The sequence below is a fragment of the Streptococcus oralis genome (genome assembly GCF_019929345.1).
GTDB lineage: Bacteria > Bacillota > Bacilli > Lactobacillales > Streptococcaceae > Streptococcus.
This window is the reverse complement of the sequence record NZ_JAHZPJ010000003.1, coordinates 1-57,671: the sequence shown is the minus strand read 5'-3', so window position 1 is coordinate 57,671 and position 57,671 is coordinate 1. Positions and strand designations below refer to the sequence as shown.

The 57,671-nt window shown below is 42.0% G+C and carries 54 protein-coding genes, 1 tRNA gene, 2 pseudogenes and 1 riboswitch (1 of these 58 running past the window's edge); of the genes and pseudogenes, 8 read left to right on the top strand and 49 right to left on the bottom strand.

Annotation, left to right across the window (positions count from 1 at the left end):
• The 8 genes from K1I97_RS03460 to K1I97_RS03425 all read right to left on the bottom strand — a co-directional run.
• On the bottom strand, positions 1-974 hold the 5' portion of the coding sequence (locus tag K1I97_RS03460) for an ABC transporter permease (protein WP_223331282.1). The gene continues 226 nt to the left of window position 1, outside the view; only the first 974 of its 1,200 coding nucleotides appear in the window; its start codon is at positions 972-974; the stop codon falls past the left edge of the window.
• A complete protein-coding gene (locus K1I97_RS03455; RefSeq protein ID WP_223331281.1) occupies positions 971-1,864 on the bottom strand; it encodes an ABC transporter ATP-binding protein in 894 nt (297 codons plus the stop codon). The genes K1I97_RS03460 and K1I97_RS03455 overlap by 4 nt, the downstream gene beginning before the upstream one ends.
• A 250-nt stretch (positions 1,865-2,114) precedes the next feature.
• On the bottom strand, positions 2,115-4,520 hold the full coding sequence (gene pheT / locus K1I97_RS03450) for a phenylalanine--tRNA ligase subunit beta (protein ID WP_223331280.1): 2,406 nt from the start codon (positions 4,518-4,520) through the stop codon (positions 2,115-2,117).
• A gap of 231 nt (positions 4,521-4,751) precedes the next feature.
• Positions 4,752-5,432 carry a hypothetical protein gene (locus K1I97_RS03445; protein ID WP_223331279.1) on the bottom strand — a complete coding sequence of 227 codons (681 nt, stop codon included), beginning with the start codon at positions 5,430-5,432 and terminating at the stop codon, positions 4,752-4,754.
• Positions 5,433-5,454: 22 nt separating this feature from the next.
• Entirely contained in the window at positions 5,455-6,501 is a 1,047-nt protein-coding gene (gene pheS, locus K1I97_RS03440) for a phenylalanine--tRNA ligase subunit alpha (protein WP_223331278.1), read from the bottom strand.
• Between the two features lie 272 nt (positions 6,502-6,773).
• Positions 6,774-7,424, bottom strand: a complete 651-nt coding sequence (locus K1I97_RS03435) for a phosphatase PAP2 family protein (protein WP_223331277.1) — start codon at positions 7,422-7,424, stop codon at positions 6,774-6,776.
• Positions 7,414-7,977 (bottom strand): ECF transporter S component, encoded by a 564-nt coding sequence (locus K1I97_RS03430; protein WP_223331276.1) that lies wholly within the window; start codon positions 7,975-7,977, stop codon positions 7,414-7,416. The genes K1I97_RS03435 and K1I97_RS03430 overlap by 11 nt, the downstream gene beginning before the upstream one ends.
• 153 nt (positions 7,978-8,130) lie before the next feature.
• A riboswitch (FMN riboswitch) is annotated at positions 8,131-8,349 on the bottom strand.
• Between the two features lie 40 nt (positions 8,350-8,389).
• Positions 8,390-8,893, bottom strand: coding sequence for a tRNA (cytidine(34)-2'-O)-methyltransferase (locus K1I97_RS03425; protein ID WP_223331275.1), 504 nt, complete (start codon positions 8,891-8,893; stop codon positions 8,390-8,392).
• A gap of 402 nt (positions 8,894-9,295) precedes the next feature.
• Between K1I97_RS03425 and trkA the strand changes: the two genes are divergently transcribed.
• Positions 9,296-10,645: a Trk system potassium transporter TrkA gene (trkA, locus tag K1I97_RS03420; protein WP_129326398.1), complete on the top strand. Its 1,350-nt coding sequence runs from the start codon at positions 9,296-9,298 to the stop codon at positions 10,643-10,645.
• 3 nt (positions 10,646-10,648) lie between these two features.
• Positions 10,649-12,088 carry a TrkH family potassium uptake protein gene (locus tag K1I97_RS03415; RefSeq protein ID WP_223331274.1) on the top strand — a complete coding sequence of 480 codons (1,440 nt, stop codon included), beginning with the start codon at positions 10,649-10,651 and terminating at the stop codon, positions 12,086-12,088.
• A gap of 88 nt (positions 12,089-12,176) precedes the next feature.
• Here the strand turns inward: K1I97_RS03415 and K1I97_RS03410 are convergent, their stop codons facing one another.
• From K1I97_RS03410 to K1I97_RS03390, 5 genes are all read right to left on the bottom strand, one after another.
• Positions 12,177-13,106, bottom strand: coding sequence for an ATP-binding cassette domain-containing protein (locus tag K1I97_RS03410; RefSeq protein WP_084971095.1), 930 nt, complete (start codon positions 13,104-13,106; stop codon positions 12,177-12,179).
• 10 nt (positions 13,107-13,116) lie between these two features.
• Positions 13,117-14,184: an ABC transporter ATP-binding protein gene (locus tag K1I97_RS03405; RefSeq protein WP_223331273.1), complete on the bottom strand. Its 1,068-nt coding sequence runs from the start codon at positions 14,182-14,184 to the stop codon at positions 13,117-13,119.
• A gap of 8 nt (positions 14,185-14,192) precedes the next feature.
• Complete coding sequence (gene oppC, locus K1I97_RS03400; RefSeq protein ID WP_223331272.1) at positions 14,193-15,119, bottom strand: oligopeptide ABC transporter permease OppC; 927 nt, start codon at positions 15,117-15,119, stop codon at positions 14,193-14,195.
• Positions 15,119-16,615: an ABC transporter permease gene (locus tag K1I97_RS03395; protein WP_223331271.1), complete on the bottom strand. Its 1,497-nt coding sequence runs from the start codon at positions 16,613-16,615 to the stop codon at positions 15,119-15,121. Before K1I97_RS03395 ends, oppC begins: the two co-directional genes overlap by 1 nt.
• A gap of 66 nt (positions 16,616-16,681) precedes the next feature.
• Positions 16,682-18,661, bottom strand: a complete 1,980-nt coding sequence (locus K1I97_RS03390) for a peptide ABC transporter substrate-binding protein (protein WP_223331270.1) — start codon at positions 18,659-18,661, stop codon at positions 16,682-16,684.
• Positions 18,662-18,958: 297 nt separating this feature from the next.
• Here K1I97_RS03390 and K1I97_RS03385 point away from each other — a divergent pair.
• A tRNA-Cys gene (locus K1I97_RS03385) sits at positions 18,959-19,029 on the top strand.
• Between the two features lie 132 nt (positions 19,030-19,161).
• On the opposite strand, the gene K1I97_RS03380 is transcribed toward K1I97_RS03385, so the two are convergent.
• The 11 genes from K1I97_RS03380 to K1I97_RS03330 form a co-directional block, all read right to left on the bottom strand.
• Positions 19,162-20,493, bottom strand: coding sequence for a hemolysin family protein (locus K1I97_RS03380; protein WP_223331269.1), 1,332 nt, complete (start codon positions 20,491-20,493; stop codon positions 19,162-19,164).
• Between the two features lie 139 nt (positions 20,494-20,632).
• Positions 20,633-21,457 (bottom strand): DNA/RNA non-specific endonuclease, encoded by an 825-nt coding sequence (locus tag K1I97_RS03375; protein ID WP_223331268.1) that lies wholly within the window; start codon positions 21,455-21,457, stop codon positions 20,633-20,635.
• Positions 21,458-21,497: 40 nt separating this feature from the next.
• Entirely contained in the window at positions 21,498-21,704 is a 207-nt protein-coding gene (locus K1I97_RS03370) for a DNA-directed RNA polymerase subunit beta (RefSeq protein WP_000828204.1), read from the bottom strand.
• Positions 21,691-22,974, bottom strand: coding sequence for a UDP-N-acetylglucosamine 1-carboxyvinyltransferase (gene murA, locus K1I97_RS03365; RefSeq protein WP_223331267.1), 1,284 nt, complete (start codon positions 22,972-22,974; stop codon positions 21,691-21,693). Before murA ends, K1I97_RS03370 begins: the two co-directional genes overlap by 14 nt.
• Positions 22,975-22,997: 23 nt before the next feature.
• Positions 22,998-23,228: a DUF1146 family protein gene (locus K1I97_RS03360; RefSeq protein ID WP_002892633.1), complete on the bottom strand. Its 231-nt coding sequence runs from the start codon at positions 23,226-23,228 to the stop codon at positions 22,998-23,000.
• A 55-nt stretch (positions 23,229-23,283) separates the two neighbouring features.
• A complete protein-coding gene (locus K1I97_RS03355; protein WP_223331266.1) occupies positions 23,284-24,321 on the bottom strand; it encodes a SepM family pheromone-processing serine protease in 1,038 nt (345 codons plus the stop codon).
• Positions 24,305-24,793 (bottom strand): pantetheine-phosphate adenylyltransferase, encoded by a 489-nt coding sequence (gene coaD / locus K1I97_RS03350; RefSeq protein WP_001280711.1) that lies wholly within the window; start codon positions 24,791-24,793, stop codon positions 24,305-24,307. Before coaD ends, K1I97_RS03355 begins: the two co-directional genes overlap by 17 nt.
• Positions 24,783-25,322 (bottom strand): 16S rRNA (guanine(966)-N(2))-methyltransferase RsmD, encoded by a 540-nt coding sequence (gene rsmD, locus K1I97_RS03345; protein WP_223331265.1) that lies wholly within the window; start codon positions 25,320-25,322, stop codon positions 24,783-24,785. Before rsmD ends, coaD begins: the two co-directional genes overlap by 11 nt.
• 64 nt (positions 25,323-25,386) lie before the next feature.
• On the bottom strand, positions 25,387-26,379 hold the full coding sequence (asnA, locus tag K1I97_RS03340; RefSeq protein ID WP_223331264.1) for an aspartate--ammonia ligase: 993 nt from the start codon (positions 26,377-26,379) through the stop codon (positions 25,387-25,389).
• 109 nt (positions 26,380-26,488) lie between these two features.
• The gene (locus tag K1I97_RS03335; RefSeq protein ID WP_223331263.1) at positions 26,489-27,172 is read right to left on the bottom strand and encodes a Bax inhibitor-1/YccA family protein; all 684 of its coding nucleotides are present in this window, start codon (positions 27,170-27,172) and stop codon (positions 26,489-26,491) included.
• A 55-nt stretch (positions 27,173-27,227) separates the two neighbouring features.
• Positions 27,228-27,968, bottom strand: coding sequence for a TrmH family RNA methyltransferase (locus tag K1I97_RS03330; RefSeq protein WP_223331262.1), 741 nt, complete (start codon positions 27,966-27,968; stop codon positions 27,228-27,230).
• A 33-nt stretch (positions 27,969-28,001) separates the two neighbouring features.
• On the opposite strand from K1I97_RS03330, the gene K1I97_RS03325 reads away from it, so the two are divergent.
• Positions 28,002-28,280 (top strand): acylphosphatase, encoded by a 279-nt coding sequence (locus tag K1I97_RS03325; RefSeq protein WP_001174620.1) that lies wholly within the window; start codon positions 28,002-28,004, stop codon positions 28,278-28,280.
• A gap of 77 nt (positions 28,281-28,357) precedes the next feature.
• Positions 28,358-29,278, top strand: coding sequence for a membrane protein insertase YidC (gene yidC, locus K1I97_RS03320; protein ID WP_223331377.1), 921 nt, complete (start codon positions 28,358-28,360; stop codon positions 29,276-29,278).
• Positions 29,279-29,353: 75 nt separating this feature from the next.
• Here the strand turns inward: yidC and pflA are convergent, their stop codons facing one another.
• From pflA to K1I97_RS03245, 15 genes are all read right to left on the bottom strand, one after another.
• A complete protein-coding gene (gene pflA, locus K1I97_RS03315; RefSeq protein WP_173259033.1) occupies positions 29,354-30,148 on the bottom strand; it encodes a pyruvate formate-lyase-activating protein in 795 nt (264 codons plus the stop codon).
• A gap of 120 nt (positions 30,149-30,268) precedes the next feature.
• Positions 30,269-31,525, bottom strand: coding sequence for a diaminopimelate decarboxylase (locus K1I97_RS03310; RefSeq protein WP_223331261.1), 1,257 nt, complete (start codon positions 31,523-31,525; stop codon positions 30,269-30,271).
• 66 nt (positions 31,526-31,591) lie between these two features.
• On the bottom strand, positions 31,592-32,419 hold the full coding sequence (purR, locus tag K1I97_RS03305) for a pur operon repressor (RefSeq protein ID WP_002874197.1): 828 nt from the start codon (positions 32,417-32,419) through the stop codon (positions 31,592-31,594).
• 104 nt (positions 32,420-32,523) lie between these two features.
• Positions 32,524-33,465, bottom strand: coding sequence for a 3'-5' exoribonuclease YhaM family protein (locus K1I97_RS03300; RefSeq protein WP_223331260.1), 942 nt, complete (start codon positions 33,463-33,465; stop codon positions 32,524-32,526).
• Positions 33,455-34,711, bottom strand: coding sequence for a DNA recombination protein RmuC (rmuC, locus tag K1I97_RS03295; RefSeq protein WP_223331259.1), 1,257 nt, complete (start codon positions 34,709-34,711; stop codon positions 33,455-33,457). Before rmuC ends, K1I97_RS03300 begins: the two co-directional genes overlap by 11 nt.
• A gap of 1 nt (position 34,712) precedes the next feature.
• Positions 34,713-35,375 (bottom strand): thiamine diphosphokinase, encoded by a 663-nt coding sequence (locus tag K1I97_RS03290; protein ID WP_223331258.1) that lies wholly within the window; start codon positions 35,373-35,375, stop codon positions 34,713-34,715.
• Positions 35,338-35,994 (bottom strand): ribulose-phosphate 3-epimerase, encoded by a 657-nt coding sequence (gene rpe / locus K1I97_RS03285; RefSeq protein ID WP_223331257.1) that lies wholly within the window; start codon positions 35,992-35,994, stop codon positions 35,338-35,340. The genes K1I97_RS03290 and rpe overlap by 38 nt, the downstream gene beginning before the upstream one ends.
• A gap of 10 nt (positions 35,995-36,004) precedes the next feature.
• Positions 36,005-36,883, bottom strand: coding sequence for a ribosome small subunit-dependent GTPase A (gene rsgA, locus K1I97_RS03280; protein WP_223331256.1), 879 nt, complete (start codon positions 36,881-36,883; stop codon positions 36,005-36,007).
• A 1-nt stretch (position 36,884) separates the two neighbouring features.
• Positions 36,885-37,757, bottom strand: a complete 873-nt coding sequence (gene rsmA, locus K1I97_RS03275; RefSeq protein ID WP_223331255.1) for a 16S rRNA (adenine(1518)-N(6)/adenine(1519)-N(6))-dimethyltransferase RsmA — start codon at positions 37,755-37,757, stop codon at positions 36,885-36,887.
• 12 nt (positions 37,758-37,769) lie between these two features.
• Positions 37,770-38,552, bottom strand: coding sequence for a dimethyladenosine transferase (locus tag K1I97_RS03270; protein ID WP_223331254.1), 783 nt, complete (start codon positions 38,550-38,552; stop codon positions 37,770-37,772).
• 157 nt (positions 38,553-38,709) lie between these two features.
• The gene (locus K1I97_RS03265; RefSeq protein ID WP_223331253.1) at positions 38,710-39,006 is read right to left on the bottom strand and encodes a hypothetical protein; all 297 of its coding nucleotides are present in this window, start codon (positions 39,004-39,006) and stop codon (positions 38,710-38,712) included.
• Between the two features lie 7 nt (positions 39,007-39,013).
• The gene (locus K1I97_RS03260) at positions 39,014-40,405 is read right to left on the bottom strand and encodes an SseB family protein (RefSeq protein ID WP_223331252.1); all 1,392 of its coding nucleotides are present in this window, start codon (positions 40,403-40,405) and stop codon (positions 39,014-39,016) included.
• 234 nt (positions 40,406-40,639) lie between these two features.
• Positions 40,640-41,494, bottom strand: a complete 855-nt coding sequence (locus K1I97_RS03255) for an SDR family NAD(P)-dependent oxidoreductase (RefSeq protein ID WP_223331251.1) — start codon at positions 41,492-41,494, stop codon at positions 40,640-40,642.
• Positions 41,495-41,505: 11 nt separating this feature from the next.
• Positions 41,506-42,069 carry a ribonuclease M5 gene (gene rnmV / locus K1I97_RS03250; protein WP_223331250.1) on the bottom strand — a complete coding sequence of 188 codons (564 nt, stop codon included), beginning with the start codon at positions 42,067-42,069 and terminating at the stop codon, positions 41,506-41,508.
• Complete coding sequence (locus K1I97_RS03245; protein ID WP_223331249.1) at positions 42,069-42,842, bottom strand: TatD family hydrolase; 774 nt, start codon at positions 42,840-42,842, stop codon at positions 42,069-42,071. The genes rnmV and K1I97_RS03245 overlap by 1 nt, the downstream gene beginning before the upstream one ends.
• Positions 42,843-42,994: 152 nt before the next feature.
• Here K1I97_RS03245 and K1I97_RS03240 point away from each other — a divergent pair, with 152 nt between their 5' ends.
• Positions 42,995-44,839 (top strand): APC family permease, encoded by a 1,845-nt coding sequence (locus K1I97_RS03240; RefSeq protein WP_223331248.1) that lies wholly within the window; start codon positions 42,995-42,997, stop codon positions 44,837-44,839.
• Positions 44,840-44,981: 142 nt separating this feature from the next.
• Here the strand turns inward: K1I97_RS03240 and tnpA are convergent.
• The 6 genes and pseudogenes from tnpA to K1I97_RS03210 all read right to left on the bottom strand — a co-directional run bounded on the left by tnpA (position 44,982) and on the right by K1I97_RS03210 (position 51,843).
• Positions 44,982-45,476, bottom strand: a pseudogene (gene tnpA / locus K1I97_RS03235) (IS200/IS605 family transposase).
• A 196-nt stretch (positions 45,477-45,672) separates the two neighbouring features.
• Positions 45,673-46,875 carry a LysM peptidoglycan-binding domain-containing protein gene (locus K1I97_RS03230; protein WP_223331247.1) on the bottom strand — a complete coding sequence of 401 codons (1,203 nt, stop codon included), beginning with the start codon at positions 46,873-46,875 and terminating at the stop codon, positions 45,673-45,675.
• Positions 46,876-47,037: 162 nt separating this feature from the next.
• Positions 47,038-47,661, bottom strand: coding sequence for an HAD family hydrolase (locus tag K1I97_RS03225; RefSeq protein WP_223331246.1), 624 nt, complete (start codon positions 47,659-47,661; stop codon positions 47,038-47,040).
• 3 nt (positions 47,662-47,664) lie between these two features.
• A complete protein-coding gene (locus K1I97_RS03220) occupies positions 47,665-48,945 on the bottom strand; it encodes an MATE family efflux transporter (protein WP_223331245.1) in 1,281 nt (426 codons plus the stop codon).
• Positions 48,946-49,005: 60 nt separating this feature from the next.
• A complete protein-coding gene (gene thrC / locus K1I97_RS03215) occupies positions 49,006-50,490 on the bottom strand; it encodes a threonine synthase (RefSeq protein WP_223331244.1) in 1,485 nt (494 codons plus the stop codon).
• A gap of 75 nt (positions 50,491-50,565) precedes the next feature.
• Positions 50,566-51,843, bottom strand: a complete 1,278-nt coding sequence (locus K1I97_RS03210) for a gamma-glutamylcysteine synthetase (protein ID WP_223331243.1) — start codon at positions 51,841-51,843, stop codon at positions 50,566-50,568.
• Positions 51,844-52,030: 187 nt separating this feature from the next.
• Between K1I97_RS03210 and K1I97_RS03205 the strand changes: the two are divergent.
• Positions 52,031-52,868 (top strand): annotated as a pseudogene (locus K1I97_RS03205) (ISL3 family transposase); the annotation flags it as partial.
• A gap of 42 nt (positions 52,869-52,910) precedes the next feature.
• Here K1I97_RS03205 and K1I97_RS03200 read toward each other — a convergent pair.
• The 4 genes from K1I97_RS03200 to K1I97_RS03185 form a co-directional block, all read right to left on the bottom strand.
• Complete coding sequence (locus K1I97_RS03200) at positions 52,911-54,872, bottom strand: peptide ABC transporter substrate-binding protein (protein WP_223331242.1); 1,962 nt, start codon at positions 54,870-54,872, stop codon at positions 52,911-52,913.
• 143 nt (positions 54,873-55,015) lie between these two features.
• Positions 55,016-55,150, bottom strand: coding sequence for a 50S ribosomal protein L34 (gene rpmH / locus K1I97_RS03195; RefSeq protein WP_000831905.1), 135 nt, complete (start codon positions 55,148-55,150; stop codon positions 55,016-55,018).
• A gap of 145 nt (positions 55,151-55,295) precedes the next feature.
• Positions 55,296-56,510 carry a pyridoxal phosphate-dependent aminotransferase gene (locus K1I97_RS03190; RefSeq protein WP_223331241.1) on the bottom strand — a complete coding sequence of 405 codons (1,215 nt, stop codon included), beginning with the start codon at positions 56,508-56,510 and terminating at the stop codon, positions 55,296-55,298.
• A gap of 143 nt (positions 56,511-56,653) precedes the next feature.
• Positions 56,654-56,953: a hypothetical protein gene (locus K1I97_RS03185; RefSeq protein ID WP_223331240.1), complete on the bottom strand. Its 300-nt coding sequence runs from the start codon at positions 56,951-56,953 to the stop codon at positions 56,654-56,656.
• Between the two features lie 167 nt (positions 56,954-57,120).
• Between K1I97_RS03185 and K1I97_RS03180 the strand changes: the two genes are divergently transcribed.
• Positions 57,121-57,573: a universal stress protein gene (locus K1I97_RS03180; protein ID WP_223331239.1), complete on the top strand. Its 453-nt coding sequence runs from the start codon at positions 57,121-57,123 to the stop codon at positions 57,571-57,573.
• The last annotated feature ends 98 nt before the right edge of the window (positions 57,574-57,671 follow it).

The following is a 57,671-nucleotide window of genomic DNA, read 5'->3' as shown; positions in this document are numbered from 1 at the left end:
ACTAAATTGTCACCAGCAGCACCTAGAGAAGTCACACCGACAAATCCGGCTATAATCAAGAACATCAATGGCGACAAGGCCTTTCCCGAATCCTCAGGGCGAGAAACCATGGAGCCTAGGAAGGCTGCCAAAACAACGTACATAAAGAGACTAACCAAGACAAACAATAAGGTATTGAGCGAGAAGGCCTCTCCCAAGTGGTTTAAAATACCAGATTGTGCCAAGATAGGGATATCTTTAAAGAGCAGAATGGCAGCAAGTCCACCCACGACGTAAATCCCAATATGGGTCAAAATCACAAGAAGCAGAGCCAGCATACGAGCGTAGAAATAATGACTAGCTCTGATACTAGAAAAGACCACTTCCATGATTTTGGTTCCTTTCTCGCTGGCTACTTCCTGAGCAGTGACGCTAGCATAAGTAATCAAAATCATATAAAGGAAGAAACCGAGCCCTGCGGCCGCAATGGTTTGAACAATTTTTTTATTTTCCTTGGATTCATCAATCTTCTCAGTAAAGTCAACGGTTTGACTCAGGCGTTTTTCCTGTTCTTGAGACAAATTGGCTGCCGAGCGATTGAATTGGTATTGAAGTTCATTGAGTTTATTGGTTACTGCTAGCTTGATACCTGTTTCAAGCGAAGTTTCACCATGGTAAACAGCTTTGAGGACACTGTCCTCTTGATCAATAGTTAGATAACCCTTGATTTTTTCATCCTTGATGGCGGCTTGGGCACTGGCTTCATCCTGATAGTCAAAGTTAATCCCATTGGTACCCTTGAGTCCCTCAGCTACAGATGGTACGGTTGTTACTACAGCTACCTTGCTATTTTTAGCCATAGAAGATCCTTGAAGATAGCTAATACCTCCAGTTAGAGCGATAAAAAAGAATGGTGAAATGACCATAAAGAAGAAACTCCAGGACTTGACATGTCGCAGATAAGTTTCTTTAATAACTACCCACATATTTCTCATACTTCCACCCCTGATTCTAGTTTAAAGATTTCATCGATTGTTGGAGCTTGTTGGTCAAAGGTCGCGATGTATTGACCTTGAGTGAGGATTGGGAAGAGTTCCCTTCCAGCGTTCTCATCATCTAGGATCAATTTCCAACTACCTTGCTTGGTCAAGCTCACCTGTTTGACATGAGGAAGACTTTCCAGTTCTTCCTTACTTCGTTCACTTGAGACAAAGAGACGTGTTTTACCGTATTGATTGCGAACTTCTTGGACCGGTCCATGCAAGACTACACGCCCATCTCGAATCATGAGAATATCATCGCAAAGCTCCTCAACATTGGTCATGACATGGTCTGAAAAGATAATGGTCGCACCACGCTCCTTTTCTTTTAAGATGACCTGCTTGAGCAACTCAGTATTGACTGGATCCAGACCACTAAAGGGCTCATCCAGGATAATCAAGTCTGGTTCATGGATTAGGGTGATAATCAACTGGATTTTCTGCTGATTCCCTTTTGAGAGGCTCTTGATTTTGTCGGTCAATTTCCCCTTCACTTCCAGTTTTTCCATCCATTGAGGGAGTTTTTCTTTGACCTCCTTAGCATCCATGCCCTTTAGAGTAGCCAAGTAACGAACTTGCTCAAGAACTGTCAACTTGGGCATAAGACTGCGTTCCTCAGGCAGATAACCAATTCGAGCATAGGTTTCCTGGCGAATCTCCTGTCCATCCAGACTGATCTCTCCTTGATAGTCTAAAAATTTCAAAATACTGTGGAAAATCGTTGTTTTCCCAGAACCATTTTTCCCGACCAGCCCCAGAATCCGTCCTGGACTTGCCTGAAAATCTACACCAAACAAGACTTGCTTGGAACCGAAACTTTTCTCTAGATTTCTTACTTCTAGCATCTTCCACCTCCGAAATATGTTGCACTTATTATACTCCTTTTTGATAGCCTTTACAAGGATTTATGTACATTTTTATCTTGTTCATCCTTCCTTAAAAACTAAACTCTCTAAGATTTTTGAGTACCCAAGTGATAGATCAATTATAACCCAATAAAGTATAGCTGAGGGCTTTTACTCCCCAATTGTTCATTTTTGATCCTGAACTGTCTTCTTGAAACTAAAAATCCACCCCAAAGGATGGATTGATGAGTTAACGCACTTCTGCATGGACTTTTTCTTCGAGAAAAGCTTGGATTTTTTCCATATAGCGTGCGACTTCTTCGTCTGTCAAGCTCTCTTCTGGATTTTGGAAGGTTAGGCTATAAGCCATTGACTTCATGCCAAGTCCCAATTTTTCACCTGAGAAGACGTCAAAGAGTTTGATGTCTGTCAATCGTTTCACACCTGCAGCTTGGATTGCGTCTACAACTTCTTGATGGCTAGTTTCTGCTTTGAGAAGAAGGGCAATATCACGGCTGACTGCTGGGAATTTCGTGATTTCCACGAATGGAGCCGCTGGTTGTAGAGCAGCTTCGATGGCTGAAAGGTTGAGCTCCGCTACATAGGTCTCTGGGATATCGTAGGCCTTGGCAGTGACTGGATGTACTTGTCCAAGAAAACCAAGAACTTGGTCACCGAGTGAAATCACAGCTGTACGTCCTGGGTGAAGGCTAGCAATTTCAGATGTTGCTGTATAGGTCACTTCTAATCCCAAGCGAGCAAAGAGCGCTTCAAGGATTCCCTTAGCATAGAAGAAATCAACTGGAACCGCTGCTGTTTGGAAGTCTTTTTCTGCAACCAAACCTGTCAAAGCAAAGGCAAAGCTATTGATCTCATCTGGAAGGTCTTCTTTTGGATTTCCTGTTTGTTCAAATACTTTTCCAATCTCGTAAAGTGCCAAGTTTTTGTTCTTACGAGCCACATTGTAGGCAACCGTATCAAGGATACCTGAGATCATATTTTGGCGAAGGACTGAACGGTCCACAGTCATTGGCCACATGAGTTCTGTCAGCTTACTTGGTTGAGCTGTGAACTCAACTGCTTTCTCAGGCGTTGTCAGAGCGTAGGTGATGATTTCTGTCAAACCTGCTCCTTCAGCGATAGTACGAACTTGACGGCGCAATTTTTGTGTCGCAGTCAATTCCCCTGCTGTACCGTCATCTTTTGGAAGACTAGTTGGCAAGCGGTCATAACCATAGATACGAGCTATTTCTTCAAAGAGGTCTGCTTCGATGGTGATATCCCAACGACGACGCGGTACGCTGACTGTAAAGCTTTCTGCATTTCCAGAAAGGCCAAATCCAAGACGACGGAAGACATCTTCCACATCCGCATATGAAAGCTCAGTTCCGAGGACTCGGTTGACGTTAGCAAGAGTTGAAGAAACTTCCACATCAGAAGTATCAAGTTCACCAGCTGAAACGATGCCCTTACGCACCGTCGCACCGGCAAGTTCGGCAATCATACTAGCTGCCGCATCAAGAGCTTCGTTAACAGTTGCCACATTAATTCCTTTTTCAAAGCGAGAAGACGATTCAGAACGAAGGTTGAGGCGACCACTGGTCTTACGGATAGATTTGCCATTGAAAACAGCTGCTTCAAGGACAACACGACTAGATTTTTCAGAGATTTCTGTTGCTTGACCACCCATGACACCTGCAAGGGCTACTGGTTTGTCAGCAACAGTAATCACGAGGTCATTTGTTTCCAAATCACGCTCTTCCCCGTCCAAGGTCACCAATTTTTCACCAGCACGCGCTTCACGCACACGGATGTCAGTCCCTTCAAAGGTATCCAAGTCAAAGGCATGCATAGGTTGACCAAAGTAAAGCAAGATATAGTTGGTTACGTCCACTACGTTGTTGATTGGACGGATACCTTCGTTCATGAGGAGGTTTTGCAACCATTGTGGACTTGGTGCGATAGTCACATTATCCAAGATACGAGCTGCATAGTAAGGAGCCTTGTCTGTCTCAATGTTGACAGTAAGAGCATCTGCCGCAGCTTCATTTGTTTCAGTTAGAGTAAATTCTTTAAAGCTGATCGCCTTGTCATAGATGGCTGCCACTTCATGGGCCACCCCACGCATAGAAAGGGCGTCCGCACGGTTTGGAGTGATGGAAAGTTCGATGATTTCATCATCCAAGTCCAGATATGAGAAGACTTCCTCACCTAGAACAGCATCTTCTGGCAAGATTTGGATACCATCTGCAAATTCTTTTGGTACAACGGAGTCAGAAATACCCAACTCACCCAGTGAACAAATCATTCCAAGTGACTCAAGACCGCGGATTTTCCCTTTTTTGATCTTGTAGTTGTCAGCAATACGAGCACCTGGAAGTGCCACCATGACCTTGATACCCGCACGCACATTTGGAGCGCCACAGACAATTTGACGGGCTTCTTCTTCGCCAATGTTAACCTGACAAACATGGAGATGAGTTTCTGGCACATCTTCGCAAGACAAGACCTCACCGACGACAATTTTTGAGAGACCGGCAGCAGGTGATTCGACACCTTCTACCTCGATCCCTGTGGTTGACATTTTTTCAGCCAACTCTTGTGATGGCACATCAATGTCCACCAACTCTTTTAACCATTTATAACTAACTAACATATGTAAGATACCAAGGGCTATGCTGAAATCTAGATGACTTTCCTAGATTTCTTTTGGCCCTCGTTTAGATCCTTTCATTTTGTGTTTTCCAGCCCGAGGCTGTCTTAGGAAGAGCTCTTATCTCTTACCATCTCTATAGAATAAAAGTTTTTAGCCACAACTCTGTGAACAAACTCTTTCTATAAAGTTACATTTAAATAGTAAAACTTAACTTCCCAATTAAGAACTATTTCATTCAACCTTCATAGAATGCTTAACTATTTTTTCACAACCACCTTGAATTAATTTTTTTAAATTTTGATAACCAGGATGATAAACAGCATAAAAACTAAGTTCAATATTTAAATCTGAGTTTTCTGAAATTTCTTCTATTAATTCTTCTATAAAAAAAATAAAATCTTTACGCTTACTCTTCGACAAAGCACCACAAACATATATATTTAACTTTTCTTCTTTTGAATCCTGGGACAATATTTCTAATTGTTCGATTAATTCTTTATACGATTGTTTTCTGTAGTCCTTTTTATTATCATCCTTTACTGCCGAAATTAAATTATCCATTACAGATTCGACAACATCAGAAAATAGATCAGTTACATATGATCCGTATAGATTCCTCCAAAATGTACTTGTTTTCATAGTTAAGAATCTTAAATGACGATCATTAATATTTGAATGATGAAATGAAGAAAAATTACTATCAGGGGATTGTTCTCTTTTAGCAGAGGGGTTTACCATAAGTATTATATTAGAAGGATTTATGTAGTCTTTTTGATGATTTTCAATAGCTTCTTCATAGGATATATTTTCAGATGTTGCTTTATCATTATTTTTAGATTCTTTATAAATCGCAAATGAAGATATATCACCAAACTTCTCTAAAAGTTTGTTATAGTTTTGTTCCGAAATCATAAAATATCCTCGCGTTTCAATCTTATTTAAACTGTTCTGAGAAGCGGACATCCCCTTGGTAGAAGCCACGGATATCGTTGATTCCGTAACGGAGCATAGCTACACGCTCTTGACCAAGACCAAAGGCAAATCCAGAGTAAACAGTCGCATCAATTCCACTCATTTCAAGGACACGTGGGTGAACCATACCGGCCCCCATAATCTCAATCCAACCTGTTTTCTTACATACGTTACAGCCATCTCCACCACACTTAAAGCAGGAAACATCCACTTCAACAGATGGCTCTGTGAATGGGAAATAAGATGGACGCAGACGGATCTGACGCTCTTCCCCAAACATTTTTTGCACAATCAACTGAAGCGTTCCTTGAAGGTCTGCCATAGAAATGTTCTTCCCAACAACCAAGCCTTCGATTTGATGGAATTGGTGACTGTGGGTCGCATCATCCGTATCACGACGGAATACACGTCCTGGTGAGATCATTTTCAAAGGACCTTTTGAAAAATCATGGGCATCCATAGCACGCGCCTGAACTGGAGACGTATGAGTACGGAGCAAGATTTCTTCTGTGATATAGAAAGTGTCCTGCATATCGCGAGCTGGATGATCTTTAGGAAGGTTCATACGCTCAAAGTTATAGTAATCTTTCTCAACTTCAAAACCATCCACGACTTGGTACCCCATACCGATAAAGATATCTTCGATTTCCTCACTGGTTTGTGTGAGGATATGACGGTAACCAGTCGCAACTGGACGACCTGGAAGGGTCACATCGAGGCTCTCACTTGCTAGTTGAGCTGCAACTTTCTTTTCTTCCAAGAGTTTAGCTGTTTCTTCAAAAGCAGCTGTCAAGACATCACGAGCTTCATTGACGTGTTTCCCGATGATTGGGCGCATCTCGGCAGAGACATCTTTCATCCCTTTAAGGATTTCAGTAAGCGACCCTTTTTTACCAAGGACAGAGACACGCAAGTCTTGCATCTCTTTTTCATTTTCAGCAGAAATCTGCTTCAAGCTAGCCAGCGTTTCTTCGCGAAGCGCTTTTAATTGTTCTTCAATAGTTGACATAATTCCTCCATCAGTCGCTCGTAGATAAAAAGAAAACCACATGCCAAAAACTCCACTCGGAGCGTTGACACGCGGTACCATCCGTTTTCATCTGACAAGTCAGACCTTCATTTCTAAATCCATACGCAAGTGAATTCACCCAGCTTTCATATAGAGAGCTTGCAGTCACGGCTCTCCTCCCTGATATACTTCCCTTGAGTTACTAGTCTTGCGGATTTCTATTCAATTACTACATAGTTTATCAGATTTTTACCATTCTTGCAAGACCTATCTCACTTCTGCTTGCCTTTAAATCGCCATTGGAAGCGGAGCTTATCATAGAAGGGAAACTCGATAAACAGGACTCCCAAGCCCACACAGAGACTGGCAAGGACGTCTGATGGGTAGTGAACTCCCAAATAGACCCTTGATACCAATACACTGACTAGGTAAAGACCAAGGACGATTTGCACGATTTTTCTCCAGACTGGATCTTTAATCCGTTGACTGAGAATGACAATCAAAGTGCCTACCATCAAAGTTACAGCCAGAGAATGGCCACTTGGGAAGGAAAATCCCTTCTCCTCGACTAGGTGTAAGATAGCTGGTCGTGGGCGCTGGTAGATATTTTTAAAGGTCACGATTAAAAGACCTGCCAAGGCCAGATTCCCCAGCATGAAGAAGCTTTCTATCTTCCACTGCTTTCGATAAAAGACAAAGGCTGTAATTATAACCCAGGTGATAATTACCGGGATATCAATCAAATGCGTAAGCGCACGGAACAAAACTGTCAAATAATCTGGTAAGTCTCCGCGAATGGCAGTCTGAATCGGTTGATCAAAACCGACCAGTGTCTCAGGATAGAACTTAACCATATAGCCAAGAAGGACGAAAAGTAAAAGGGCAAAAGAGCCCTTCATTAAAAATGTTTGTTTATCTCTCATAATGTTTTAAGGTTGGTTTCAAGAGGACGTATAACAACCAGAATGAAATGGCAAAGATTACACCTTCAATCAGGTTAAAAGGCAATACCATGGTCATGAGGTAGTTGGAAAGTCCCATAATTTTTCCAATATCAAAGTTGGCAAACTTCGCGTACAAAGGAACAGCATAGACATAGTTGAGAACCAACATAGCAGCAGTCAATCCAATAGTTCCCGCTAGAGATGCTAGAAGGAAACGAAGGGTTGTCCGTTCCTTTTTCCAAATCAAACCAAAGGCGATAACAAAAACTCCCAGAGCTACGATATTCATTGGCAACCCAATGTAGGTATTCACTCCCTGACTGTTCAGAAGCAACTTCAAGAGTGATCGCAGCAAAAGGATCCCTAGAGCAGCAGGCAAATCCATCACCACCAAGCCCACAAGGACTGGCAAGATACTAAACTCGATCTTGAGGAAGGTCGCCGCTGGCAAGAGCGGAAAGTCAAAGTACATCAGCACAAATGAGATGGCTGATAAAATCGCAATGGTCGAAAGTCGACGTGTGTTTGTCATAACAGGTTCCTCCAATTTTCTATAAAATCAGAAGAAGTTGGAAAGGATCCCTCTATCTATTCTCACTTTTTATATCCCAAAAGTTCCCCCTCACTCTGTTGAGCAAGCGGTTGCAATTTATCTATAAACTCATCCGAACAGACAAAGCTATTCTTTCGTCTTCTCCCATCCAGACTATACTGTCGGTTGTGGAATCGCACCACATCAGCTTGCGCTCGCGGACTTATTTGGCCAAGATATTTTAGATTTACCTGGGCGTCGCAGTCGAAGATAATACTTAAAGTATATCGAGACAAGACAACGACGAGAAAGCTAAAATAGCTAGTCAAATTTACCGCCGGTCGGGAATTACACCCTGCCCTGAAGACCCTCTAATCATAACAAAAAACGCTTGCAAGTGCAAGCATTTTGTTTATTTCAATTTGTCCACTTCATAAGTGTGAACAAGCTCCAAACCGGCAAAATCTTGCTGGCGAAGAGCCTCATAGACAATCACGCAGACCGTATTGGAAACATTGAGACTGCGGACATGTTCATCATTCATGGGAATACGGAGGGCCTTCTCAGGATGTTCTCTCATAAAATCCTCTGGTAAGCCCTTGTCTTCACGTCCGAAGAGAAAATACTGATCTTCACCACTTGCCAAATTCGCCTCAGAATAGACCTTTTCTGCAAATTTGGAAATCAGGTAGACTTGCCCTTTCATCTGAGACATAAAGTCTGCCAAGTTATCATAAAAATAAATCTCAAGCTTATCCCAGTAATCCAAACCAGCCCGCTTCATCTTGCGATCATCAATAGGAAATCCCATCGGTTTGATGATGTGGAGAGGAGAATTGGTCGCAGCGCAAGTACGCGCAATGTTGCCTGTATTTTGTGGAATCTGAGGTTCAAATAAAACAATGTGATTTGTCATGACTGGCTTCCTTTTATCATTGCAAAAAAATAGCCACACTGCCCGGAGTCAAGCTCAGCAAACAGCGTGGTTAAGGCATCGTTAACTTACCTCACAACAGGTTTGAAGTAAATCAGCGAAACTACTTTCTTAGTATAACACTTTCAGAATCAATGTCAATAGAAACGACTTGATTTTTTTTACTTTTTTTAATGATATTTTCATGTTTGGTCATTCCATTTCTGAAAAGGGATAGTAAAAGAGTAAAATCACTTCAAATCAGAGACCTTGTTATAGAAGTTAAGTATATTTATCTTCAAAAACTTGAAAAAGCCCTTTCTCCCCCTAAAAATCGCCTTGGCAAGTGCATTTTTTGCTAAAAAAGGGTATGATAGTTACATCATGAAAAAGTAGGTTTTTTATATGAAAATTGTCCTTGTTGGTGGAGGGAAAGTCGGTTTTGCCCTCTGTCGTTCACTAGTTGCAGAAAAACATGACGTTGTCCTCATCGAGCAAAATGAAGCTGTACTGAACCATATTGTCAGCCGCTTTGACATCATGGGACTCCTTGGAAATGGTGCCGACTTTGCCATCTTGGAGCAAGCCGGTGTTCAAGAGTGTGATATCTTTATCGCTCTAACTGAATACGATGAAGTGAATATGATTTCAGCGGTACTGGCTAAAAAAATGGGCGCTAAAGAAACCATCGTCCGAGTGCGAAATCCTGAATACTCTAATGCTTATTTTAAAGAGAAAAATATTCTTGGATTTTCACTTATCGTTAATCCAGAACTCTTAGCAGCCCGTGCCATCTCAAATATCATCGATTTCCCTAATGCCCTCTCAGTGGAGCGTTTTGCTGGAGGTCGTGTCAGCCTGATGGAGTTTGTTATCAAAGATTCTAGCGGCCTCTGTCAAATGCCAATCTCAGACTTCCGTAAGAAATTTGGCAACATCATTGTCTGTGCTATGGAGAGAGATCATCAACTCATGATTCCAAGTGGTGATGTCACTATCCAGGACAAGGATAGGATTTTTGTTACGGGAAATCGTGTGGATATGATGCTTTTCCACAACTATTTCAAATCGCGTGCAGTGAAAAGCTTACTTATCGTCGGGGCTGGAAAAATCGCTTATTATCTACTTGGCATTTTGAAAGACAGCCGTATCGATACCAAGGTCATCGAGATTAACCCTGAAAGAGCCCGTTTCTTTAGTGAAAAATTCCCAAATCTCTATATCGTTCAGGGAGATGGGACTGCCAAAGATATCTTACTAGAAGAAAGTGCTCCTCACTACGACGCAGTCGCAACCTTGACTGGAGTTGATGAGGAAAATATCATCACCTCTATGTTCCTTGACCGTGTTGGCGTCCATAAGAATATCACCAAGGTCAACCGAACTAGCCTCCTAGAAATCATCCATGCGCCTGATTTTTCAAGTATCATTACACCAAAAAGCATCGCGGTAGATGCCATTATGCACTTTATCCGTGGTCGAGTAAACGCCCAATACTCAGATCTTCAAGCCATGCACCATCTAGCAAACGGACAAATTGAAACTCTCCAATTCCAAATCAAGGAAGCTAATAAAATGACTGCCAAACCTCTTTCACAGTTAAAATTGAAAAAAGGGGTTCTCATCGCAGCTATTATCCGAAAAGGAAAAACAATCTTCCCTACTGGAGAGGATACACTGGAGGTCGGAGACCAGTTACTGGTAACTACCCTGCTACCAAACATCACCAAAATTTATGATTTGATTGAGAGGTAAAAAATGAATAAAAGTATGATTCGTTACCTCCTCTCAAAACTTCTCTTGATTGAGGCTATTCTACTCCTAGTGCCTGTGAGTGTAGCGACCTATTATCAAGAATCCAGCCAAGTGTTTACAGCTCTTTTTACTACGATTGGAATTTTAGTCCTTCTCGGTGGTCTAGGCGTTTTACGAAAACCGAAAAATCAGCGGATTTATGCCAAGGAGGGTGTCTTAATCGTTGCCCTCTGTTGGATTCTCTGGTCTTTCTTTGGAGCGCTTCCCTTTGTCTTTTCAGGACAAATCCCAAGTGTCATTGATGCCTTCTTTGAAATTAGTTCTGGTTTCACAACTACAGGAGCGACCATTCTAACAGATGTCTCGGTTCTCAGTCGTTCTCTCCTCTTCTGGCGAAGTTTCACCCACTTGATTGGAGGGATGGGGGTGCTTGTCTTTGCGCTTGCCATTATGGACAATGCTAAGAATAGTCACTTAGAGGTGATGAAGGCAGAGGTCCCTGGTCCTGTCTTTGGTAAGGTTGTATCCAAACTGAAAAACACTGCCCAGATCCTCTATCTCCTTTACCTCGGGCTCTTCTCCCTCTTTGTCGTCATCTACTATTTAGCAGGTATGCCCTTGTTTGATAGCTTTGTCATCGCTATGGGAACAGCGGGAACCGGGGGATTCACCGTCTACAACGATGGAATTGCCCATTACGGCAGTTCCCTGATTACCTATCTTGTCAGTTTTGGCGTTCTGGTTTTCGGTGTCAATTTTAACCTGTATTACTTCCTCATGCTCCGTCGGGTCAAGGCCTTCTTTGGAGATGAAGAACTACGAGCATATGTAATCATTGTCCTAGTTTCTACCGGCTTGATTACTCTTAATACGCTCCACCTCTACCAAGGTGTCTCTAAAAGTGTTGAAATGGCCTTCTTTCAGGTTTCCAACATCATCACGACAACAGGTTTTGGTTACGGAGATATCACCAACTGGCCTCTCTTCTCCCAGTTTATCCTCCTCTTCCTCATGGCAATCGGTGGCTCAGCTGGCTCAACCGCAGGTGGTCTCAAAGTTATCCGTGGACTCATCCTTACAAAAATTGCCAAAAACCAGATTTTGTCCATCTTATCCCCTCACCGTGTCTTAACTCTTCATGTCAATAAAACGGTGATAGACAAGGATACTCAGCACAAGATTCTTAAATATTTTGCCATCTATATGATGATTATTCTCTCTCTCATCTTTATCGTCAGTCTTGATAGCAATGATTTTCTAGTCGTGACCAGTGCGGTCTTCAGCTGTTTTAACAATATCGGACCGATTCTAGGTACAACCTCTAGTTTTGCCATCTTTAGTCCCATCTCTAAAATCCTCCTCTCATTTGCAATGATTGCAGGCCGCTTAGAGATTTACCCAATTTTGCTACTCTTTATGAAACGTACCTGGTCTAAACGTTAATTACAATACAATCCCCCTTTTACAAGCTAGTAAAAGGGGATTTTTTCTATTAAAAATGAGAAGACCTTTCGGTCCTCTCCTAATCTGTTTATTTTTTAAGAGCTTCCTTGTAACGAGAAAGTTCTGCTTGATTGGCCCAAACATAGTGACCTGGACGAATCTCCACCATAGACGGCTTGTCTGTCTCATAATCATGTTGATCAGGATCGTAAACTTTCAAGACCTTCTTGCGTTCCAAGATTGGATCTGGAATCGGCACAGCAGATAGAAGCGCTTGAGTATAAGGGTGGACAGGATTGTTAAACAACTCCTCTGTCTCCGCCACTTCGACGATAACCCCCTTATAGATAACCGCGATACGGTCTGAGATAAAGCGAACAACTGACAAGTCATGCGCGATAAAGAGATAGGTCAAGCCCAACTCTTTTTGGAATTTTTTGAGCAAGTTTAAGACCTGTGCACGAACAGATACGTCCAAGGCAGAGATTGGCTCATCCGCAATAACGAAATCAGGCTCCATCACAAGGGCACGGGCAATCCCGATACGCTGACGTTGACCACCAGAAAACTCGTGTGGGTAACGGGTCAAGTGTTCTTTCAAAAGCCCAACTTCATGAATCATCTTTTGAACTTTTTCTTTTCGATCTTCTTCGTCTTTGAACAAGTGATAGTTGTAAAGACCTTCAGAGATGATATAGTCAACTGTCGCACGCTCATTCAAGCTAGCTGCAGGGTCCTGGAAAATCATCTGGATACGACGAATCAAGTCTGATGATTCCTTGTGAGATTTTTTCCCATTAATTTTCTGCCCATCAAAGATAATCTCTCCTTTACTGGTATTATTCAAACCAATAATGGCACGACCAATCGTTGTTTTTCCACTACCAGACTCACCAACAAGAGAGAAGGTTTCTCCTTTGTTGATAAAGAAGTTGGCGTTTTTAACCGCGACAAACTTCTTACTTCCTTCACCGAAGGAAATTTCTAAATCTTTAATTTCTACTAATTTTTCAGACATTTCCTTCCTCCTAGTCTTCTAGATGAGCAAAGCCCATTTTATCACGAATCTTGCCATGCAAATCTGCAATGACCCCAGGTTTTTCAACTTTAGGAGCATTCTCATGAAGCAACCAAGTCTTAGCCCAGTGAGTATCAGTGACTGAAAACTGAGGCGCTTTCTGTTCAAAGTCAATTTGCATCGCATAATCTGAACGAAGAGCAAAGGCATCACCTTTCAACTCAGTATAAAGAGACGGTGGTGTTCCTGGGATAGAGTACAATTCCCCTTTATCATCAGCAAGCTGAGGCAAGCTAGACAAGAGACTCCAAGTATAGGGATGACGTGGGTCATAGAAGACTTCCTCAACAGTTCCGTATTCTACACTTTCACCAGCATACATAACCGCTACTTTATCGGCAATACTTGCTACCACACCAAGGTCATGGGTGATAAAGATAATGGTAAAGTGGTACTCATTTTGCAAAGTTTTAAGCAAATCAATGATTTGCGCTTGAATAGTTACGTCAAGGGCCGTTGTCGGCTCGTCACAGATCAAGATATCTGGACGGCATGCAAGGGCAATCGCGATAACGATACGTTGACGCATCCCTCCAGAATATTGGAAAGGATACTCCTCGAAACGTTTTTCAGCGTCTGGAATTCCGACCTTGTTCATATAGTCGATTGCCATCTCTTTGGCTTCATTAGCTGTTTTCCCTTGGTGTTTAACGATCACTTCAGTGATTTGGCTACCGATTGTATTGATTGGGTCCAAACTTGTCATAGGGTCTTGGAAGATAGTCGCAATCTTAGCACCACGAATCTTCTCCCATTCCTTGTTAGAAGTAAGAGCAGTCAAGTCTTGTCCACGATAGTCGATGCTTCCTTGGGCAATACGTCCATTGTCTTCTAACATCCCTGTAAAGGTTTTTGTTAATACAGATTTACCAGAACCGGACTCACCTACCAAGGCAAGAACTTCTCCTTCAATCAGATCTAGAGAAACTCCTCGGATAGCCGTCAGAACTTTGTCACGAACGTCAAATTCCACGACAATATCGCGAGCAGTCAAAATTACATCTTTTCCTTTTATCATGTCTACTCCTATCTATGTGTACGTGGATCACTAGCATCCGCTAGGTTTTGACCAACAACGAAAAGAGATAGGGATACCAAGATCAAGGTTGTCAACGGAATCCAAAATAAGTAAGCGTTGGTCGTAACGTTTTGTGAGTAATCTGAGATCAAACGTCCCAAACTTGGCACTGTTACAGGCAATCCCAATCCAAAGAAGGAAAGGAAGGCTTCATAAGAGATGAAGCTTGGCAACATCAAGGTCATTGTAGAAACAATAACAGATACCAATTGTGGCATGATGTTTTTAACGATAATTTTAAAGGTTGGTGTTCCAAGTGTTTGAGAAGCAAGGTTGTATTCCAAGTCACGGTAACGCATGATTTGGATACGAATCATATAGGCAATCCCAATCCAAGTTGTGACACTCATGGCAAAAATCAAATTCCAAAAACCAGCACCGATTGAGTAAGTCAAGACAATGACAATCAAAAGCGATGGGATATTTGAGATAACATTATAAACTTCCATCATGACACGGTCAACGGATTTTGAAATCCCCCAAATCCCACCAACAATAACCCCAATTACAAGGTTGATAAAAGTGGCAATTACAGAGATGAGAATCGAGTTACGCGCACCAAACCAGACCCCATCAAACAAGGATTTACCATTGCTATCTGTTCCAAACCAATGTTCAGCACTTGGTGCTTTAAAACGCGCATTAAAGTCATTCACCTTACTTACATCATTAAAGTCAAAATCTGAGAACATTGGGTAAATAAAGCTCATCAAGATAATGGAGACCAAAATCCCCAACATGACAATTGTTGATTTTTTCTTTAGAAATTGTCTAAATACAGAACCCCAGTATGAATAGGCAGGAGCATCAATTGTTTCAGAGGCAAAATCGTCACGTTTTACGAACTGAAATTTTTCTTTATCGATTGTTGACATTATTTGCCTCCTTTCTCTGTCAATTTAATACGTGGGTCAAGCATTGTCATCCAGATATCTCCTATAAGTAGAGAGAAGATAGAAATACACGTAAAGATGAAGACGAGACCAACTACCATCGAGTTATTTGATGCCTTAACAGAGTCAATCAGCATTTTACCCATACCCGGGAAGGCGAAGACCGTTTCTGTCAATGTTGCACCACCGATAACCCCGATTACGGCACCAGGAATACCTGAAACCAGTGGAACCATAGCATTTTTAAAGATGTGTTTATTCGAAATTTCTTTTTCAGACAAACCTTTGGCACGAGCAAAACGTACGAAGTCCTGAGATTGCAAGTCGATCATGTAACGACGGATCCAGATAGCTGTACTTGGCGCACCCAATAGACCTAGAATGACTGCTGGCAAGACGTAGGAACGCCAATCTCCAGCCCCCAAGATAGGAAATGAGTCAGGCAGACCAATAGATGATCCAATCAAGCGCACGATGTAAACCAAAGCGATCGTTGGAAGGGCAAGCAAGAAGGTTAGAGCACCTGTCGAGAAGCTATCAATCCAAGTATTCTTGTGGCGAGCCATAGCAGATCCAAGAGGAATGGCAATCGCATAAGAAATAACCAAACCGATCAAACCAGCAACAGCCGAGCTTGCAATCATAGATGGATATTGGTAATTACTTTCTGTGGCTGTATATGGATCGTCCTTACCATAGTTGGCTACCTCACGCGCGTCTGCTTGACTTGGAGATTTGTAGGTACGAGAGTAAATATCTACAGATGAAGTCTTTTTACCCATAGGGAATTGAACTTCTGATGTCTTAGTTTGTCCCTGACCTTGTGTGATAACTTGAAGCACTGGTGTGTTTGCATAAGTTGGATAAGAATCTCCCAAGTTAATGTTCACAAAATTTTGGTGTACAAATGGGAATTGATTGTTGAAATACAAAAGGTATTTATGTTTTGTTCCTGAACCAACCAATGACCAACCGATAGCAGGATCATTTTCGAAACGAAGATAACGTTGCAAGTTTGGATTTTCAGGGTCTTGAATCTTGTTTGTATGATCAATATCAATCAAGTTTGAATAGAATTTGAAAACACGTTCAAAAATCGGAATTTCACGCGTAGCATAGAATTGACCACTTTCTGAGAATACACCGAGTGTCCAACCATTCCCAAGTTGGTTGATGTATTTTTCGTAGATTGCCTTGTTAGTATCATTGGCATCCACTGTTACAGACGAGTCCATTGTACTCGCTCTTTCTTGTAACTCCTTGGTATCGTAATACTCAATATAGCCCATCCGCTCATAAACGGTATTTTCATAATCATCCCGCTTATCAGCTGTAGTTGCAATCTTGTTATAGTTGGTATCCTGCTTGAAAATTAGTTTCCGAGGAACCATCGTATAGATAATTGTGTAGGTCAAAGTTGTCACCAAGAAAATAGACAACAATGAACGCAATACACGCATAAAAATATATTTCTTCATATCGTTTCCTTTTAAAATCCCAAAAGAACCTTCTCCTCATGGAGAGAAAGTTCTCTTGAGAGTTATTTATTTAACGTGATTAGCCAATTCTTTTTGAACTTTTTCGTTTGCTTCTTTTTTCTCTTTGAGCCATTTTTCACGAGCTTGTTCATATTCCGCTTTTGTTACAGTCTTACTTTGTAATTTAATGTATTTGAAGTAAAGGTCTGAACTCTTATCTCCTGATTGACTATATGGAGCCGTGAATGGTACGACACGAGAAATGAATGGTGCTGCACCACTACCAGACATAGCAGGAATAAAGAGAGAGCTATCTGTCAACCAAGCTTGAGCTGCCGCGTATTTTTCATAACGAACATTCAAGTCTGTAGTTTCTTTAGCAGCTTCGTCAATCAACTGATCGTATTCTTTCAAGCCAACTTTGTCAACCGCTGGGTTATCCGGATTATCAAATCCCATATATGTTTTGGTTTGGGACTTGTTTGTTGATTTGAGGATATCAAGATAAGTTGATGGGTCTTCATAGTCTGGATTCCATCCAACGGCACCTGAAAGATCCCAGTCCTCTGCTGCTGCATTTGGTGCATGGTATGTGATATTCATTGCCTCATCTTTAGAAATTTGATGAATATCAATGACTACGTTTTCTTCTCCAAGCACTTTTTCAACTGTCTGTTTGAAGGATTGGATACGAGCAACATACCCTTTGTTTGTTTGATCTACTGGAATATCCAAATGGATTGGGAATTTCACGCCTTCTGCTTCCAATGCAGTCTTAGCTTTTGCTAGTTCTGCTTTGGCTTTATCGGCGTTGAAGAGTCCATCTTGACCATCAGCTAAGTTTACGTTTTTCCATTCATCACCATAAGCTGCCATCTTTTCAGTCACCAAGTCACCAAAGGTTTTTTCACCTGCTGAGACAAAGTCTGGTTTGACAAAGAGATTACGAACGGCAAGAGGAGCTGCTTCAGTACCATTGATCTGTGCTGAATAAGCTGTACGGTCAAAAGCAAAGTTCAAAGCCTGACGGAAGTCTTTGTTAAGGAGGGCTTTCTTAGTTGATGTTTTTTCCTCGTCAGTTGTTTTGGCAGTATACTTGTAACCTTGACGATCAATGTTTACACCTAAACCAGCGATTCCTGGTCCAGCTGGTGTATAGTAGATATTGTCCTTGTAGTCTTCTGCCACTTTAGAATAGTTTGAACTTGTAGGGAAGAGACGAGCATAGCTATAAGCTCCACTTGTAAAGTTGCGTTCAAGAGATTCTTGGTCGGAACCATCATAGAAAGCAAGGGTAACTTTGTCAAGGTGAACATTGTCTTTATCCCAATACTGTTCATTCTTAGCGAATTCGATAGAAGATTTAGCTGTTAAACTTTTCAGCAAGAACGGACCGTTGTAAAGCAAAGAAGTTGGATCTGTTGGTTTAGCAAAATCATCTCCTTTTGATTTTTCAAATTCCTCGTTTAATGGCCAGAAGATTGAGTAGGACATCTTAGAGTTCCAGTATGGTTCTGGCTGGTTCAAAGTATACTCAAGAGTATAGTCATCAACTGCCTTAATACCTACTGTAGAAAAATCCTTTGAATTTCCAGCTTTATAGTCAGCTAGACCTTTAACTGAACCTTCTGCTAGATAAAGCGCTTCTGACTTTTTATCTGCTGCGTGCTTCAAGCCATTTACAAAGTCTTTCGCTGTTACTTCAGCGTACTCTTCTCCATCAGAGGTAAACCATTTGACACCTTTACGAATCTTGTAGGTATAAGTCAAACCGTCTTTTGAGACTGACCAGTCTTCTGCAACTGCAGGAGTCAAATTCCCATATTTGTCATTTGTAAAGAGACCATCGATACCATTTGAAGTGGCAACTTTAGTGCTTTGTTTCCCTGAAATGAGGTAATCCAATGTTTCTGGGTCAGATGAATAAACATAACCAAAAGTTTTTGGTGCTGCTGAATCAGATGATTTTGAAGAACTGCAAGCAGCTAATACTCCTGTTGCTAATAAAGCAATACCTGCTGCAACAAATACTCTACTTTTTTTCATATTTTTAACTCCTCTTGAAAAATTTAGGCTTACTGGAAATTATAACATATATCTTCTAAAAAGTAAACGAATTTTCAGAATATTTAGGCGTCCATCTACAAAAAACTTTCATTTGTCAAAATTATTGCACTCTTTGTTTGTGTCTACGAAAAATACTTTCTCGTTTATCTCTCCTTAAAACGATATTTGTACAAGTTTTTCTCACCTCCTCGATAATAAACCGTTTTTTAAAATTGGATTTTCGATTAAGAAAGTATTGACGTAAAATGATTTTCAAGGTATAATATTAAACGTTGAGGCGGTATAGCCAAGTGGTAAGGCACGGCTCTGCAAAAGCTTGATCGTCGGTTCAAATCCGTCTACCGCCTTTCAGTACCTGAATTAACAGGAATTAACCGAATGAAAAGCCCGAAAAACGGGCTTTTTTGTTATCCCTAATAGATAGGGATAGCTGTATCTACCATATAGATTTACAAAAAGCAGTGACTTGAGTCACTGCTTTATTCTGTTTCTTCTTCAGGTTCTAATTCTGTGATTTGGACTTTTACCTTGGTAACACGTCCATTTTTCACCTTATCATTAGTCAAGACGATTTGTTTGTTTTGGCTGACCAGTTCATAACTGATTTTTTCAGTTGTTGGAATCGTGCCGACACCTGTCAAATAATAACCGGCAATGGTATCCACATCATCGCTTTCTAGTTCAACACCAAAGTAGTCGTTGAAGTCGTTAAGATTCATGGTTCCCTGTGCAATATAGGTATCTTCACCGATTTGATGGACTTCGATTTCTGCTCTGTCTGTTTCGTCATCAATTTCGCCAACGATTTCCTCTAGGAGGTCTTCCAGAGTTACCAAACCAGCCATACCACCGTATTCGTCTAGTAAGATTGCCATTTGGTTTTGGGTATTTCGAAGCTCTTTAAGGAGGTCGTCCACAAAGATGGTCTCAGGCACAAACAGTGGCGTTTGGAGGATTCGTTTCCAGACAATATTTTCAAAGCCATCTGCATAGGCGGCGTTTAGCAAACGTTTGGTATGAATCAAACCGATAACATTGTCTTTATCACCGTCATAAACGGGAATACGTGAGAAATTTTGCTTCAAAATGCTTTGGATAATCGTTTGGCTGTCATCCTGAATATCTACCATAAAAGCATCTGTACGAGGCACCATTAGTTCACGAGCCATCAGTTCATCTAGAGAAAAGATTCCCTGTAGCATTTCAATCTCATCTGCATCCAGTGTTTCTTCACTATTGGTGAGCATGTACTCTATTTCATCACGTGTCATCTTTTCATCAGCATCATCAAAGGTCATTGGCGTCACACGACTCAACAAATTAGTTGAAGCAGATAACAGCCAGACAAAGGGACTTACAATCTTTCCAAGACCAATAATAATTGGTGCTGTTCGAATCGCCAAAGCATCTTTCAAATTGAGGGCAATCCGCTTAGGATAGAGCTCACCAAAAACAATGGAAATGTAGGTCAAGAATGCCAAAGAGAGGAAACTTGCAATAGCGTAAGCTGTTTCTCCGTTCCCCATCCAAGAGGCAATTTCGCGTCCTAGAGTTTCTGCTAAACTAGCCCCTGATAAGATAGTAATTAACGTGATACCGACTTGAATCGTTGATAAAAAGTGATTAGGATTTTCAAGTACCTTTAGCAAACGGATATAACGTTTATCTCCTTCTTCTGCTTTTTGTTCTACTCGGGCACGATTTAGTGACACCATAGCCATTTCTGTAGCTGAGAAAAAAGCATTTAAAAAGGTCAATACAACTAAAAGTACAAATTGCAGTAACAAATCCTGACTGCTCGGGTCTTCCATGGTCTTTCTCCTAAAATAGTATCTTGTGCTCCATTATATCATAAATAGGCGTAGGAATCACATTATTTTCTAATTTATACAATTGCTCCCTTATCTACGATAGACAAAGGAGCGATTTTTGTTCTTTTATAGATTGTTTCTAGTTTGTCACCGTTACTTGCCCTGTTTGGTGATCAAGCTGGATTCCCTTTTGAACATTGGGGATTAGGACATTGAATTCCAACTCGCCATCCGAAGACTTGGCTTCAATTTGTGAAGCGGATGGAACTAGATCCTCATTTGTCGCATAGTGAAGCGTCACCCGATAACGGACCCTCTTATTTTGATCCAAGGCTTTTCTAACCAAACTCTCATAGTAGTTCTGGCCTGTCGAATCCTCAGCCTGCGCTTGGTTTGCCCAAGCTGTCTGGACTGCAATGTTCTTGGGATTGCTAGTAGAGGCATCAAAACCATCCAAACCACCTATCAAGGCATAGCCCAGCAGGTGTCCTCTATCAACTGCATGTGTATAGGCTCCCTTTAGATTCTTGACCTGATGCCATCCTGGTGGCGTCCAAGAGGTGGAGCCATTTCCAGTCTCTTCACGATTCTTATACTGCCGAGTCGCTTTGGATAAGAGGGCATTGGCAACAGTTGGGACTGTCTCTTTCCCGACTGGTTTTGTTTTATTATCCGCATAGGGTTTGCTAGAAACCTTGGCATCTAGATTGGTTTTATTACCATTAACGACAAAGGCCCCTGCTCCATTCCACTCTAGACCACCATTAATTTGGTTTTTGATTGACTCAGTTAAGACACTTTCAGCCAACTCCTGACTGGGAGCTTCTGAAGCTTGTTTTTTCTGACTCACTTTGGTTTTAGGCGTGTTTGATGTCGACTGCATCTGCTTAATATAATAGCTTCCAGCAGCCAAGAGTAAGAATATGAGTAACCCTACCAGGGTCTGTCTTGTTTTTTTGTTCATTTTTCTCCTTATTTCTTTAGAAAAAGACTGGTTTCCCAGCCTAATTTCCTGTAAATTTGCTAATCAATTCCTGCCACTTTGCTGGAGACAAGATAGCCCACGGATCCTGTCCCTTTCCTAGAATCCCATAGCCAACCATCAAGCCGATTCCTAAAGCAAGAAAGCCTAGCAATAGTACGATAAAAATCAACAGTAAGCGACGGAGTACATAGCGTATTCTCTTGTTTTTATTTCTATTCCTCTTCATCGTCAACCTCAATCCGCTGAATCTTCGCTCCTAGCTGAGCTAACTTTTCATGGAAGCGATAGTAACCTCTATCAAGGTGAACTAATTTACCGACAACTGTTTGTCCCTGCGCCACCAGACCTGTCAAAATCAAAGCAGCACTAGCGCGAAGGTCCGTTGATAGAACTTCAGCCCCCTGTAAAGCCTGTCCCCCAACAATGCGAGCTGTGTCACGGATAATCTCTGAATGCAAGCCCATACGACGCATTTCCTCTAAGTGTTGGAAGCGATTTTCAAACACCGTTTCCACCATGGTGGATTCCCCTTTTGCGACTGTCATCAGAGCTGTAAATTGCGCCTGCATATCTGTTGGAAATCCTGGGTGGGGTAAAGTTTTTACATGAACAGCCTTGAGATTTTCCAGTTGAGAACGAACACGGATACCTTCCGACTCCTCTGTCACTTCAACCCCCATCTCAAGTAGTTTTGAAATCAAGGGACGATTGTGCTCCCAAACTGCATCTCGAATGAGGACATCTCCGCCAGTCATAGCTGCAGCCACCATAAAGGTTCCGGCTTCGATACGATCTTGTACGACATTGTGAGTCGTACCATGGAGTTCCTCAACACCAGTCACTGTGATTGTTTCGGTACCCGCTCCCTTGACCTTAGCTCCCATTTCATTAAGGAGAATAGCGAGGTCAACAATTTCTGGCTCACGCGCAGCATTTTCAATGACCGTCACACCATCAGCTAGAGTCGCTGCCATCATGAGGTTTTGTGTTGCGCCAACACTAGGAAAGTCCATGTAGATATGAGCTCCATGCAGGCGTTCTGCCTTAGCTTCGATGTAACCAGCTGTCTGGGTAATCTTTGCCCCCATAGCTTCCAAACCTTTGAGGTGGAGGTCGATCGGACGACTCCCAATAGTGCAACCACCTGGCATGGATACCTTGGCGTGGCCTACACGAGCAAGGATTGGTCCCAAGACAACGATCGATGCACGCATCTTGCTGACATACTTGTATGGAGCTTCCTCCGTGATATCACCAGTCGCATCAACCTCGACAACATGAGCTTCCTCATCAAAGTTCACCTTGGCATTCAGACCTCGAACCACTTGATTCATGGTGAAAACATCTGACAAGATTGGGACGTTCTGCAAGACTGTCTTACCCTTGCTTGCTAGAATAGTCGCTGCCAACAAGGGCAAGACTGCATTCTTTGCTCCCTCGATCGTCACACTCCCGACCAGACGATTATCCCCGCCTTGAACCACAATTTTTTCCATAGTTGTTTCCTTTACTTTTGATTTTATAATAGTCCTCTAAGCGCTTCTTGCCACAGTTGGTACAAACTGATAAAGAATGAACTCAAGATGTAGCCCATCACAATACTAAAGAAGCCTACCAACAAACGAACTTTTTTTGTGTTAGTAGCGGTCACTTTTAAAACCTTTTCCCATCTCACAAGATCCTTCAAAAGGTAAAAACTCAAATAAATAAAGAGTATATGACTACTTAGAGTGAATAATAATTGAACCATTTGACTATTATACCATCTTATCCGCTTGCGCGCTAGTTTTCAATTTTTCTACGAATTAGGGATTGTTTTTAAGGTAATCAATCGCATCCTGCAAGGTCTTAACGGGAACGATTTTCATCTCTGTTTTGATCGTTTTAGCAGCTTCTAGGGCTGTTTCATAGTTGCTTTTCGCATTGGGATCTGCTTTTTTTGCTTCCTCGGTGACTGGATTGTCAGGAGCAAAAAAGATGTTGGCTCCCTGACGAGAGGCTGCAACCACTTTTTTGTCAATTCCACCAATATCGCCAACATTTCCATCACGATCAATAGTTCCCGTTCCCGCAACGACGCGACCATTACGAAGACCTGGATCGGCTATCTGGGTGTAGATAGCGAGACTAAACATGAGACCAGCACTTGGCCCGCCGATACCAGCTGTTGAAAAGCGAATTGGAACATCACTGGTCACTTCCGTACGGTCAATTAGACCAATCCCAATCCCGTTTTTTCCGTTTTCGAGAGTGATAATTTTACCTTCTGCAGACTTGACTTTTCCGTCTTCTTCATAGGTTACCTTGACCGTATCCCCTAATTGTTGAGAGTTGACATAGTCGACCAAGTCTTTTGAACTGTCAAACGTCTTGTCGTTAACAGCTGTCACGGTGTCTGCAATGTTCAGAATGCCCTTAAAAGTTGAATTGTCCGTCACGGTCAAGACATAGACCCCCAGATACTTGAGTTCGATATCCTTACCAGCCGTCTTCAAGCCCTGATACTTGGCCATATTTTGGGATGTTTGCATGTAGAACTGATTGATCCGCATAAACTCCGCATCCGTAGAACCACCCGTAGTCTCCTGAGCGCTTCTAATATCCGTGAAAGGTGTTAACCAAGCATAGACAAGATGCGATAGGGTTGCATGTCGAATGCCGACTGTTACAAACTGGTAAGCTCCTGCTTCTGTATCTTCTGTTTCATTGACTTTTAAAACTTGGCGAATATCTTCCGCTCCACCTGGAACTTCTATGTAGTAAGGTAATGGTACTACAAAGGCTAAAAAAGTCAATACTAGTGCTAGGATGACATATAAGGGCCATCTAGTTTTTTTCTTCATGTTCTAATTCCTCCACAACACTGTTTGGGACATATTGCTGAATCTCCTGACCAAACTTCAGAAGTTCTCTCACGGCCGAAGAGCTAATATAAAGATGCTCCGGGCGACTATATAGATAAATGGTTTCGATTTCTGGAGCCAGTTGATGATTGTAGTAGTCAAAGCTAGACTCGTATTGCAAGTCGTTGGCATTCCGCAAGCCACGGACAAGGGTCTTAGCACCCAGTCTTCTTGCAACATCAACAACTAGTTGGTCATGAGAAGCCAGCACCTCTACATTATCTAAATGCGCCACAGCTTTTTCGACTGCCCGTTTGCGGTTTTCAACAGGGAGAAAGCCTTGTTTGTGGGGATTGTAGAACACCCCGACATAGAGCTTATCAAAGAGTTTGCTGGCACGTTCAATGATATCCAGATGTCCATTTGTCATAGGATCAAATGAACCTGTAAATAATCCAATTTTATCTGACATAGACCGTCACCTTACTAATCCCATATATTTTTTCCTTCCAGATGCCTAAGCAGGCGATTTCTTCTGGGAGTTCTACAGACTTATCGGTTTCACAGACAACCATGATCTCTTCGGAGAAAAGATTTCTTTCTGCCATTTTTTCGATATCTGCAACGATTTGCTCCTTAGCGTAGGGAGGGTCTAAAAAGACCAGGTCAAAGGGACCATTCACTTGTTCCAAGGCTCGTTCAGCCTCCATCTTTAAGAGCTGAAATTTGAAAACTTCCTTGGTCATTTGGATATTTTCAGCGATGATAGCTCGTGCCTTTCGATCCCGTTCCACTAAGACAGCATGGGACATGCCTCTTGACACAGCTTCGATAGACAGACCACCACTGCCAGCATAGAGATCCAAGACACGTCCACCCTCAAAATAGGGGCCAATCATATTAAAGATAGCTCCACGCACCTTATCTGATGTCGGCCTAGTCGTCTTGCCTTCTAGCGTCTTGAGAGGACGCCCTCCGTAGATTCCTGATACGATTTTCATACCGTTTATTATACCAAATTATAGGCAAAAAGAGAAAGAAAACCGAACCTTACGGTTCGATTCCCTACAAGATATTTTCGTACGTATCGCGAACTTCTTGAGGCCAGACACTGGTCTGAACTTCTCCGATATGTTTCTTACGAAGAAGGAACATGGCCATCCGAGACTGTCCGATACCTCCACCGATAGTCAGTGGGAAAAGCCCATTAAGCAAGGCTTTATGCCATTCCAACTCAAGACGATCCTCATCTCCTGTAAGGGCCACTTGGCGACGAAGGGTTTCCTCATCCACCCGAATCCCCATTGAGGAAAGTTCAAAGGCACAACCAAGAGATTCGTTCCAAACTAGAATATCCCCATTCAGTCCCTTGTAGCCATTCTCAGACTCTGTTGTCCAGTCATCATAGTCAGGCGCACGACCGTCATGAGGTTTCCCGTCAGGCAACTCGCCACCAATACCAATCAAGAAGACTGCACCGAACTCTTTACAGATTTCATTTTCGCGCTCTTTCGGTGTCAAATCTGGGTAGCGTTCCACCAACTCTTCCGTATGGATAAAGGTAATTTGTTTTGGTAAGATAGATTCGATATCATAGCGGGCTTCTACTGCTAGCTCTGTCAGACGAATGGCCTTATAAATCTTCTCAACTGTTTCTTTGAGATAAGCGATATTGCGTTGACCATTTGGAATCACTTTTTCCCAGTCCCACTGGTCCACATAAACAGAGTGGGTCGCATCGAGCGAATCTTCGTCTGGACGAAGGGCCTTCATGTGAACAAACAGACCTTCTCCTTCACCGAAACCAAAGCGAGCCAAAGTGTGGCGTTTCCATTTGGCAAGTGAGTGAACGACTTCATAGGTTTCATCTGGAATCTGTAATACCTTTACAGATACTGGATTTTCGACACCAGACAGGTTATCCTGCATCCCATCACCGACCTTGCTCAAGATAGGACCTTGAACCTCGACAACTTCTAACTTATCTTTCAAATACTGGGTAAAGGTGTTTTTAACAAAAGAAATTTCTTCTTGCTGATGAATAAAGCTTTTCTTCATAAACGGCTCCTCAAAAATTAGTTAAAAGCATTATACACCTATTTTCAAGAAAAGGAAAGAGTAAATAAGAAAAAGTCAGCGCTCTTTAGAACACTGACTCCATAATTCTTTAATCGTTTCGACCAAAGATTCGTAAAATGCTAAGGAAGAGGTTGATAAAGTCTAGGTAGATGCTGAGCGCCATTGAGATGACCCAACCTGTCGCTACTTGTCCTCTTGACTGCTCATAAACATAGCGAATCTTTTGGTTATCCCAAGCAATTAAACCTGAGAAGACCAAGACCATGGCAATACTAATCATGTAGTCAAAGAAGCTATTTGCTAGAAATAGATTCACAACCATGGCAATGATGAGGCCGACAAGTACCGCCATCAGAGCTCGTCCCATTCCACTCAAATCTTTCTTAGTGAAAATTCCGATTGCCGCCATGACAAAGAAGAGAAGGGCGCTGGATACAAAGGCTGATAATACGGTTCCCGGTGTATAGAAGGCTACGACAAAACTAAGTGTGAAGCCATTTAAAACAGAATAAATTAAAAATACTGGGAGAGCCGCTGGACTATTTTTTGCAGCCATACTACTTGCAACAAATACTAGACCAAGTTCTGCAAAAGTTGCAATCATCAACCAGAGACGACCATGCATTAAAAAGTAGACCAATTGGGACTGAAAGACTGTCAACATCAAAGCTGACACGAGAGCTGACAGACCAATCCCAAGTCCCACAAAGGCGTAAACCTTAGCATAAAATTGATTAAGACCTGAACGTTCTTGAATAATCGTTTGATTCATAATCTTTCTCCTTTTCTCTAAAAGTATACTTTGATTATAACAACGTTTTTAAAATTTAGCTAAAATAAAACATCAAAATGCCTGCGGCAACTGCCACGTTGAGACTCTCTGCCCGACCTTTCATGCCTATATGAACCAGCTGATCAGCACTCTCAGCCATAGCAGAACTAATCCCCTGTCCTTCATTTCCCATGACTAAAACAAAGTTCTCTAGTAGAGAAAGCTCACGATAATCCTTTGAATCTCTCGATAAGGTCGTTGCCAGAATGGGTAAATTGCTCCTCTTTGCCTCTTCTACAAAGGTGGCAAGAGGCATACGATAGATGGGCAAGTGAAAATGACTTCCTTGCATGGAACGCAGGGTCTTGAGACTGTAGATATCCGCTGACTTGTCTGAAACAATGACCCCTGTGAAACCGGCCGCATCCGCAGTCCGAATCATGGTGCCAACATTGCCAGGGTCTTGGACATCTTCTAAAAATAAAAACTTGCCCTGACGGAGATCAGGCAGTCCCACTTCTTCTTTTTGGACGATTGCTACGATTCCCTGTGGTGTTTGAGAATCTGCCAAATCCCGCAAAATCTCCTCTGAAACCCAGACTGTTTGCGAAAAAGCGGCTAACTGTTCCTTATAGCTCTCCAGGGCAAAGATCTTCTCAATCGTTACTCCAGCTTGAACAGCTTCTTCAAACAAGTGCCAGCCCTCAATCAAATAAGCAGACTTTCGATATTTTTTTTGATGTAATTTCTTGGTATTTTTTACCACAGAATTGGCTTTTGAGGTTATAATAGTCATAGAAATATTATAACACAATCAAAGGGGTTTGGTATGCAAAAGGTTAGAATGATTGCCCAAGGCAGGGTGCAGGGTGTTGGTTTTCGCTGGGGTGTTTATACTTTAGCTCTTGAAATCGGTGGCATCACTGGTCGTGTTTGGAATAATGACGATGGCACAGTGGAAATTCTTGCTCAGGCAGACTCCTCTGCCACTATGGCAAAATTTATCCAAGAAATCCGAAAAGGCCCTACACCTTTTTCAAAAGTTACCTATCTGGATGTACAGATGAGCAACTTTTCATCCTACTCGGACTTCAAAGTCGCAAATTAGGTCTCTAGAACTATTGTATATTTTACAAAAAAACAGTAGAATAGAAAGGTATAATTTTTAAAGAAGGAATGAAAACATTGAAATCTATTAAACGTTTTGCCCTCTCTGCTATGGGAGTGGCTATGCTACTCGTCTTGACAGGTTGTGTTCAGATTGATAAAGCAACAGGTAAGCCAATTGGTCCCGTTTGGGATTTCTTGGGTGCCCCGATGGGAGAAGCTATCAAGTACTTCGCTACTGATAAAGGTCTAGGCTTTGGTATCGCTATCATTATCGTAACCATTATCGTGCGTTTGATTATCTTGCCACTTGGTATCTACCAATCATGGAAGGCGACGCTTCACTCTGAAAAGATGAACGCTCTCAAGCACGTTCTTGAACCACATCAAACCCGTCTAAAAGAAGCAACAACTCAAGAAGAAAAACTTGAGGCTCAACAAGCTCTCTTTGATGTACAAAAAGAACATGGTATCAGCATGCTCGGCGGAGTTGGATGTTTCCCTATCCTACTTCAAATGCCTTTCTTCTCTGCTATCTACTTTGCAGCCCAATACACTGAAGGTGTAGCTAGTTCTACCTTCTTGGGTATCGATCTTGGTTCACCAAGTATGATCCTTGTCGCTTTCGCTGGTATCCTCTACTATCTCCAATCACTCCTTTCACTTCATGGAGTGGAAGACGAAATGCAAAGAGAACAGCTCAAAAAAATGTCCTTCATGAGTCCACTCATGATTGTCGTCTTCTCCCTCTTCGCACCAGCCAGTGTAACTCTTTACTGGGTGGTCGGTGGTTTCATGATGATTCTTCAACAGTTTATCGTCAACTATGTCGTTCGTCCAAAACTTCGTCAAAAAGTACGTGAAGAATACGAAAAGAACCCTCCGAAAGTCAGCTCTACTGCAGGGGCAAGAAAAGACGTGACTCCTAAACAGACTCAAGCGATTTCGACTAATAAGAAAAAGAAAAAGCGTAACTCCGGTAAACAACAATCTAGATAAGACTAAACGAGCTTAGCTGAAAGGCTAGGCTTTTTTGCATCACAAAAGCCCGATGTCTCCATCGGGCTTCTTTTTTTATCCATGAACACGTTTCATGTAGTCTTGGTAACTTTCTGTATCCATCAATTCCTTGGCATTCTTGACACGATCTGCCGTTGGTGGCTTTACCCCTTCGAGCGAATATGGAATCCCAAGTTCACGCCACTTGAATTCTCCCATAGTGTGATAAGGTAGGATTTCAAACTTGTCAACGTTTTTGAGGGTTTTGACGAATTTACCAAGTTCAATCAAATCCTCATCTCTATCTGTCAAGCCTGGAACCAATACGTGGCGAATCCAAACAGGTTTTCCAATGTCTGATAGGTACCGGGCACAGGCCAAAATATTTTTATTGGTTTGACTGGTGACAATCTTGTGTTGCTCTTCGTTGATTTCTTTGATATCTAAGAGAACCAAATCTGTCACAGCCATGAGTTTATTGAACTTTTCGAGATAACGTGGTGTGTTACGGAAAGGAAGGGCACAGGTGTCTAAGGTACAGTGAATTCCTTTTTCCTTAGCCTTGGTAAAAAAGGCAATCAAGAAATCAATCTGCAAGAGCGCCTCTCCACCACTAACAGTGATTCCTCCCTTGTCTCCCCAGAAACCACGATAGCGAAGGGCTTCTGTCAAGACATCATCTACTGTCCGTTCACGTGATTTATTGGTCTCCATAGCCCATGTATCGGGGTTATGGCAGTACTGGCAACGCATCTGACAGCCCTGCAAAAAGACAATAAAACGAATCCCAGGACCATCTACCGCCCCAAAACTCTCTGTCGAATGCACCATTCCTGTCACTTGTCCATAGTCAATTGTTTCTTCAGACATATCGTCACCTTCCTTGAAACCGTTTTATAGTTTTATTATATCACGAGTAAGGTGAAAAACAAGGTTTTTTGTCTATTTTTTAGAAAGCAATCTGTTTTTCACTTTCATTTTCAATTTCTTTTACTGATCCGATTCAAAATCAAAACCATACAAGGTTGCAAAATAGTCCTCAGGACGCTCTGCACGGCGGATTTGGCGGGCTTTTCCTTCTTCGGTATAGAGGATTTCTGCCGAGCGTAGTTTGGCATTGTACTGATAACCCATGGAGAACCCATGTGCACCTGTATCATGAATCACCAGCAAATCACCGATTTCTGTATGAGGTAGTTCGCGGTTCACTGCAAATTTATCATTGTTTTCACAGAGTGAACCAACCACATCTACCACCTCAACAGGTCCGTCTGGATGGGTCAGATTGGTGATATGGTGGTAGGCTCCATACATGGCTGGGCGCATGAGGTTGACTGCTGAGGCATCCACGCCCAGATAAGTACGATAGGTTTTTTTCTTATGAGTGACTCTTGTGACGAGAGCTCCATGAGGCGCCAACATAAAACGGCCTAATTCTGTGAAAATCTTAACCTGACCAAGTCCTGCTGGCGTAAGAACTTCCTCATAAACCTTATGAACTCCTTCACCAATCACAGCGATGTCATTTGGCTCCTGGTCTGGACGGTAATTGACTCCGATTCCGCCAGAAAGATTGATAAAGTCTAGCGAAATGCCCAACTTTTCCTTGATTTCAACGGCTAATTCAAAAAGCTGACGCGCCAACTCTGGGTAGTAGAGATGGGTCACGGTATTGGATGCTAGGAAGGAGTGAATCCCAAATGTCTTGGCTCCTTTTTCCTTCAAGATGGCAAAGGCTTCAAAAAGCTGGTCCTTGGTCATCCCAAACTTAGCCTCCCCAGGATTGTCCATGATATCTGTTCCTAGCTCAAAAACTCCTCCAGGATTGTAACGACAAGAGATGATTTCTGGAATGCCTGCCGCTCGCTCTAGATGTTCAATATCTTCAAAGGCATCCAAGTTAATGGTCGCACCCAATTCACGCGCATAGGCATATTCCTTGTCAGGCGTGTTGTTAGAAGAGAACATGATTTCAGAACCGGGGAAATCCAGTTTATGGCTCATCAAAAGTTCCACATAACTAGAACAGTCCACACCACAACCTTCCTCTTGGAGGATTTTCAAGATGGCTGGGGTTGGAGTGGCCTTGACGGCAAAATATTCTTTGAATCCCTTATTCCAAGAAAAGGCCTGGTTGACTGCTCTTGCTTTTTCACGAATCCCCTTCTCGTCATACAAGTGGAAGGGAGTCGGGAACTCTGCAACGATTGTTTCTAAATCTTCACGGCTAATAAATGGTGTTTTCATAAGCATCCTTCTATTCTGTTTGCAAAGAAAGGCTGGGACAATCGTTCCAACCTTTAGTTCTATCTCTTATTTGTCTTCGTCAAAGATATTTCCAATCTCGACATCGATGGATTGGTTCTTGACATCAATATTGGTTACTTTCAAGAGTGACTTGTAATCGAACTGCTTTTCACGTTCTTCTTGGGCATTGTCTGCAAAGACTGCGACACCAGCTAGTTCAGAATCGAACTCACGCAAGAGACTGATCATCCCGTTGACAGTTCCGCCGCCTTTCAAGAAGTCATCCACGATCAAAACACGACTGCCTGCCTTGAGGCTGCGTTTTGAAAGGAACATTTTCTCAATGCGGTCACCGCTGGAACCTGAAACATAGTTGACGCTGACCGTTGAACCTTCGGTAATTTTCAAGTCACGACGCACAATGACAAATGGAACATTGAGGACATTGGCAACTGCATTTGCGAGTGGCACCCCTTTTGTTGCTACTGTCATAACAGCATCGATTTTTTGGTCCATAAAGCTCTTGGCAATGATGCGCCCAATATTTTTCAAAATGGCAGGTGTACTGAGCAAATCAGATAGGTAGATGTAGCCACCTGGCAAGATACGGTCGCTTTCTGAAAGTTTGTCACGCAAGTCGGCGATCATTTCTTTGGCTTCATGACTCGAGATGGATGGTGTAAAGATAACGCCACCACCTGCTCCAGTAACAGTCTGAATATGACCGATTTCGATTTCCTCAAAGGCACGCTTGATAATCACGATATCCTCTGAAATCGATGATTTAGCAGATTCGTACTTTTCTGCAAAGGTATTGAGACTGGTTAGTTTGTATGGATTATTAATCAAATAGTTGGAAATGACAACCATCCGATCACTTCTTCTTAATTTCATTTTTATTTACCATTCCATTTAATTTTGATATTTTATCCATTATACCATATTCACATAAAAAAACGAACATTATTGCGTAAAAAATGCTCGCTTTTCTTAAATTATTAATCTAAATCTGGTTTATAGAAGGAACGATTGTCCATAGCGAAGATTTTATTGGTCATCTCTCCTTTATCCACCAAAGCTAGAGCTGTTGACATCATCATCATGCTGGCATCGAGATTATCAATCATATGAATAATCTCTGCTTCCATAATGCGTGGACGGACTGGACTTCCATACTCCAGCAAACCATGGTGACTGAGGATGACATGGCGCAGTAGCACCACTTCTTCTCTAGTATCATCTATACCTAGTTCCATGACTGTCTTGGTAATTTCACTATCGATGAGAGCAATATGTCCAAGGAGATTGCCTCGCACTGTGTACTCCGTCTGGTCTGGTCCCGTCAACTCAATAACCTTGGCCAAGTCATGCAACATAATCCCCGCATAGAGGAGGCTCTTGTTGAGCTGAGGATAAATCTCACTAATGGCATCTGCCAAACGCACCATGGTTGCTGTATGATAGGCCAAACCCGTTTCAAAGGCATGGTGGTTGGTCTTTGCAGCTGGATAGGAGTAGAATTCCTTATCATACTTGGTGTAGAGATTTCGGACAATTCGTTGCCAAACAGGATTTTCTATTTTGAAAATCATTTGCGACATATAGTCACGGATTTCCTTGACATCAACTGGAGATTTAATCTTGAAGTCAGCTGGATCATTGGGTTCCCCAGGCTGAGGCAAGCGGAGAGTAATTTGATTGACCTGAGGTGTGTTATTGTAAACTTCTCGACGGCCCTGCATATGGACGACCTTACCTGCTGTAAAGGCTGCAACATTGTGTGGTTGGGCATCCCAGAGTTTTCCTTCAATCTCGCCACTATCGTCTTGGAAGGTAAAGGCTAGGTAGTTTTTCCCAGCTCGTGTCTGTCTCAGGTCAGCTGACTTGATCAGGTAAAAGCCTTCAAACAGCTCATCTTTTTTCATGTGACTAATCTTCATATTCTTCCTCATCTTCTTGGAAATGGAGTAGATCAAGCGCAGGCTCACCTTCTGATAACTCAATGTGACGGAGCGTCCGCTCGATAGCTGTAGTACGACGGTTTAATAATTCATCAATATTGCCAGAGGCATGTTGGAGATGCTTTTGTGCCTTAACCAAAATTCCCCCGAACTTGCCAAACTCGGTCTTGACGCTGGCAAGGGTCTTACTGATATGGTCGGCACTCTTTTGGATATTGAGAGTTTTGAAGCCAACTGATAGAGAGTTAAGCAGGGCTGATAGGGTACTTGGACCCGCGACAATAATCTGCTCCTCCCGTCTCAAATCATCAAAGAAGACAGGATTGCGGACGATTTCTGAGTAAAGTCCTTCTGTTGGAACAAACAAGACTCCAAAATTGGTCGTTCGAGGCGGCGCCAGATACTTGCTCTTGATATCCTTGGCAAAGCGCTTGACGCTAGCTAAAAGTGACTTACGACAACGTTCGATTTCGTCCTTATCGCCTGCTTCATAAGCTTCTTCTAAGCGGTAATAATCCGCCAGTGGAAACTTGGAGTCAATCGGTAAATAGACATATTCCTGATCCCCCTGTCCAGGTAACTTGATGGCATACTCCACTCGCTCGCTAGAGTTCTCAACCGTTGCGTATTCTCGTTCGTACTGGGCAGGAGTCATGATGTCTTCGATGATTTGCCCCAGTTGCAATTCGCCCAGAATCCCTCGCGTCTTGGTTCCAGAGAGAACTTTGTTAAGTGCACCGACATCGCGGGCAACTGTCTGCATCTCTCCAAGACCACGATTGACCGACTCCAGTTGCTTGGAAACTGTCTCGAAGGAAGCCTGCAAGCGTGTCTGTAATGTCTTTTCCAGTTTTTCCTCGACCGTCTGGCGCATTTGCTCCAAGTGTTGCTCATTGGACTCCTGCAAGGCTTGGAGACGTTGGTCGGTCTTGTCCCTAGTTTGAAGGAGATTCTCGTTCATCTCCTGTCTAACTTGCGTCAGGCCTTGGTGCAACTCCATTCGCACTTCCTGCAAACGGTCGCTGACAGCCACTTCCAAATCTTTTTGATCTAGCTGACTGGCTTGCCTAGCTTGTTCAAAGCGATAATCCAGTTGATCTGAAAGATTGTCTGCTTGATCCTCCAAACTCTTGGCTAGGTACTTGTCTTGCTTATCCTGCCTTTGCCAAATCAGAAAGAGTCCAGCTAGGTTGGCAATTAATAATAGTAGTAATACAGTCTCCATCCTACCTCCTGTCCTTGCTATGTAGCACGACGACATAACCATCTAGGCAAGTTACCGAAACTTCCCTATCTATATATTCGTTAGAAGCATACACTTTTTTAAAGAAAAAATTCTCCTCTGTCAATTCGTACTTGGCACCGAGAATGGTCAGCTGGCTATCCCGAACTGGCATAAAAGCTAGATAATCGTAGTCCGAATGTGGTTCAAGTTGACTGGTTCCTTCTGGACAATAGGCAATCAAGTTTTGCCCATCCTCAATCGCTATCTGGCGCATATAGGGTGCCAACTTGGGATTGCTAGGCAGAAAGACATTAGCTAGCATATGATCAATACGACCACCCAAAGCCCCAAAAATAGTCACCTGAGCCTGAGAATTTTGCTCAAAGATGGTCAAGAGAGCTAGTTCCAGATCCGTATCATCCTTTTCTGGCTGGGCTTGGACAAAATGCCGGGCACGTTTTTGAATCAACTGACGCTCTTCTGCAGTCACAGAATCAAAATCGCCAACTGCTAGAGCAAGAGGAAGGTTTTCTTCCAAGACCCAGAGCGATCCTCGATCCACACCGACAAAGCTATCAAAATCCGTCCGATAATGACCACGGTCTCCGCCAGCAAAAACAGCTACTTTAGTCCAATTGTTTTCGGAGAGTTTGCACTCGTTCATTGACATCTCCCTTAAAGACATAGGATCCTGCTACAAAAACGGTCGCTCCAGCTTCTTTGGCTTTAGAAATGGTCTGGTCATCAATCCCACCATCGACTTCAATTTCAAAGTTCAAGCCTTTTTCCTCACGAAGGGCAACCAACTCACGAACCTTGTCCATGGTTTCAGGCAGAAAAGCTTGTCCGCCAAAGCCAGGATTAACTGTCATGACTAAGACTTGGTCAACTAGGTGAAGAACGTGCTTGATTGCCTCCACAGGCGTACCAGGATTGATAACAACCGAAGGTTTGACACCAAGAGAGCGAATCTTTTGAAGTGCTCCATGAATATGAGGTGTTGCTTCCACATGGATGCTGATGATATCCGCTCCCGCACGCGCAAAGTCTTCTAAATGGTGTTCTGGATTAGCTACCATCAAGTGGCAGTCAAAGACCATCTTGCTATGAGGGCGAAGAGCTTCAACCACACCTGCACCAAAACTTATTTGTGGTACAAAGTGACCATCCATGATATCGATATGGGCATACTCTGCCCCAGTTGCTTCTAGGCGTTTGATTTCACGTTCAAAGTTGGCATAATCTGCTGCCAGAATTGACGGAGCAATCTTGTATTGAGACATAGGTTTCTCCTTATTTTGGAATTTTTTTGCTGACTTTTTTATAGGTTTCTCTGCGATTTTCAATTTCACTGAGAAATTGCAGGTAGTTGTCAAAACGGAAGGTTGCAATAGCGCCTTCTTCTACAGCTGGCTTAACCGCACAAGACGGCTCATGGGTATGGGTACAAGTACGGAACTTGCAGTCTCGACTAACACTAGCAATCTCTGGAAAGGCCTGATTGAGGTCTTCAGCCGTTGACACTTCATAATCCAGTGATGAAAATCCTGGTGTGTCCGCGATTTTACCCCCATTGAGGTTGTAAAAACTAACCGCTCGAGTGGTGTGACGACCACGACCCAGACTGTCTGAGATTTCTCCTGTTTCAAGATTGAGGTCCGGTGCGATTTTATTGAGGAGGGTTGATTTTCCAACACCTGTCTGGCCCATAAAGACCGTCACTTTCCCTGTCAACAGGGGCAGGAGTTCCTCCTTACTGGTCACAAAGTCATAACCAATGGCACGATAGGTTTGTTGGTAAAAACTTAATTCTTCGCTATCTTCCAGCAAATCCATTTTAGAAATATAAACGATAGGATGAATGCCCTTGTGTTCCAAAAGAACCAAGAAACGATCCAGCAAATTGCTGTTGAAGTCCGGTTCCTTGACGGACATGATCACCACAGCTTGGTCAATATTGACAATGGGCGGACGGACCAGACTGTTTCTCCGTTCGTGAATCTTGAGGATATAACCTTCGGAATTTTCCTCGGCAGAAAAATCTACCCAATCCCCAACGTAGGGTGTATGACCTTTTTTGCGGAAATTCCCACGCGCACGTGTCTGATAGACTTGGCCATCACTCTCTACATAATAGAATCCTGCCAAGGCTTTAATAATTTGTCCCTGCATCTTAGAGTCCTTGTCCTTTAAGCGCATCTGCCAGACTGGCAAATTCTGCCAAGCTGAGAGCTTCCCCACGCACAGATGGAGATAAACCGGCTTGGTCCAAAGCCTTGGTCAATTTATCCTTGACTTCATCAGTTTTCCCAAAGTAGCCTGTCAAGTTGTTCCACAATGTCTTGCGACGATGAGTGAAGCTAGCCTTGGAAATCTTAAAAAAGAAGTTCTCATCTTTCACTGCTACAGCCGGCTCTGGACGGCGCACCATTTTTAAAATGGCTGAGTCCACGTTTGGGGCTGGCACAAAGACCGTACGAGGCACGATGAAGGCAACCTTTGCTGTCATATAATACTGCACCGCAATCGACAAACTACCATAAGCCTTAGTATTTGGTTGAGCGGAGATGCGATCCGCCACTTCTTTTTGCATCATGACGACAAACTCACTAAAAGGAATGCCACTCTCGATCAAATGCATGAGAATAGGCGTTGTGATATAGTAGGGCAAATTGGCTACTACCTTGATTGGCAGGTCAGGATTTTTGAAATTCTGGATATGCTGCGCCAAGTCAACTTTGAGAATGTCCTCGTTGACTACGGTAACATTGTCAAAATCACGTAAAGTATCTGCTAGGATTGGCACCAAACGGTGGTCGATCTCAAAGGCCATAACTTGAGCTGCACGCTCAGCCAAAAACTCCGTCAAGGCCCCAATACCTGGCCCGATTTCGATAACATTAACCTGATCGTCAATTTCAGCTGTATCCACGATCTTTTGAAGAATATTGGTATCCGTCAAGAAATTTTGCCCAAAGGACTTTTTAAAGGTAAAACCGTGACGCTCCAGCACTGCCTTGGTCACGCTATAATCTGCAATTCTCATTTATTCTCTTTTCTATTTGTTAGCTAAAAACAATCTATAAACCCAAATAATTACCAACACCAAGAGAAACCAAAATCTCAAAGGGATATGGTACTCGTCATCTTTAGATTCAGCACCGGTCTCATCGAGCACTTGCTCATCTTCTTTGCGTGGTGCTTGCTCATTTTCTTGGCCTTGCGCTTGCTCGTCTTCTTGATGCTGTTTTTGATTCTCTTCTTGACCTTGTGCTTGTTTTTCTTTTTGGTCTTGTTCTTGCTTATCTTTTGGGCCTTGCATTTTCTTCAACTCATCTTGGTATGCAACCGAGTCTAGAATATTATCTTCTGGCAATAATTTTGAGGCATAATAATCAGGAAATCCCATAGCAGACCAAATTAAGTTCTTTTCTGTTAAGGAAAAATCCAATTCTTGGGGTTGATTTTCCTGAATGGCTTGGATATTTTTTATAAGCTTACGCGAAGCGGTAGTCAATCCATCCATATCAGCAACTTCTAAAATATCAAATCCTAGCATGTCACCTGCTTTGACATTTGCAAGAATATAGCGAACAAAATCATCATATAGTTGCAAGGTCTGAGGAGCGTTCTGTTCTAAAAAGGAGCGATTTTGGGTGGCCTTTTTCTGGAATTTTTCAATAGGAAGTAAGATATTAAATTTTTTCCATAGAATATTAGGCATTCGCACATCTTTTTCATCCCAAAATAATTGCCAAAAATAAGGAATGGTGTAAACTCCCTCCGTTAAAATACGTACATCTTTCCCGTTTTTTAAATAAATATAGCTTCTATTTGCCATATCATTTCCTTTCACTATTTTTATGAAGGCTTTGCCTTCCGTCAAAGTCACTCCAAACAGGGCCAACTGTTTAGATCGCCTCTTGTTGTCAAAAAATCAATGCATATTGTTCTAATTTTCATTCATTATCTTTTAAGAAAATCATTTATTCTCTTTTCTAATAGGAACGGCGATATATCCAAACAAATTCATTTCCTCTAGAACTCTGATGAATCAGGTCTTTTAAATAGATATTGGGATTCGTCAGTTCTTTTGTTTCTGTATGATAGCTTGTTATTGTCTGCCCACCATGTCGGAGAAGCCACTCTGTATCCAATCTAGGCAAATATCTGTCCTTTTGAAGGAAATCACAAAATTCCTCTACTGTCATGTCCTCAGGAACTTCAAGTTCTACCTTGTGAGGCAGAACATCATCCCCTATACAGATAGACTCTCTATCAACGATTATTTTCATCCCTTGATCAACCTTTAGCTCTTCCTTCTAGTTCCTCACTGAACTGTTGCATTTCTTTAAACGCTTTGTCACTGACATAAACACCCGCTTTATAATACTCCGTCTGGTTAATGGCATAGTCAAAGATTTCAATCATTCCTCCAGCGTTTTCAATCATAGCGCTCCAATTTTCATCGAAAACCATTCGCAAACGTTTCCAATCAGTAAACACTGAAACCGAATTTCGTCCATTTTTTCCTTCTCTAGTCGGAAGATTAAATGTAGCTGATTCTTCTAAAACATGAGAATTACTTTCCTGACTAGGTTCAGGAAATCCTGATGTTGCATTTATAGGAAGAAGGAATTTAGCTTTTGGCATTGCCATTGAAAAGAACTTATAATAGAGTTTATAAATTAATTCTTCCTCTTCTGTAGTCGGTCTATCCATCTGTCCCATCAAAAGCATCCATCTTACAATATCAGGGTTCATAACAGGAACTTGTATCTCTGGCAAGCCTGAAAAATCTGGTTTTTGAACTAAAATAGAAGAACTTATACTAACTTCTTTGGTATTAAAGAATGCTCCTAAAGCACCATTCAAGTAAAAAGCTGTCCCAAGAAAATTCTCAATTCCTTTTTTATCTTCCGTATTTTCAATCCGTTTTACCACTTTTAATTGGTTTTCAATTGCTTCCTTATACTGATGATACCAACGAGGGGTAAATAGCATAATCATCGGGTCAGTGCATAGATAGCCTTCGTCACCTCTATCATATGTAGTTGAGAAAAGATAAGGTTCCCCAGTATTTTCTGAATAAACTGCATAAATCGAATCTGCTTCTAGCAACTTGTCCTTGACAATTTCTGCTAGACGCTCTGACTTACGAGTATTTTCTTGATTGCTCTCTTCACTTTTTGGTTTTTGACGGCAATCCCATAAAAAAGCCTGTAAAATTTCGATACTATCATCAAGACTAAGATTCTGATAGTCCTCATCGCTTACTTTACCTTCTTGAATAGTCACAAAAGTTCGATAGAGAGCATAAGCATAGCTAGATAAACGCTTTTTTTCATCTACACCAGGACTATAGAGCACACTTCCCTTTTTTAACTTAGCTAGAGAGGGAAGCATATCGATCTCTAGATAAACTAACTCCTCATCTCTAAGAGATTCCACATCTTTGTTTTGGCAAGTAAGTTTTTTTACAACTACAGTTTCAAGAGTATCCATACCTTGATCGGGATTGCAAAACTGAAGACGATCACCAACTGTCAAACTCCCTTCCAAAGTCGCAGCAATCAGCAATTCCCTCTTTTCTTTCATTGGAAAGAAACCCAAAACTCCTAGACAAGCATCTCCTTTGGTTTCTTCTGTTGTCTTCTGTGCTTCTGTCTTTTTAAAAAAATCAAAAATTCCCATTGCTTTTCCTCATTAATTTCACCCAAGTGCTGATTTTATCAATTATCTTTTTTTATCAGGCATGGTATTGAGCATAGTTGAAGCGTATGCTATTACCTCTATTGTAACACATTCCCTTTGTATTTTTGGGCTATCTGGTTATTGTTATCACTTTTCAGGACTCTCCAAACAGATTTCGATATCTAAATTTCTTTCCACTATTGAAGTAAGCATAAAATTTATTTTTCTAATTCTTTATAGATTGTCTCTTGAAAATGTCAGTTGTTCAAGTAAGGAATAGAGTTTTGCTTGCTCCTCTTCTTCGTAAGCAGATCTATTTGCTCTTACTTCCCTGCATTTCTCGTCATACAAAAAACCGTCATATCCATCTTCTGTAGATAAGGCTGTGTAGACTTTGGCCATTTCTTCAGGACTAATCGAAAAACTTGACTTGATTTTATACAAATTTTTCATAACAGTACTGAGGTGATCATAGCGGCGCATATCAACTTTGACATTGGTCACACGGATTGCCTGAATTTTGATACCTTTCCAATGTTTCCGCATATAAAGCGACAGCATCAACAAGGCTAGTTTATTCTGATAATAGGTCTTGGCAGGACTATAATGTTTTTGACCAGCTAAATTTTCAAAATCAAGCTTCATGAAAGGATAAAGCACCAGTCCTTGGGAAGAAATATTAATAATCCGACCACTTTCTGACTTTTCTAACAAGCCCCTCAACAAGGTAGAAAGTAAAAAGGGAGCAACCACATTGGTCGCAAATTGCTTTTCTAATCCCTCCCTAGTCAGGATGGGCTTTTTGACTGACAAATCAAAGTCAGCTGCATTGTTCATTAAAACATCTAAAGTCTCTTCTTTTTGGATATACTGTTCTACCGCTTTCTTGATACTTTTCATCTCAGATAAATCAACCAAGATATAATCTACATGCGGATTCCCTGTTTGTTGACGGATTTTCTCACAGGCTTGCTCAGCAGCTTCTTTTCGCCGGCAAAATAGGGTCACTGACCAGCCCTTTTCAGCCAACTGTTTAGCAGCCTGGTAGCCAATACCACTATTGCCACCCGTAATAATCACTTTTTTCATTTCTGACTCCGTTAGTCTGAATACTTAGCCATCACTTCTTCCACTTCTGCCAAGGTTATCCCAAATAACTCTAAGCGCTTGAGGAGTTGCTTGCCGTTGGAATAGCCGATGCGGAGCTGTTCGCCTAGATACTCTCTACGCCTACGACTGTCCGCTCCCGCCAAGAAACCTAGGCGAATCAAGTCAGCACGACTGATGTCAAACTCGTTCTCGTTTTCAAATTGTTCTGTCACCTGAACCAGCGCTGTTTTCAGGTCCTCATAGCTAGCATGTTCGATTCCCAGAGAACGTCCCTTGGACTTGGATTTGGGCACTGCCTCATCTCGCTTGAGAAAGGCATGCTGTACCGTTGGAATGGCCGTCATAATCATGCGACGAATCCGCTCCCCATTAAAATCTGGATCGGTAAAGACAATGACTCCATGCAATTCATGCAGGCGTTGGATTCGCTCTATATCCTGATCATTAATGGCCGAACCTCGTGTCTCATAGGTCTCTACATCAAAGTAACGTTTGAGATTGGCCGTATCATCGCGACCTTCGACCACGATGACTTGGGAAATTTTTTCTTTCATTACTTGCTGTCCAATCCAAAAATTCGCTCTGCATTTGCAGTCGTTGCTGCCGCCAGCTCTTCTGTCGTCATCCCACGCAAATCGGCAATAAAGTCCGCCACATAGCGTGTGTAGGCTGTTTTGTTTTCACGGCCACGTTTAGGAACAGGAGCTAGGTAAGGGGCATCTGTCTCAACGAGGATTTTATCCAAAGGAAGTTCCCTAGCAGCCTCTTGAATATCTGTCGCTTTCTTAAAGGTCACTACTCCTGAGAAAGAAATAGTCATGCCAAGCTCGACAAACTTCTCAGCCCACCCCAAAGAACCTGAGAAGGAATGCATAATCCCACCACGAGGACCAACGCCCTCGCTCTTGATAATCTCATAAGTATCTTCTAACGCATCACGGGTATGAACCACAAAAGGCAAATTCAAGTCCTTAGACAACTGAATCTGACGACGAAAAACCTGCTCCTGCACTTCCTTAGGTGCTGTCATCCAATGGTAGTCCAGACCAATCTCCCCCAAGGCAACAACCTTGGGATGTTTTAGTTTCTCAAGCAAGTAAGCTTCGACCTCGTCTGTGTAAGTCCCTGCTTCCGTCGGATGCCAGCCAATAGTTGCGTAGAGTTGCTCATACTCATCTGCCAACTCTAGGGCTCGTTCAATGGTTGGCTTATCAAAACCAACAATATTCATCCGAGTTACGCCCATCTCAGCAGCCAAAGCGATTTCTTCGGCCTCACGTCCTGCAAATTCTTCTACATTTAAATGTGTGTGCGTATCAAAAATCATCTCTTATAACCTCATTTTCTTCCCTCTATTATACCAAAAATAAGCATCCCTCGGCTTGTAAAAATATTCTAATACCAATCATTCTCCCTTGACTGCATTTTTTCAAAGCAGTATAATAACACTTATTGAAATTTTCAGCAAAGGAAAAGAAAATGTTTAGAAAATTAAAATATACCTTTATCGGTCGACCACTCAAGTCTCTCACAGACGGTGAAGGGGGATTGTTGGGAAAAATGCAGGCACTTGCAATGTTATCCAGTGATGCCCTATCTTCTATTGCCTATGGACCTGAACAAGTCATTCTCGTTTTAGTCAGTCTCTCTCCTCTCGCTATTTGGTGGAGCCTCCCTATCGGTATTTTTGTCCTCTTACTGCTCGCTAGTTTGACCATTTCCTATCGTCAAATCATTCACGCCTATCCTCAAGGTGGAGGAGCTTATATGGTCACTCGGGAAAATCTCTCTCCTGAACTAGGCTTGATTGCTGGTGGTAGCCTCCTTGTTGACTATATGCTGACAGTAGCCGTATCCGTTGCGTCTGGAGCTGATGCTATTACAGCAGCCATCCCTGCCCTCCATCCCTACAATCTTCATATCTCTATTTTCCTAGTCTGCCTGCTCATGCTCTTGAATTTAAGAGGATTGAAAGAATCTGCCAGCTCTCTGATGATTCCCGTCTACCTCTTTATCTTCAGTACCGTCTTTCTCTTGCTTTATGGGTTCTTTCAACTATTTACAGGTTCCCTAAACTATCAGGCGACTTCAACCATTGGACAAACTGTTCCGAGCCTTTCCATCGTTCTCCTATTGAGAGCCTTTACCAGTGGCTCTGCCTCTCTGACAGGGGTTGAGGCTATTTCAAATGCGGTACCATTTTTCAAAACTCCGAAAGAAAAGAATGCTGCTCAAACCTTGACCATCATGTCCCTCATTTTAGGATTTCTTTTTGCAGGCATTACCTTCCTAAACTACTGGATGGGCATCACACCTCAAAATGGAGAAACCATCCTTTCGCAAATGGCCAAGGGCATTCTTGGTGATTCATTCTTTGGTCATGCTAGCTACTATCTCTTCCAGTTCTCAACAGCCTTGATTCTAGCTGTGGCTGCAAATACTGGCTTTTCAGCCTTCCCTATGCTGTCCTACAATATGGCAAAAAACAAGTACATGCCCCATCTCTTTATGGAAAAAGGGGATCGCCTTGGCTACTCCAACGGTATCTTAACTCTGGCCTTTGGGGCTATGATCCTTCTTCTCATTTTTAATGGGAATACTGAACGCTTGATTCCTCTTTATACTATCGGGGTCTTCGTTCCCTTTGCCCTTTCTCAGACTGGGATGATTCGCCATTGGAAAAAGGAAAAAGGAGTAAACTTCTTAAAATCTGCCTTCGCTAATATCCTTGGGGCCATCATTTGTTATGCTATCGTTCTCATTCTACTTCTCTTCAGACTGGGGGATATCTGGCCATTCTTCCCAATTATCCTAGTTCTAACTTTCCTCTTTTTGTCCATTCACAGCCATTACCAAAAAGTGGCTAAACAACTACGACTCTATGAAGGCATCGAAAAACGTACCTACGATGGCAATCTGGTTCTCGTTCTAGTAGGAAATGTTACCAGAGTCAGCGTCGGAGCCATTAACTATGCCCAAAGTATCGGAGATGAAGTCTTAGCCATGCACATTTCTACTAAAGAAACGGCAGAAAAAGACCAAGAAATTCTTCAGGAATTTGCCGATTACTTCCCAAGTATCACTCTGAAGAACATCAACACCAGCTACCGCGACATTATCACCCCTAGCGTTAAGTATGTCAAACGAATCGCCCAAGAAGCTAAGCAAAAAAACTACACCGTTACAGTCCTTGTACCACAGTTCATCCCTAACAAGCCTTGGCAAAATATCCTGCACAATCAAATGAGTCTCAAACTAAAATACGCTCTCAGATGGCATGAAGACGTCGTTGTCGCCAGCTACTCTTATCACTTAAAAGAATAAACCATAACCACCCGTCTAACGGGTGGTTTGCACCAGGGCTATAAGCCCAAATTACCAGCCAGCGCCTAAAGACGCTGGCTTTCACGTTGTTCAATCCTCATTGCTCTTGACTCGTCACAAACCTCTCAAAGAGGTGTTCGCATTACTTACCACTATCCCTAAAGGGATCCTCATATTCTTTTACACTTAATTTATCTAGTGCTATATCATGCTTTACTCGTTCTCGAATTTTCATACTCGTGAAGAAATCATCCACTGGATATATTTCCTAATTGTGGCTTCATTAAGTCCTACTGTACTCACGTAGTAACCTTCTGCCCAAAAATACCGGTTCCTAAACTTATACTTGAGGTTGGCGTGTTTGTCAAACATCATGAGTGCACTTTTGCCTTTTAAATAACCCATAAAACTTGAAACACTTATCCTTAGTGGAATACTTACTAACATATGTACATGATTAGGCATTAAGTGTCCTTCGATAATCTCAACACCTTTATAACTACATAATCGGTGGAATATTTCTCCCAAACTACTTCGATATTGATTATAAATGATTTTTCGTCTATACTTAGGGATGAACACAATGTGATATTTACACATCCACTTTGTGTGATAAACTATGTGCCTTTTGTGCCATATTTTTCTCCTTTCGCTTTACAATTGGCTTGAACACCTTTATTGTATCGCGTTTGGAGTTTTTTGGTATAACCTTCGATGCGCACCCGCATAGTGGGTGGTTTATTTGTCTCGCACCTAACGGAGCGATACGGACTAATAGTCACATAACAACAAAAAGAAGCCTCAACCTCATGAGTTTTCAGCTTCTTTTTCTATTAGTTCATTGATACGTGAACGTGGTCATAGTGGTTTTCGGTTACGCTACCACGATCCGGCATTGGATTCCACGTGTAGGCTGGTCCATATTTACTATCATATGGAGCGTAGAAACGTTGTTTCCAGATGATGTAGTTGATACCACGGCTAGCCATATTTTGGACTGCATATTCTGCAATTTGATCTCCGAGTGCTGAACTCACTGGAACCATAAAGTCTATGGCCAAACCTTTACCATGGTCCCCACTGTCACCAGGACGGTAGCCGCTAAAGGATGTAATCCCAAACAAGTTGGCTACTTCTTCTTTAAAGGCTGCCGTTTGTGGTTGAAGACCAGCATTCTCAGACTTAGCTACAGCAAGTCCTGCATAGTCAGGAGCCGCTGGAGCCGAATACGTTCTTGAAGGAGTTTGACTTTGCTCTGCTTGATAAGTCGAAGTTGCAGTCTCAGAAATTGCTGTTGATGCCGCTGTTTCTTCTGTTGCACTTGTTCCTGTTGTATCAGCAGGCGTTTCAGTTGCTGGAGCAGCTGCTGCTGAAGTTGTTGCTGCCGTTTCTTCGGCAACTGGAGTCGCCACTTGTGGAGCTTCTTCTTCAACTGGACGAGTTGTTTCTGCTACTGGTGCTTCCGCTGGAGTTGTTGTTGCCGTTTCTTCAGCTACAGGTGTTTCTGTAGATGGTGTCTCTTCAGCAACTGTCGCTGTCTCAGAAACTTCTGAACTTGGTGCTACTTCCGTTGTTTTTTCGGTCTCTGTTACAGTTGGAGCATCCTCAATCGGTTGAGAAAGGTCTTCTACTTGAACTGTTTTTTCATCGACTGTCACTTGGTTGGTCGTCAAATCAGCTGTCGCAGTTGTCACTTCTTCACTAGCATCTGCTTGAGGAGTCTGGATTTTAACTTCCGTTACCTCTTCTGCCTCATTGACAGTTGTAGTGAGGACAGTATCTGGGAAAATCAAGTCCATATTAGTGATTTTGTTCAAATTAGCAAGAACCGTCACATCTACTCCCAAAGCTTCTGCAATCGTGCTCAGGGTATCACCATACTGAACTGTATAGCTGTTCTTGTTTTCGTTTTTAGTCACATCATTTTGAATTTGCTCAACGCTACGTGCTGTCCAAGAGATTTCTTGAGCTTTAGCTCCTAATGCGGGAGCAAGAGACAGGGCTACAGTTGAGGCTAAAATAATTCTTTTCTTCATTCGTTCATATTCCTTTCAAATGAGTACCTGTCTATCATAACACAAAAAAAGCAGAAAAAAAGCCCTCTCGGGCCTATTTAACAGAACTGTCTATTCCTTGTAACAAACTCGATTACTTGAAATAGTTTGTTAGGTTTCTGTCACAAAACTGACATAATCTTTTTATCGTTCGTCCTCAAAAATGCGTGGAGTATCTGCCAATCTTTGAATACTACGATTCCCTTCATAAGACGACTCTAAAAAATTGATACTTTGAAGGCCGCTATTCTGGGCAAATTCCACATCCAAAGTCCGGTCTCCTATATAGTAGGTGTTCTCAGGATCCAACTCATACTTGTCTAGCAGATAGGTCGCCGCTTCTGGACTGGGCTTGCGCGCAAAGCCACTCTGACTGGTTAAAATCTCTTTGAAATAGGATTCCAATCCCAAGTCTTTTAGAATGGTATTTGCATTGTCCCCCTTATGAGTATAGACAAACTGCTGAATCCCTGCTTGGTCTGCCCAAGCTAGCACTTCACGCGCACCTGGCACCAAAACTACCTGAGCATTCTTCTCAGCCAGGCTCTGGGCACGTACCTGATTGAGCACTTCCGCATCCAGATTTCTCTCTTCGGCCACCTGCTCCAGCAAATCCTGCACTGAATACCTAAGGATAAACTCTCTCACTTTCTCCTTATCATAAGGAATAGCAAACTGACCAAAAGTCTCCTCAATCCCGGACAAAATCGCTTCGTAAGAGTCCAATAAGGTCCCGTCTAAGTCCCAAATAAAAGCTGTTTCTTTCATCTCCTATCCTTTCAACATCATATAACGCTGGTAACGGTAACGTAGAAATAACCAGCGAAAACCGTTATCCAAAAGGGTTCCTGCCCAAATACCAGGCAAGCCCAAACCAAGAACAATACCCATCAGATAAGCTGTGCCAATGCGGATACACCACATCCCAATACTTGTCGCATAAAAGGGGAGGCGAGCATTTCCCAATCCCTGCCACACTGCCGTATATATAACTGTCCCTGTCGCCATGGGGGTTCCTAGTAGAGAGAACAGTGCCACCAAAACGCTCGCTTCGACCGCTACAGGATTGGTCGTATAGAGATGAGTCAATGGTGTCCCTAAGGCATAGATACTGAGAGTTAAGGGCAACATGAGAAGCAGGGAAAGCCAAAAGGTTTGCTTGCTTACCTCGTCTACTCTTTCCCAATTATTCTCTCCAACTGCTCGAGCCACCTGCATGACCGTCGCCGTAGCGACGCCAAAGGCAGGCATATAGTTAAACTGAGTCAAGACTTCTCCGACTGCATTTCCCGCTACTGCCTCCGTCCCAAAAGAAACAACCAAGGCAATGATTACTACATCTCCAGCCCGCATCATGAGACGTTCTCCTGCTGCTGGCAATGCCAAGGTCAGTAAGTCTTTATCGAGTCCAAAAGTCGGTTTCTCAAAAGGCAGCTTTAATTGCGACCACAAAATCACAAGACCGACTAAGCGAGACAAGATAGTCCCCCAAGCAACACCCGCTATGCCCATATCAAGGACAAAAATAGCTAGACTTGAAAAAAGAATATTCAAGGCATTGGATAAAAGACTAACATAGAGAGGCAGACGCGGATTATGCGTTGCGCGAATCAAGGCACCTAGACTCGTCATCAAGCCCAAGAGAACAATCGATCCACCCACCAAAGATAGGTAGAGCCCACCACTCTCAGCCACCTCCTGCTCAGTTCCCAAAAGTCCTATCATCTCTTGCCCAGCAAAAAGCGATAAGGCGCCTAAAAGTGCACTCAGCAATAGGGTTATCTTGAGAGCCTCTGTCACGTGATAGGCCAACTTGGACTGATCTTTCTGCCCCAAACTTTTTGAAATAACACTGGAAATAGCAGCTCCCAGAGCGATAAAAATCGCCTGATAAATTATGATAATATTGCCAGCCACTGAAACACCTGAAATAGCGATTAAGCCCAAGTGAGCGACCAAGTAACTGTCCACCATGCCCATAAGCATCTGCAAAAAGTTTTCACCCATAGCTGGCAATGCAATATTAAGAATGTCTTTATTTTTCTTAAACAATTCTTCCTCCTGATGAAAAGAAACTCAGTTGGTTTCCCAACCGAGTTTACTCCCTCTGTCTTAAAGTCCTAGATAAGCCTCCACCGCTGCTTGCATATCAGCAGCTGCCACTGTTGTTTTATGACGAACCGTAGCTGTTTCAAGGCCATCAACCGCTGGTGGCACTGCCACTCCTGAAATGTCATGTAATTGAGCCAAGGCTTCAAAGTCTGTCAAGCCTGCTTTCCCTGTTACAGCTTCTACTGCAACCACTGGGAACTTGTATGGACTAGCTGTTGAAGCAATCACTGTCTTGGTTACATCCCCAGTAGCCGCTTGGTATTTTCTATAAACCGCAGAGGCAACCGCCGTATGTGGATCCTCGATGTAGGCATCTGTTTGATAAACACGTTTAATTTCTGCCGCAGTTTCTTCCTCAGCCGCATATTCAGCTGCAAAGAGATCCAGAATCGCTGCATCAAAGTCTATCAATTCATATTGTCCTTGTGTACTCAAGGCATTCATGAGTTCAGTTGTCTTAACCGCATCATTCCCCAAAAGATGGAAAATCAAGCGCTCCAAGTTTGAAGACACTAGGATATCCATAGATGGGCTAGTCGTTACCTTAAACTCACGTTTCTTGTCGTAAACACGTGTTTTAAAGAAGTCAGTTAAAACATTATTGTCATTGGAAGCACAGATTAATTTGCCGACTGGCAGACCGATTTGCTTAGCATAAAAGGCAGCCAAGATATTTCCAAAGTTTCCAGTTGGTACTGTGAAGTTGACCTTATCACCAGCCACAATCTCACCAGTCTTAACCAACTGAGCGTAGGCATAAACATAATAAACAATCTGTGGTACCAAACGGCCAATATTCATAGAGTTAGCTGATGAAAACTGTAGCTTATTGGCAGCCAATTTTTCACGAAGTTCCACATCGTTGAACATGTGCTTCACGTTTGTTTGTGCATCGTCAAAGTTTCCATCAATAGCAATAACATGAGTATTGTCGCCAGTCTGAGTGGTCATTTGCAACTCTTGCACCTTGCTGACACCGTCTTTTGGATAAAAGACGATAATCTCAGTTCCAGGCACATCCGCAAACCCGGCCATAGCAGCTTTTCCAGTATCACCAGATGTCGCTGTCAAGATGACGATTTTGTTCTCTAAACCATGCTTTTTAGCAGCTGTCGTCATAAAGTATGGCAAAATAGACAAGGCCATATCCTTAAAGGCAATCGTTGAACCATGGAACAATTCCAAGTTGTATTGCCCATCCAGTTTCACCAAAGGCGCAATAGCTGGAGTATCAAACTTGCTATCGTAGGCATTGTTGATACAGTAGTCCAACTCCTCAGCCGTAAAGTCATCTAAAAATGCTGATAAAACTAATTTAGCCACTTCTTGATAAGAAGCATCTTTCAATTTTTCAAAGTCCAAATCTACCTTTGGATAAGTAAGTGGTGTAAACAGACCACCATCCGTCGCCAAACCTTGCAAAATAGCTTGGCTGGCAGTTACTCTATTATTGGCATCACGCGTTGATTGATAAACTAATGTCATTACTCTCTATCCTTTATCTATAGTCTCTTCCATTATATCACGATTTTTCAGAAAATTCTCCCTTTATAAGAGAAATTATAGGCCCAATTCTTCTTTCAAAGGTTGTAAATAAATCATTTCTTGCTTATCTCTTTTCTCCAGTCCTTCCTCAGCAAGGATGAGTAAGTCTTTAGAAAACTCGAGAACCGCAGTTTCTTCCTCATTTGTGAGTTGTTTTTTAGAAAATTGTCGTCTCAAAAACTTGTAATCACGACCAGCTGTGGTAAAAAACGGAGCCTTTTGCAAATAAGTTTCTAATTGATCTAAATTAACCAACAATCCCAAGTGAAAGGCAGCAGAAGCAAAAGTCCTATCAAGAGGTTGCGTACACACACTACGAAACTCAACTGTTCCTCGAGTCGTTAAGTCTTGGTACTGGTAACTACGATGGGTTTGGAAATCCTTCTCCTGAGGATAGATTAATACTTCATCCCCATTAAGGGTAAATGCCTGGATTTCAGGTGTAGTCAAATAGTTCCTAGCCTGAACAGGATAAAAATAATAGGTCTGCCCATCACGCTCCGCTGTGAAAATCGCAGAATGATCTAGATAGTCAAAAAAATCCTCCTCATCCTTAAAGAGTCTAGCATTGACACCTACATTCTCTGGATAGATACCATGCATGGATTCTTCCCAAAAAATATCTCTCGAAATTTTGGTATCCCAATCTGCCCCCGAAAACTCAGAATTTGCAAATAAATAAGCTTTTGCTGCTTCAATTTGAGTAAAAGCGTTAATGACCCGCAGAAAGTTAGACTTTGAAACATCCAGTTGAACTTGGCTCCCACAGATAAAGGCTCCATATTCAGGAAATTGATGTAAGTCTGATTCAGTCACTTTTTTACTTAAGCTCAAGTAAGCCATCAACATCTGATAGCGGGCAGAAGCAACCGGTTGATTCTCGTTCTCTTCCCAGTATGGATGGATACCAGAACCAACGATTGCATGATTAGATTCACCCAATTTTTTCTGAATCGTATCCATATAGGCCCTAAAACGCTCTTCAACCTCTTGGATAGATTCGGCCTTTCCGAATGCAAACTCAATCGTCGTATAAGCAACCTCAAATAAAATCGTATCTTGGCTGACTGGATCAAGTAACTGAATTGGATTTCCAAAATCATCTACTTTTTCGATAGTAAAACCCAGTACTGATGGTAAATACCGAAAGAGATCCTTAACAACCTCGATATCCGTAGCCTCACCCTCTAAATTTACAATAGGATATTCTAACTCAATCCCAATAAATAAATCAGGCTCCTCTTTTATATTCTTTAAGTAACGTTTCTTTAGCAATTCAACAGAACGAGACATTAACCACCAAACTCTTTCATAATCAAAATAAATTGTGAATAAGTAATATTATACCAAAATTCCTTGCAAAAACGATTAGATAACATTAGGAAATGAATATTGAACATTTTTCAGCTCTATCATATTTGTAGTAGGTAAAGCCCCCATGCATATGGAACCTGTTTTGTCGTAAAAAAAGAAATCACTGCTAAACTATGTACCCCCACCTTGTCTTGTTTGCAGAAATCAAATGAAGAAATAGGATTTTCAAAAATGTCTAGAATTCCTTGCCTTGAAACGAATGGCATGCCTACTAGAATCCTCCTTAAAAAGCGCCTTTTCAGGTGCTATCATTGCTCAAAAATGGCGATTGCTGAGACTTCTCTTGTCCAGAAAAATCACCAAATTCCTCGTATCATTAATCAAAAAATTCCCCAAAAACTGATTAAAAAGACTTCTATGACGGATATTGTTCGTTAACTTTTCATTTCAACTTCATCTGTCATTCAAAATTTCAAGAATCTTCACTCTAAGAATCATTTTAGTCGACTCCCAGAGTTCATGTCATGAAACGAGTATTCACTTACAAAAGGAAAGATGAGTTTTATTGCACAAAATTGTGAGAATTTCAACATCATCACTGACCTTGAGGGTAGGACACAAGCGATTATCCGAAATCACTTTCTTCGCTATGATAGAGTTGTCCAATATCAGGTGAAAATCATGAATCAATTTGGCCGAAAATCCCATGAATACAGAACTATCAAACAATACTAGAAACTCATATGACACAATAGTCAGAAACTAGGCGATAAACGTGTTTCCCCCAAACTTTTTGCATGTATCTAACCCAAAAAGAGATTTAAGGCAGACTCTTGAGTCACTCAGAAGATTTGAAAGAATACGATAATCCCTATCAACTCTCGCCTCTCACTTCTAGAACAAGGAAGCCTGAAAAACTTTTCGGACTCATTGAGGACAATATTTATCGGATTCATCCTCTATTCAAACTGTCTTTCAAACCTGTCTTAAAATCAAAGAATCAAAAAAGAGAAAGAGAGGCAAAACCTTCTTTCTCCATTTTTTCTTTATTCTACATGTTTCGCTAGATCTTCCTGAGCTTTTTTATTGGACTCAGTTTTTTCTTTTTGCCATTTTTCATAAAGCTCTTGGTACTGTTTCGCAGTCACGGGATCTTTTTGCAACTCAACATATTTGTAGTTGTCCGCATCCCCTTTGTGTCCGACAAATGAGAAGGCTCCTGTGAACGGTACAGTCTTACGGAAGATTGGATTAGCTCCTCCACTTTGAACTGGCAGAAAGAGAGCACTATCTGTTAGCCAAGCTTGAACTTCGGCAAATTTCTCATAGCGAACCTGAGTGTTTTCAACTTCTTTATCTGCCTCATCCAACAACTTCTTGTAGGTAGAGAGACCGATTTTTTCCTTGACATCATTGTCTTTTCCTGGAGTCAAGCCAAGATTTTTTAACTGAGAACCAGAGTCCGGATCCAAGAGGTCAAGATAGGTTTTCGGATCTGAGTAATCTCCACTCCAACCTGAGATATCAATGTCATAGTCCTTTTGTTCGGCTGTATTGGCAAAGAAGGTTGCATTGTCTTTCTCGTCTGGAGAAAGTTGAATCACATCGATAACAATATTGTCTGATCCAAGTGTCTCTTCAACAGTCTGTTTGAAAGAACTGGCTTGCTGTACGTCCAACTTAGCAGTCTGATCCACCGGCATGTCTAAATGGATAGGGAAGGTCACACCTTCTGCCTGTAAGCTTTCTTTGGCTTTGGCAAATTCTGCCTTGGCTTTATCAGCATTCAAGAAGGCAGGCTGAGCATCGTTTAGATTGACATTAGCCCACTCTGAACCGTAGTTGACTATCTTTTCATTGACAGCATCTCCGAAGTTTTTCCCACCGATTTGAACAAAGTTACTTGGTGTGACTATGTTTCGAAGGATACGGTCAGCTCCATCTTCTCCATTTGTCTGTGCGGCATAGGCATGACGATCAAAGGCAAAGTTAATCGCCTGACGGAAGTCCTTATTTTGCATAGCTGCACGAGAATCCGCCTTTTCTTTATCCGTCTGTTTCATGGTTTGATTGTAACTTTGACGGTTGACATTGAAGAGATAGTAGAAAGTCACAGCGTTTTGAGGAGTATAAGTAATCTTATCTTCATTCCCTTTTTTCAACTGGTCAAAGACAGAGCTTGTCGGGAAAATACGTCCATCTGTGTAGTTGCCTTCTAAGAATCCTCGAGCCAAACTATCTTGGTCTGAACCATCATAGAAGGAAAGTTTTACTTTCTCAATCTTCACATTGTCCTTATCCCAGTAATTAGGGTTCTTTTCAAACTCAATTAAAGATTTTGATGTGAAAGACTTGAACAAGTATGGCCCATTTGACAGGATACTAGATGGGGTAACACTTCCAAAGTCATCTCCCTTAGATTTCAAAAAGGCTTCATTGACAGGGCTCAAAATCCCCCCTGTTGTCTTTGAATTCCAATAAGACTCTGGCTTGTTCAAGGTGTATTGGAGAGTATAGTCGTCCACTGCCTTGACTCCAACCGTCTCAAAGTCAGATGTTTTCCCCTCAACATAGTCTGTCAAACCTTTGATGGAGTCTTGTACCAAATACAAGTTTTCAGCCTTTTTATCCGCTGCATACTTGAGACCCGTCACAAAGTCATGAGCTGTCACTTCAGCGTATTCTTCTCCTTCAGAGGTATACCACTTAACTCCCTTTCGTATTTTATAGGTATAGGTCAAGCCATCCTTTGATACCTTCCATGACTCCGCCATAGAAGGGACGAGGTTCCCATACTTATCATTTTCAAACAAACCATCGATCAAGTTTGTCGTAATGCTAGAAGTCGAGCCACGTGTCGAAGTGATATAGTCTAATGTATCTGGATTGCTAGCAAATACATATGAGTAGGTTTTATCTGTATTTGATTGTGCCGAACTACAAGCCGCCATCAAGAAGCTTGCACTTAAAATTCCAGCCCCTAGTAGGAGGGCTTTTGATTTCTTCATAACTGTTCTCCATTTTTATAGTATATGAAACATTATACACTATTTCAGAAAAAATATAAAGCATTTAAAGACTGATATTATAGGAAAAAAGAAAAGCCAGTAGACTCGAGTTCCTACTGACTTCTTTGTTGAATTCGTTTGGATTATGCAGCCAAAACTTTGCGTCCTTTACGACGACGAGCTGCCAATACGCGGCGACCGTTTTTAGTTGACATACGGTTACGGAATCCGTGTTTGCGCGCACGACGAAGTTTACTTGGTTGATAAGTACGTTTCACGATGAATACCTCCTCATAGATTTTGTATTCGTTTAGCCGGCTATAAAGTGATCAGTTACTAAACATACTTTACTATTCTATCTGATTCTGCCACTTTTGTCAATAGCTCCAAGCAAATGTTTTCTAGCTTTTCCTATGAAAGCCCTTATCTACGATACTGTTTCAAGAAACGAGTCATCTTTTCTTGGATTTGCGCCAATTCGTCCACACGTGGGAGGTAAACGATACGGAAATGGTCTGGTTCTTGCCAGTTAAAGCCACGACCATGAACCAAGAGAACCTTTTCCTGCTTCAAAAAATCAAGAACGAACTGTTCATCATCATCGATGCGGTACATATTGCGATCAATTTTAGGGAAGATATAAAGACCTGCCTTTGGTTTGACCGCAGACAAACCTGGAATATCTTGAATGGCATTATAGATAAAGTTTCTTTGCTCGTAGATACGTCCACCTGGAAGGAGCAATTCGTCCACTGACTGGTGACCCCCTAGCGAGGTTTGTACAACTTGCTGGGCCAAAACGTTAGAACAAAGGCGCATATTGGACAGCATATTGAGACCTTCGATATAGCCCTTGACATGGTGCTTAGGTCCAGACAAGACCATCCAACCTACACGAAAACCAGCGATACGATGCGATTTTGACAGACCATTCATGCTGACACAGAAAACATCTGGTGCCAAGCTCGCCACAGGCGTGTGCACATGCCCATCCATCACCATGCGGTCATAGATTTCATCCGCAAAGATGATCAAGTCGTTTTGACGTGCAATCTCAATAATATCCAACAAGAGTTCCTTAGGATAAAGAGCTCCAGTTGGGTTATTTGGATTGATAAGGACGATTGCCTTGGTATTGGAAGTGATTTTTGACTTAATATCGTCAATATCTGGGTACCACTCTGCAGCTTCATCACAGATATAGTGAACGGCATTTCCCCCAGCTAGGCTGACCGCAGCTGTCCAGAGAGGATAATCTGGCATAGGAACCAAGACCTCATCTCCATTGTCTAAAAGCCCCTGCATGGACATAACAATCAGCTCACTGACACCATTTCCAAGGTAAATATCATCAATGTCTACATTGGGAAATTTCTTCAGTTGGCAATACTGCATGATGGCCTTACGTGCCGAAAAAATACCCTTGGAATCAGAATATCCCTCACTATCACGCGCATTCATAATCAAGTCATGAATGACCTCATCTGGCGCTGTAAAGCCAAATTCTGCTGGATTTCCTGTATTCAGACGTAAAATCTTTTCTCCGTTTGCTCGCATACGCATGGCTTCTTCCAAAACAGGGCCACGGATATCATAAGCAACATGCTCTAGCTTACTAGACTTGTTATATTCTTTCATCTTGTTTCCTCAATTCACCGAGATAGTAACATTATACCACTAGAAAGGGATTGCGACAAGTTTCCTGAAATGAGCAAGCAAAGAAAAAACTTACAACGACTAGGTTCTCACCTTCTAAATAACTAGAATACAGAAGTATTTTCTCACATACCAAAAGACAAACCTAGAAAGACCAATGCTAAAAAGGAATCATACAAAAGATTAAACATAAGAAAGAGCCCCCACGTGACCAAATAGTCCAAACGACCACTTCTCTTTGCAATCACAAATAAAATGATGTGGTAGACTAAATGAAAGAGAAGAAAGCCGACAAAACCTGGATAGAGAACGGGCACGACTCTTTCCAGCTGCCAAAGCATCACTACTTCTCCTACAAGTGACGCAAGGATAATTCCATGATAAAGAAAACTTATTTTTTTAGAAGTTTGAACAGACACTTTCATACTTTCTCATCCCCTCACTATGTTTCCTACTATCCCGTTTTCTTTTATTTTAACATATCTCCACCAAATCGAATCTCCGATAATATTTATCTAAAATATGATTTTTACTTTACTTCTTTAGTGAAAAGGGTTACAATAACAGTAAGAAAATTTCAGGAGGTTTCATTATGGCACAACGTTACCAAAATGTTATGGTCGCAATTGATGGTTCTAAAGAGGCAGACTTGGCTTTCGTCAAAGGTGTTTACACTGCTCTACGCAACGAATCCAAACTCACCATCGCCCATGTTATTGACACACGCGCTCTTCAAAGCGTGTCTACCTTTGATGCTGAAGTTTACGAAGAACTCCAAGTCGACGCTGAAAGTTTGATGAAAGAGTACGAAAAACGTGCAAAAGATGCGGGCGTGACCGATATTCATACCGTCATCGAAATGGGAAATCCAAAAACTCTCCTTGCCCGTACCATTCCAGACGCAGAAAATGTTGACTTGATTCTCGTCGGTGCAACAGGTCTTAATGCCTTTGAACGCCTCTTGGTTGGCTCTTCATCTGAATACATCCTCCGCCATGCAAAAGTTGATTTGCTGGTCGTGAGAGAAAGAGAAAAAACATTATAAGAGCACAAAAGGAGCCTGTTGTGAACTGCACCCCAAAAGTTAGACAGAAAAAATCTAACTTTTGGGGTGTTTTATTATGAAATTGAGTTATGAAGATA

Excerpts from the sequence above, each read along its gene's own strand:
- K1I97_RS03200 (WP_223331242.1), bottom strand. The coding sequence starts at position 54,872 with ATGAAGAAATCAAAAGCCCTCCTACTAGGGGCTGGAATTTTAAGTGCA.
- K1I97_RS03335 (WP_223331263.1), bottom strand. The coding sequence starts at position 27,172 with ATGAATCAAACGATTATTCAAGAACGTTCAGGTCTTAATCAATTTTAT.
- K1I97_RS03290 (WP_223331258.1), bottom strand. The coding sequence starts at position 35,375 with ATGAACGAGTGCAAACTCTCCGAAAACAATTGGACTAAAGTAGCTGTT.
- rsmA (WP_223331255.1), bottom strand. The coding sequence starts at position 37,757 with ATGAGAATTGCAGATTATAGCGTGACCAAGGCAGTGCTGGAGCGTCAC.
- K1I97_RS03380 (WP_223331269.1), bottom strand. The coding sequence starts at position 20,493 with ATGGAAGACCCGAGCAGTCAGGATTTGTTACTGCAATTTGTACTTTTA.
- K1I97_RS03245 (WP_223331249.1), bottom strand. The coding sequence starts at position 42,842 with ATGATTTTTGATACGCACACACATTTAAATGTAGAAGAATTTGCAGGA.
- purR (WP_002874197.1), bottom strand. The coding sequence starts at position 32,419 with ATGAAATTAAGAAGAAGTGATCGGATGGTTGTCATTTCCAACTATTTG.
- K1I97_RS03265 (WP_223331253.1), bottom strand. The coding sequence starts at position 39,006 with ATGAAAATAATCGTTGATAGAGAGTCTATCTGTATAGGGGATGATGTT.
- rnmV (WP_223331250.1), bottom strand. The coding sequence starts at position 42,069 with ATGAAAGAAAAAATTTCCCAAGTCATCGTGGTCGAAGGTCGCGATGAT.
- K1I97_RS03405 (WP_223331273.1), bottom strand. The coding sequence starts at position 14,184 with ATGATAAAAGGAAAAGATGTAATTTTGACTGCTCGCGATATTGTCGTG.
- K1I97_RS03270 (WP_223331254.1), bottom strand. The coding sequence starts at position 38,552 with ATGGCAAATAGAAGCTATATTTATTTAAAAAACGGGAAAGATGTACGT.
- K1I97_RS03395 (WP_223331271.1), bottom strand. The coding sequence starts at position 16,615 with ATGAAGAAATATATTTTTATGCGTGTATTGCGTTCATTGTTGTCTATT.
- rpe (WP_223331257.1), bottom strand. The coding sequence starts at position 35,994 with ATGTCTCAATACAAGATTGCTCCGTCAATTCTGGCAGCAGATTATGCC.
- rmuC (WP_223331259.1), bottom strand. The coding sequence starts at position 34,711 with ATGGAGACTGTATTACTACTATTATTAATTGCCAACCTAGCTGGACTC.
- pheS (WP_223331278.1), bottom strand. The coding sequence starts at position 6,501 with ATGTCAACTATTGAAGAACAATTAAAAGCGCTTCGCGAAGAAACGCTG.
- K1I97_RS03255 (WP_223331251.1), bottom strand. The coding sequence starts at position 41,494 with ATGAAAAAAGTGATTATTACGGGTGGCAATAGTGGTATTGGCTACCAG.
- K1I97_RS03310 (WP_223331261.1), bottom strand. The coding sequence starts at position 31,525 with ATGAAAACACCATTTATTAGCCGTGAAGATTTAGAAACAATCGTTGCA.
- thrC (WP_223331244.1), bottom strand. The coding sequence starts at position 50,490 with ATGACATTAGTTTATCAATCAACGCGTGATGCCAATAATAGAGTAACT.
- K1I97_RS03225 (WP_223331246.1), bottom strand. The coding sequence starts at position 47,661 with ATGAAAGAAACAGCTTTTATTTGGGACTTAGACGGGACCTTATTGGAC.
- murA (WP_223331267.1), bottom strand. The coding sequence starts at position 22,974 with ATGGAAAAAATTGTGGTTCAAGGCGGGGATAATCGTCTGGTCGGGAGT.
- pflA (WP_173259033.1), bottom strand. The coding sequence starts at position 30,148 with ATGTCTGAAGAAACAATTGACTATGGACAAGTGACAGGAATGGTGCAT.
- K1I97_RS03415 (WP_223331274.1), top strand. The coding sequence starts at position 10,649 with ATGAATAAAAGTATGATTCGTTACCTCCTCTCAAAACTTCTCTTGATT.
- K1I97_RS03260 (WP_223331252.1), bottom strand. The coding sequence starts at position 40,405 with ATGGGAATTTTTGATTTTTTTAAAAAGACAGAAGCACAGAAGACAACA.
- pheT (WP_223331280.1), bottom strand. The coding sequence starts at position 4,520 with ATGTTAGTTAGTTATAAATGGTTAAAAGAGTTGGTGGACATTGATGTG.
- K1I97_RS03375 (WP_223331268.1), bottom strand. The coding sequence starts at position 21,457 with ATGAACAAAAAAACAAGACAGACCCTGGTAGGGTTACTCATATTCTTA.
- rsmD (WP_223331265.1), bottom strand. The coding sequence starts at position 25,322 with ATGAAAATCGTATCAGGAATCTACGGAGGGCGTCCTCTCAAGACGCTA.
- K1I97_RS03455 (WP_223331281.1), bottom strand. The coding sequence starts at position 1,864 with ATGCTAGAAGTAAGAAATCTAGAGAAAAGTTTCGGTTCCAAGCAAGTC.
- K1I97_RS03370 (WP_000828204.1), bottom strand. The coding sequence starts at position 21,704 with ATGAAGAGGAATAGAAATAAAAACAAGAGAATACGCTATGTACTCCGT.
- K1I97_RS03425 (WP_223331275.1), bottom strand. The coding sequence starts at position 8,893 with ATGACAAATCACATTGTTTTATTTGAACCTCAGATTCCACAAAATACA.
- trkA (WP_129326398.1), top strand. The coding sequence starts at position 9,296 with ATGAAAATTGTCCTTGTTGGTGGAGGGAAAGTCGGTTTTGCCCTCTGT.
- rsgA (WP_223331256.1), bottom strand. The coding sequence starts at position 36,883 with ATGCAGGGACAAATTATTAAAGCCTTGGCAGGATTCTATTATGTAGAG.
- K1I97_RS03180 (WP_223331239.1), top strand. The coding sequence starts at position 57,121 with ATGGCACAACGTTACCAAAATGTTATGGTCGCAATTGATGGTTCTAAA.
- asnA (WP_223331264.1), bottom strand. The coding sequence starts at position 26,379 with ATGAAGAAAAGCTTTATTCATCAGCAAGAAGAAATTTCTTTTGTTAAA.
- K1I97_RS03355 (WP_223331266.1), bottom strand. The coding sequence starts at position 24,321 with ATGAAGAAAAAAACTAGATGGCCCTTATATGTCATCCTAGCACTAGTA.
- K1I97_RS03435 (WP_223331277.1), bottom strand. The coding sequence starts at position 7,424 with ATGAGAGATAAACAAACATTTTTAATGAAGGGCTCTTTTGCCCTTTTA.
- K1I97_RS03325 (WP_001174620.1), top strand. The coding sequence starts at position 28,002 with ATGCAAAAGGTTAGAATGATTGCCCAAGGCAGGGTGCAGGGTGTTGGT.
- coaD (WP_001280711.1), bottom strand. The coding sequence starts at position 24,793 with ATGTCAGATAAAATTGGATTATTTACAGGTTCATTTGATCCTATGACA.
- oppC (WP_223331272.1), bottom strand. The coding sequence starts at position 15,119 with ATGTCAACAATCGATAAAGAAAAATTTCAGTTCGTAAAACGTGACGAT.
- K1I97_RS03230 (WP_223331247.1), bottom strand. The coding sequence starts at position 46,875 with ATGAAGAAAAGAATTATTTTAGCCTCAACTGTAGCCCTGTCTCTTGCT.
- K1I97_RS03185 (WP_223331240.1), bottom strand. The coding sequence starts at position 56,953 with ATGAAAGTGTCTGTTCAAACTTCTAAAAAAATAAGTTTTCTTTATCAT.
- K1I97_RS03190 (WP_223331241.1), bottom strand. The coding sequence starts at position 56,510 with ATGAAAGAATATAACAAGTCTAGTAAGCTAGAGCATGTTGCTTATGAT.
- K1I97_RS03330 (WP_223331262.1), bottom strand. The coding sequence starts at position 27,968 with ATGACTATTATAACCTCAAAAGCCAATTCTGTGGTAAAAAATACCAAG.
- K1I97_RS03210 (WP_223331243.1), bottom strand. The coding sequence starts at position 51,843 with ATGTCTCGTTCTGTTGAATTGCTAAAGAAACGTTACTTAAAGAATATA.
- K1I97_RS03240 (WP_223331248.1), top strand. The coding sequence starts at position 42,995 with ATGTTTAGAAAATTAAAATATACCTTTATCGGTCGACCACTCAAGTCT.
- K1I97_RS03430 (WP_223331276.1), bottom strand. The coding sequence starts at position 7,977 with ATGACAAACACACGTCGACTTTCGACCATTGCGATTTTATCAGCCATC.
- K1I97_RS03360 (WP_002892633.1), bottom strand. The coding sequence starts at position 23,228 with ATGGTTCAATTATTATTCACTCTAAGTAGTCATATACTCTTTATTTAT.
- K1I97_RS03445 (WP_223331279.1), bottom strand. The coding sequence starts at position 5,432 with ATGATTTCGGAACAAAACTATAACAAACTTTTAGAGAAGTTTGGTGAT.
- K1I97_RS03410 (WP_084971095.1), bottom strand. The coding sequence starts at position 13,106 with ATGTCTGAAAAATTAGTAGAAATTAAAGATTTAGAAATTTCCTTCGGT.
- K1I97_RS03390 (WP_223331270.1), bottom strand. The coding sequence starts at position 18,661 with ATGAAAAAAAGTAGAGTATTTGTTGCAGCAGGTATTGCTTTATTAGCA.
- K1I97_RS03300 (WP_223331260.1), bottom strand. The coding sequence starts at position 33,465 with ATGAAGATTAGTCACATGAAAAAAGATGAGCTGTTTGAAGGCTTTTAC.